The 57,671-nt window shown below is 62.0% G+C and carries 51 protein-coding genes (2 of these 51 cut by a window edge); 36 read left to right on the top strand and 15 right to left on the bottom strand.

All coding sequences use genetic code 11. From position 1 onward, the window contains the following. The 3 genes from GA829_RS30125 to GA829_RS30115 form a co-directional block, all read right to left on the bottom strand. On the bottom strand, window positions 1-562 hold the 5' portion of the coding sequence (locus GA829_RS30125) for a polysaccharide deacetylase family protein (protein ID WP_195176187.1). Its footprint begins 356 nt before the window's first position; the window shows 562 of its 918 coding nt (coding positions 1-562); its start codon is at window positions 560-562; its stop codon lies off the left edge, out of view. A gap of 4 nt (window positions 563-566) precedes the next feature. After that, entirely contained in the window at window positions 567-1,256 is a 690-nt protein-coding gene (locus GA829_RS30120) for a DUF1989 domain-containing protein (RefSeq protein ID WP_195176186.1), read from the bottom strand. Between the two features lie 74 nt (window positions 1,257-1,330). Next, window positions 1,331-2,671 (bottom strand): amidase family protein, encoded by a 1,341-nt coding sequence (locus GA829_RS30115; protein ID WP_195176185.1) that lies wholly within the window; start codon window positions 2,669-2,671, stop codon window positions 1,331-1,333. A gap of 208 nt (window positions 2,672-2,879) precedes the next feature. Here GA829_RS30115 and GA829_RS30110 point away from each other — a divergent pair, with 208 nt between their 5' ends. The 17 genes from GA829_RS30110 to GA829_RS30030 all read left to right on the top strand — a co-directional run bounded on the left by GA829_RS30110 (window position 2,880) and on the right by GA829_RS30030 (window position 21,707). After that, window positions 2,880-3,854, top strand: coding sequence for a BMP family protein (locus GA829_RS30110; RefSeq protein WP_195176184.1), 975 nt, complete (start codon window positions 2,880-2,882; stop codon window positions 3,852-3,854). 109 nt (window positions 3,855-3,963) lie between these two features. After that, window positions 3,964-5,481: an ABC transporter ATP-binding protein gene (locus GA829_RS30105; protein ID WP_195176183.1), complete on the top strand. Its 1,518-nt coding sequence runs from the start codon at window positions 3,964-3,966 to the stop codon at window positions 5,479-5,481. Further along, window positions 5,478-6,572, top strand: coding sequence for an ABC transporter permease (locus GA829_RS30100; protein WP_195176182.1), 1,095 nt, complete (start codon window positions 5,478-5,480; stop codon window positions 6,570-6,572). The genes GA829_RS30105 and GA829_RS30100 overlap by 4 nt, the downstream gene beginning before the upstream one ends. Next, entirely contained in the window at window positions 6,569-7,510 is a 942-nt protein-coding gene (locus GA829_RS30095; RefSeq protein WP_195176181.1) for an ABC transporter permease, read from the top strand. The genes GA829_RS30100 and GA829_RS30095 overlap by 4 nt, the downstream gene beginning before the upstream one ends. A 408-nt stretch (window positions 7,511-7,918) precedes the next feature. After that, window positions 7,919-9,130: a cystathionine beta-lyase gene (gene metC / locus GA829_RS30090; protein ID WP_195176180.1), complete on the top strand. Its 1,212-nt coding sequence runs from the start codon at window positions 7,919-7,921 to the stop codon at window positions 9,128-9,130. Continuing rightward, the gene (locus tag GA829_RS30085; RefSeq protein ID WP_195176179.1) at window positions 9,114-9,695 is read left to right on the top strand and encodes a cysteine dioxygenase family protein; all 582 of its coding nucleotides are present in this window, start codon (window positions 9,114-9,116) and stop codon (window positions 9,693-9,695) included. The genes metC and GA829_RS30085 overlap by 17 nt, the downstream gene beginning before the upstream one ends. Before the next feature lie 10 nt (window positions 9,696-9,705). Beyond that, window positions 9,706-11,343, top strand: a complete 1,638-nt coding sequence (locus GA829_RS30080; RefSeq protein WP_195176178.1) for a rhodanese-like domain-containing protein — start codon at window positions 9,706-9,708, stop codon at window positions 11,341-11,343. A 93-nt stretch (window positions 11,344-11,436) separates the two neighbouring features. Then, window positions 11,437-12,579: an ABC transporter substrate-binding protein gene (locus GA829_RS30075; RefSeq protein ID WP_195176177.1), complete on the top strand. Its 1,143-nt coding sequence runs from the start codon at window positions 11,437-11,439 to the stop codon at window positions 12,577-12,579. Window positions 12,580-12,614: 35 nt separating this feature from the next. Next, entirely contained in the window at window positions 12,615-13,481 is an 867-nt protein-coding gene (locus GA829_RS30070; protein WP_195176176.1) for a branched-chain amino acid ABC transporter permease, read from the top strand. A 2-nt stretch (window positions 13,482-13,483) separates the two neighbouring features. Beyond that, window positions 13,484-14,473 carry a branched-chain amino acid ABC transporter permease gene (locus GA829_RS30065; protein ID WP_195176175.1) on the top strand — a complete coding sequence of 330 codons (990 nt, stop codon included), beginning with the start codon at window positions 13,484-13,486 and terminating at the stop codon, window positions 14,471-14,473. Next, on the top strand, window positions 14,470-15,279 hold the full coding sequence (locus GA829_RS30060; RefSeq protein ID WP_195176174.1) for an ABC transporter ATP-binding protein: 810 nt from the start codon (window positions 14,470-14,472) through the stop codon (window positions 15,277-15,279). Before GA829_RS30065 ends, GA829_RS30060 begins: the two co-directional genes overlap by 4 nt. Next, window positions 15,269-16,012: an ABC transporter ATP-binding protein gene (locus GA829_RS30055; RefSeq protein ID WP_195176173.1), complete on the top strand. Its 744-nt coding sequence runs from the start codon at window positions 15,269-15,271 to the stop codon at window positions 16,010-16,012. Before GA829_RS30060 ends, GA829_RS30055 begins: the two co-directional genes overlap by 11 nt. Before the next feature lie 17 nt (window positions 16,013-16,029). Further along, window positions 16,030-16,635, top strand: a complete 606-nt coding sequence (locus tag GA829_RS30050) for a DUF1989 domain-containing protein (RefSeq protein ID WP_195176172.1) — start codon at window positions 16,030-16,032, stop codon at window positions 16,633-16,635. A gap of 40 nt (window positions 16,636-16,675) precedes the next feature. Further along, complete coding sequence (locus tag GA829_RS30045) at window positions 16,676-17,491, top strand: IclR family transcriptional regulator (RefSeq protein WP_195176171.1); 816 nt, start codon at window positions 16,676-16,678, stop codon at window positions 17,489-17,491. Between the two features lie 25 nt (window positions 17,492-17,516). Next, window positions 17,517-18,536, top strand: a complete 1,020-nt coding sequence (locus GA829_RS30040) for a M14 family metallopeptidase (RefSeq protein ID WP_195176170.1) — start codon at window positions 17,517-17,519, stop codon at window positions 18,534-18,536. Continuing rightward, window positions 18,523-19,404, top strand: a complete 882-nt coding sequence (locus GA829_RS30035; protein WP_195176169.1) for a nitrilase-related carbon-nitrogen hydrolase — start codon at window positions 18,523-18,525, stop codon at window positions 19,402-19,404. Before GA829_RS30040 ends, GA829_RS30035 begins: the two co-directional genes overlap by 14 nt. Then, window positions 19,401-21,707: a molybdopterin-dependent oxidoreductase gene (locus tag GA829_RS30030; protein WP_195176168.1), complete on the top strand. Its 2,307-nt coding sequence runs from the start codon at window positions 19,401-19,403 to the stop codon at window positions 21,705-21,707. Before GA829_RS30035 ends, GA829_RS30030 begins: the two co-directional genes overlap by 4 nt. 138 nt (window positions 21,708-21,845) lie before the next feature. Here GA829_RS30030 and GA829_RS30025 read toward each other — a convergent pair whose 3' ends face one another. The 5 genes from GA829_RS30025 to GA829_RS30005 all read right to left on the bottom strand — a co-directional run bounded on the left by GA829_RS30025 (window position 21,846) and on the right by GA829_RS30005 (window position 27,389). Continuing rightward, window positions 21,846-22,766, bottom strand: a complete 921-nt coding sequence (locus tag GA829_RS30025; RefSeq protein WP_195176167.1) for an ABC transporter permease — start codon at window positions 22,764-22,766, stop codon at window positions 21,846-21,848. Then, on the bottom strand, window positions 22,766-23,833 hold the full coding sequence (locus GA829_RS30020; protein WP_195176166.1) for an ABC transporter permease: 1,068 nt from the start codon (window positions 23,831-23,833) through the stop codon (window positions 22,766-22,768). The genes GA829_RS30025 and GA829_RS30020 overlap by 1 nt, the downstream gene beginning before the upstream one ends. Further along, window positions 23,817-25,364 carry an ABC transporter ATP-binding protein gene (locus tag GA829_RS30015; protein WP_195176165.1) on the bottom strand — a complete coding sequence of 516 codons (1,548 nt, stop codon included), beginning with the start codon at window positions 25,362-25,364 and terminating at the stop codon, window positions 23,817-23,819. The genes GA829_RS30020 and GA829_RS30015 overlap by 17 nt, the downstream gene beginning before the upstream one ends. Window positions 25,365-25,464: 100 nt before the next feature. Further along, complete coding sequence (locus GA829_RS30010; protein WP_195176164.1) at window positions 25,465-26,559, bottom strand: BMP family ABC transporter substrate-binding protein; 1,095 nt, start codon at window positions 26,557-26,559, stop codon at window positions 25,465-25,467. Then, the gene (locus GA829_RS30005; protein WP_195176163.1) at window positions 26,556-27,389 is read right to left on the bottom strand and encodes a GntR family transcriptional regulator; all 834 of its coding nucleotides are present in this window, start codon (window positions 27,387-27,389) and stop codon (window positions 26,556-26,558) included. The genes GA829_RS30010 and GA829_RS30005 overlap by 4 nt, the downstream gene beginning before the upstream one ends. 250 nt (window positions 27,390-27,639) lie before the next feature. Here GA829_RS30005 and GA829_RS30000 point away from each other — a divergent pair, with 250 nt between their 5' ends. From GA829_RS30000 to fghA, 7 genes are all read left to right on the top strand, one after another. Beyond that, window positions 27,640-28,500, top strand: coding sequence for an aromatic ring-hydroxylating oxygenase subunit alpha (locus GA829_RS30000; RefSeq protein ID WP_195176162.1), 861 nt, complete (start codon window positions 27,640-27,642; stop codon window positions 28,498-28,500). A 42-nt stretch (window positions 28,501-28,542) separates the two neighbouring features. Continuing rightward, window positions 28,543-29,442, top strand: coding sequence for an aromatic ring-hydroxylating oxygenase subunit alpha (locus GA829_RS29995; protein WP_195176161.1), 900 nt, complete (start codon window positions 28,543-28,545; stop codon window positions 29,440-29,442). Window positions 29,443-29,465: 23 nt separating this feature from the next. After that, window positions 29,466-31,232: a 2Fe-2S iron-sulfur cluster-binding protein gene (locus tag GA829_RS29990; protein WP_195176160.1), complete on the top strand. Its 1,767-nt coding sequence runs from the start codon at window positions 29,466-29,468 to the stop codon at window positions 31,230-31,232. A gap of 9 nt (window positions 31,233-31,241) precedes the next feature. Then, the gene (locus tag GA829_RS29985) at window positions 31,242-31,892 is read left to right on the top strand and encodes a glutathione S-transferase family protein (protein ID WP_195176159.1); all 651 of its coding nucleotides are present in this window, start codon (window positions 31,242-31,244) and stop codon (window positions 31,890-31,892) included. Between the two features lie 62 nt (window positions 31,893-31,954). Beyond that, window positions 31,955-33,082: an S-(hydroxymethyl)glutathione dehydrogenase/class III alcohol dehydrogenase gene (locus tag GA829_RS29980; protein ID WP_195174392.1), complete on the top strand. Its 1,128-nt coding sequence runs from the start codon at window positions 31,955-31,957 to the stop codon at window positions 33,080-33,082. Between the two features lie 68 nt (window positions 33,083-33,150). Beyond that, window positions 33,151-33,720 (top strand): S-(hydroxymethyl)glutathione synthase, encoded by a 570-nt coding sequence (gfa, locus tag GA829_RS29975; protein WP_195176158.1) that lies wholly within the window; start codon window positions 33,151-33,153, stop codon window positions 33,718-33,720. Window positions 33,721-33,928: 208 nt separating this feature from the next. After that, entirely contained in the window at window positions 33,929-34,765 is an 837-nt protein-coding gene (gene fghA, locus GA829_RS29970; RefSeq protein ID WP_195176157.1) for an S-formylglutathione hydrolase, read from the top strand. 15 nt (window positions 34,766-34,780) lie between these two features. On the opposite strand, the gene GA829_RS29965 is transcribed toward fghA, so the two are convergent. Beyond that, window positions 34,781-35,653 carry a helix-turn-helix transcriptional regulator gene (locus tag GA829_RS29965; protein WP_195176156.1) on the bottom strand — a complete coding sequence of 291 codons (873 nt, stop codon included), beginning with the start codon at window positions 35,651-35,653 and terminating at the stop codon, window positions 34,781-34,783. A gap of 213 nt (window positions 35,654-35,866) precedes the next feature. On the opposite strand from GA829_RS29965, the gene GA829_RS29960 reads away from it, so the two are divergent. From GA829_RS29960 to GA829_RS29930, 7 genes are all read left to right on the top strand, one after another. Further along, a complete protein-coding gene (locus tag GA829_RS29960) occupies window positions 35,867-36,922 on the top strand; it encodes an aromatic ring-hydroxylating oxygenase subunit alpha (RefSeq protein WP_195176155.1) in 1,056 nt (351 codons plus the stop codon). 3 nt (window positions 36,923-36,925) lie between these two features. Next, window positions 36,926-38,020, top strand: a complete 1,095-nt coding sequence (locus GA829_RS29955; protein WP_210337709.1) for a PDR/VanB family oxidoreductase — start codon at window positions 36,926-36,928, stop codon at window positions 38,018-38,020. Between the two features lie 23 nt (window positions 38,021-38,043). Beyond that, window positions 38,044-39,090: an adenosine deaminase gene (gene add / locus GA829_RS29950; protein WP_195176154.1), complete on the top strand. Its 1,047-nt coding sequence runs from the start codon at window positions 38,044-38,046 to the stop codon at window positions 39,088-39,090. Between the two features lie 94 nt (window positions 39,091-39,184). Then, window positions 39,185-40,216 carry a BMP family lipoprotein gene (locus GA829_RS29945; protein ID WP_195176153.1) on the top strand — a complete coding sequence of 344 codons (1,032 nt, stop codon included), beginning with the start codon at window positions 39,185-39,187 and terminating at the stop codon, window positions 40,214-40,216. Window positions 40,217-40,385: 169 nt separating this feature from the next. Continuing rightward, entirely contained in the window at window positions 40,386-41,900 is a 1,515-nt protein-coding gene (locus GA829_RS29940; protein ID WP_195176152.1) for an ABC transporter ATP-binding protein, read from the top strand. Beyond that, window positions 41,897-42,964, top strand: a complete 1,068-nt coding sequence (locus GA829_RS29935) for an ABC transporter permease (protein ID WP_195176151.1) — start codon at window positions 41,897-41,899, stop codon at window positions 42,962-42,964. The genes GA829_RS29940 and GA829_RS29935 overlap by 4 nt, the downstream gene beginning before the upstream one ends. Further along, window positions 42,961-43,893 carry an ABC transporter permease gene (locus tag GA829_RS29930; protein ID WP_195176150.1) on the top strand — a complete coding sequence of 311 codons (933 nt, stop codon included), beginning with the start codon at window positions 42,961-42,963 and terminating at the stop codon, window positions 43,891-43,893. Before GA829_RS29935 ends, GA829_RS29930 begins: the two co-directional genes overlap by 4 nt. A 53-nt stretch (window positions 43,894-43,946) precedes the next feature. Here the strand turns inward: GA829_RS29930 and GA829_RS29925 are convergent, their stop codons facing one another. Then, window positions 43,947-44,780 carry a helix-turn-helix domain-containing protein gene (locus tag GA829_RS29925; protein ID WP_195176149.1) on the bottom strand — a complete coding sequence of 278 codons (834 nt, stop codon included), beginning with the start codon at window positions 44,778-44,780 and terminating at the stop codon, window positions 43,947-43,949. A 263-nt stretch (window positions 44,781-45,043) separates the two neighbouring features. On the opposite strand from GA829_RS29925, the gene GA829_RS29920 reads away from it, so the two are divergent. From GA829_RS29920 to glyA, 5 genes are all read left to right on the top strand, one after another. Next, a complete protein-coding gene (locus GA829_RS29920; protein WP_195176148.1) occupies window positions 45,044-46,303 on the top strand; it encodes an aminomethyltransferase family protein in 1,260 nt (419 codons plus the stop codon). Between the two features lie 170 nt (window positions 46,304-46,473). After that, a complete protein-coding gene (locus GA829_RS29915; RefSeq protein ID WP_195176147.1) occupies window positions 46,474-47,367 on the top strand; it encodes a methylenetetrahydrofolate reductase in 894 nt (297 codons plus the stop codon). A gap of 27 nt (window positions 47,368-47,394) precedes the next feature. Then, window positions 47,395-48,600 carry an aminotransferase class V-fold PLP-dependent enzyme gene (locus GA829_RS29910; RefSeq protein WP_195176146.1) on the top strand — a complete coding sequence of 402 codons (1,206 nt, stop codon included), beginning with the start codon at window positions 47,395-47,397 and terminating at the stop codon, window positions 48,598-48,600. Between the two features lie 10 nt (window positions 48,601-48,610). Beyond that, window positions 48,611-49,570, top strand: coding sequence for a 2-hydroxyacid dehydrogenase (locus tag GA829_RS29905; protein WP_195176145.1), 960 nt, complete (start codon window positions 48,611-48,613; stop codon window positions 49,568-49,570). Between the two features lie 54 nt (window positions 49,571-49,624). Beyond that, window positions 49,625-50,794: a serine hydroxymethyltransferase gene (gene glyA / locus GA829_RS29900; RefSeq protein WP_195176144.1), complete on the top strand. Its 1,170-nt coding sequence runs from the start codon at window positions 49,625-49,627 to the stop codon at window positions 50,792-50,794. 108 nt (window positions 50,795-50,902) lie between these two features. Here the strand turns inward: glyA and GA829_RS29895 are convergent, their stop codons facing one another. From GA829_RS29895 to GA829_RS29875, 5 genes are all read right to left on the bottom strand, one after another. Continuing rightward, on the bottom strand, window positions 50,903-51,298 hold the full coding sequence (locus GA829_RS29895) for an SDR family NAD(P)-dependent oxidoreductase (RefSeq protein ID WP_195176143.1): 396 nt from the start codon (window positions 51,296-51,298) through the stop codon (window positions 50,903-50,905). A 162-nt stretch (window positions 51,299-51,460) separates the two neighbouring features. Beyond that, on the bottom strand, window positions 51,461-52,873 hold the full coding sequence (locus GA829_RS29890) for an FGGY family carbohydrate kinase (RefSeq protein WP_195176142.1): 1,413 nt from the start codon (window positions 52,871-52,873) through the stop codon (window positions 51,461-51,463). After that, entirely contained in the window at window positions 52,874-54,121 is a 1,248-nt protein-coding gene (locus GA829_RS29885) for an NAD(P)/FAD-dependent oxidoreductase (protein WP_195176141.1), read from the bottom strand. It abuts the gene before it with no gap. Beyond that, entirely contained in the window at window positions 54,114-55,511 is a 1,398-nt protein-coding gene (locus GA829_RS29880; protein ID WP_195176140.1) for an NAD(P)/FAD-dependent oxidoreductase, read from the bottom strand. The genes GA829_RS29885 and GA829_RS29880 overlap by 8 nt, the downstream gene beginning before the upstream one ends. A gap of 29 nt (window positions 55,512-55,540) precedes the next feature. Next, window positions 55,541-57,671: the 3' portion of a N,N-dimethylformamidase beta subunit family domain-containing protein gene (locus tag GA829_RS29875; protein ID WP_195176139.1), read on the bottom strand. Its footprint extends 131 nt past the window's final position; 2,131 of the gene's 2,262 nt are visible here — the last part of the coding sequence; its start codon lies beyond the right edge, outside the window — the gene reads right to left on this strand; the stop codon is at window positions 55,541-55,543.

The raw sequence follows: 57,671 nt of genomic DNA, 5'->3' as shown, positions 1-57,671 counted from the left end.
AGTCGTCGTTGCCCCAGTGTGGCGGCACCTCGAAGAGCTCACCGGCCCCTGATTTCATGAGGTAGGGAATGTCATCGGCCATCAAGGAGGAATCGTAGCTGAAACCATGCTCGATAAGCAGGTCGATGGTTCCCTGGGTGACGTTGTAGACCGGTGCCCGATAGCCCGTCGGTTTCCGCCCTGTCATGCGCAGATGGACGTCCAGGGCCTGCTCGAACCAGTGGCGCTGTTCCGACTGCGTGATGGTCGTGGGATCCTCATGCAGGAACCCGTGATGGCCGATCTCGTGGCCGTCACGCAGGATTGCTTCCACTGCCTGCGGGTATTGTTGCATCGCCCAGGCGGGTATGAAGAACGATTGTTTCAGCCCCAGGCGTCGATAGGTTTCGAGGATGCGGGGTATCGCCACTGTCGGGCCATAGCGGCCCATGGTGATGGGGTAGAGCCGATTGAAACCGTCGCGCGGCCTGGCGATGTGGATCAGGCTGTCGGCATCCATGTCGAACGATATCGAGCATGCGCAACGTGCCCCGTTCGGCCAGGCTATTGGGTTGAGGATCATCTGATCATTCCCCCTCTGCAACGATGAAAGCCAGGCGTTGCGGCATCTGGTCGGCGCCATTGATCGGAACCATGTCCTGCGGGCACGCCGACATGACCGCAATGACATCCATCTCGGCGCGAAGCACGAACCGGTCACCCCTGGATGAGACCGGCGCCAGCCAGGAGATCGATCCATCGGCCGCGACTGGCGTGTTCATCCAGATGTTGAGTGGTGCTGGCACCGTGACAGGCTGTTGGCCGATGGCCTGCAGCGCCTGTTTGAAATTATCCGTGCAATTCCTGTGGTAGCCATGCGCGCCCAACTGGCGATAGCGATGGACGTCGCAGGCGGCCACAACCGTGTCGTGGACGCCTGGCGACGTATCCTCGATCACGGTCATGAGCGGTCGGCGGGCATTGCTCACCAGCGCGTTTCCCTTGCGCAGTCCGATCCCGCTCGTCACCGCGTGTTGATGCGGCATCGACGAAAATTCATTCAAATCGGCAGCATTGAAAGCCCAGAAATCGCAGACTTGCGAACCATGGGTGTTGATGATGGTGAGCAACTGCCCAGCAGCGACAACGACGGCGCACCCTTCTCGGGCGGGGATCTCGTAAAGCTGTCCGAGGACTGGAATGCCGTTTTCGGATACCCTGCCTGAGGCGATGCTGTCGGGTTTGCGGGTTTCGCTCATTGTCTGAGATGGCGCCATGGTTGTCTCCTTCGATGGCCGCCATCATTGCCATTGGGAACAGGCGCGCACGAATGGGATAATTTCAACGGGTGTTACGAAAAACTATCAGTGCCGTGGCTGCGCGCCGCCAACAGCCCCGCTGCCAGGACCACATCGTCGGAACCGCTCGCTCCCGTCAGCAGCACGGATGTTGGCAACCCTTGCGGGTCGGTCCCGGAAGGAACCGCCAGTCCTGGCATGTCGAGAAAACTGCCAATCATCGTCATCCACAATGTCTTCAAGTTGACCCTGGCGAAGAGGTCATCGTCGCTGGCCAGCGAGCTGAGCAGCGGCGCGACGTGCGGAACGGTCGGCTGGATCATAACGGCGCCGTCAAGCTCGCGGCGCAGCGTGTCGATCAGCTCCGTCCGGATTCGCCGCATTGCGTCCATGTTCCCTGGAGGCGTCGTCGCTGCCATGTCGAGCCGGACGACGACACGCGGGTCGACCAGCGCTCGGTCCTTCGACGCCAGCAGATTGCGATGAAAGGCCGCCGCCTCGACACCACCAGGCCAGCCCAATTCGCTGATAGCCGCTCTGGCGCGGCCGATCGAGGGGATCGCGCGCTGCTCCACGATCGCTCCGCCGGAGCGCAGCATATCGGCGAACGTCAGCAGATTCTGGCGAACCGCCGGCTCGACATCTGGATCATCAAGCAGGCCCTGCTCCATGATCAAGTGGCGCGGCGGGGCCACATTGCTCGGCGAGCCGTCGCGCATCATGGCGTCCATCGCCACGCAGTCCTCGATGCTTCTGGTTATCGGCCCGGCGGTGTCGAAACTGGCAGCCAGCGGATAAACCCCGCGCATCTCATAGCGTCCGCGTGAAGGACGAAAGCCGACGAGACCGTTGAAGGCCGCTGGAATCCGCACCGATCCCGCTGTGTCGGTACCAAGCGCAACCGGCACGATCCCACGCTGGACCGCGATGGCTGATCCCGACGAAGAACCGCCGGGTGCACGGTCCTCATGTCCCGAGGCGGTGGGAGTGCCAAAGTGAGGATTGAGGCCGAGACCGGAAAAGGCGAACTCGCTGAGATTGGTCTTGCCGATCGGGATCATGCCGAGCTTGCGCAGCCTGGCCACGATCGCGCTGTCGCGCAGCGCCGTGGGGACGGCCAGCCTGGTCCGAGAGCCAGCGGTGGTAACCGAACCCATGACGTCGAACAGATCCTTGACGGCGAATGGGATGCCATCGAAATCGCTGAGCGCCGCGCCACCGGCCCTTCGTCGCGTAGCGTCTGCTGCTTCGGCCAGTGCGGTCTTTTCCATCAAGCATATGAATACGCCGGTCGACGCCTTGGCCTTGTCCAGCGCTGCCCGGACAAGCATGTCCGGCGTCTCCCTATGTTCGAGCAACAGGCGTGCCTGTCCAGCCAACGTCCCAGTATCCATCCTTCACCTCCAGGCGGTGACTTCTGGCAAGGCCTGCGCCGGATGCCAGTGAGAACACCTCAAGCGGGCTTGAGCGGAATCACAAGCCCTCCGCATTCAACCCCACTTGAGAAGTGCTCACTTGAGGCACGGGCACGCCACACGATTAGGTGCCGGCATGCGGAAGCGGCGATCGCCGGGACCGCGCTATTCCTGGGAGGGACTCTACATGAAAATCACCAGACGCGGATTGCTTGGAACGGTGGCTCTGGCAGCGCCGGCCCTTTTGCTGGCACGCAGCGGCTTCGCAGCCAACGGACCCTTGAAGGCGGCGATAGTCATGCCGGGTGCCATCACAGACCACGGCTGGAGCCAGTCTGGCTATGAGGCGATGGGGCTCGCGGCCAAAAAGCTGGGCATCGAGACGGCCTACAGCGAAAAGGTGACTCAGCCCGATCACGTCGAGGTCCTCTCGGACTATGCGCGGCGTGGGTTCACCCACGTGATCGGACACGGTGGAGAGTTCCAGGATGCGATCGACCGCGTGGCGGCCCGGTTTACCGACACGCGCTTCATTGTCACCAATGGCCTTCATGCCGCCAATAACGTCAGCACGGCCGATTTCTATTTCAGTCAACCGGCTTATGTTTTGGGCTTTCTTGCCGGGCGACTGTCGAAGTCCGGAAAGGTCGGCCTGATTCAGGCGCAGAAATTCAAGTTCACCAACGACACGCTGGCCGGCTTCGAGGCCGGCTTCAAGGTCGCGCGGCCGGATGGCGCGGTATTCGCCACCTGGACCGGCGACTGGGATGACGTTGCCAAAGGCAAGGAAGCCGCACTGAACCAGATAGCCCAGGGCGCGGACATCATTTGGCCGACGATGGACAGCGCCACGCAGGGTGCCCTGCAGGCCGTTCGCGAGAAGGGGGCAAAGGCGTTCGGCCTCTACTACGACGCTATCATGAAATGGCCCGACATCATGCTGCAGTCGTCAATTCTCGATGTGAAGTCGCTGATCGTGGCGCTGCTGACGACAGCCAGGGACGAAGGGCTGACCGGAGAGAATTACAGATACGATTTCAACAATCCCGAGGTCGTGCGGCTGGGGACGTTCGCGCCTGAGATTCCCGCTGGCACCACCGCCGAAGTCGCAACCCTGATGTCCAGGATCAAGTCCGGCGATCTCGTCATCGAACCGGCCTGACCACTGCCGTCTCTGCCAGGCGGTGCCTTTTGCGAGCACTGCCTGGTTTTTGCGCCGACGTCGCGCCCGCAGCGGCGGTGTACGCCTTTGAAACAGATGGGAGCAGCGATTGTCCTACCTAGTTCTTGACCGGATCAGCAAGCGGTTCGGTAGCTTTGATGCGCTGAACAACATCAGCCTGTCCGTTGGACAGGGGACGGCGCTTGCCGTCCTCGGCGAGAACGGCGCGGGCAAAACCACGTTGATGAACGTGCTTTTTGGCCTCTACCGGCCAACCGAGGGAACCATCCGGATCGATGGCAAGGAGGTGTCGTTCAGGTCGCCGGCCGATGCCATCGCCAATGGCGTCGGCATGATCCACCAGCACATGCATCTCGCGGAGGCGCTGACAGTTACCGAAAACATTGTCCTTGGTCTCGGTGGTTTGCACAGCCAGCTCAACCTGCGCCGTCACTCGGCCAGAATAGCGGCGCTGAGCGAGCGGTATGGTCTCGCTGTCGAGCCGGATCAGCCGATCTGGAAACTGCCGATCGGGATGCGTCAACGGGTGGAAATCCTGAAGATGCTCTACAGGGGTGCCAAGATACTGGTCCTGGACGAACCGACAAGCGTGCTGGCGCCAAACGAGATCGACTCGTTCCTCGACCGCGTGAAGGCATTACGAGACGATGGCACGACGATCATTTTCGTGACGCACAAGCTCGATGAGGTAATGCGGGTCGCCGACACGGTCACCGTCATGCGCCACGGTCAGGTGGTGGCCGAGCGGCACATCGGACAGACTGACATGCGGCAGCTTTCCCGGCTCATGGTCGGTAGGGATGTCGAGCCTGTGCGCATCCCGCGCCTGACCGCACCGGGAAGCCCGGTTCTGCAATGCGTTGATCTTGTCGCGCGCGGGGAGCGCGGACTGACTGCACTTGATGGAGTTTCGCTGACGATACGCCAGGGCGAGGTGCTTGGCGTGGCGGGCATCGACGGCAACGGACAAAGAGAATTGGCCGATGTTATCTGCGGTCTGCGCAAGCCGGTGTCGGGCAGCGTCAGCGCAGGCACGGCGGAGATTACCGGCCATGGCGTGTCGGTGCGGACGCGCGGCGCCCGGATCGGATTCGTGCCCGAGGACCGGCACGGTACCGGCCTCGTGCTCGACCACTCGATCGCGACAAACTTCGCGTTGCGATCCTTTCGCCGCAGGCCAGTTTCACGCTGGGGGCTGATCAACACGCGCTTCGTCGCCGAGCAGGCGCGGCGGATGATGAAACGCTACGACGTGCGCTCACGCTCACCCGGCCAACTGGCTCGGGAGCTATCCGGCGGCAACCAGCAGAAGATCATCCTGGCGCGTGAGATCGAGGCCGGTCCCGAGATACTGGTCGTCATGCAAGCGACCAAGGGCCTTGACGTTGGCGCGATCGAATTTGTCCAGCGCAAGATACTCGAGGAGCGGGATCGCGGCGTCGCGGTGCTCTACATTTCGACAGAGCTTGAACATGTCGCCGAGGTTGCCGATCGCATCGTTGTCATGCATCGCGGCCGATTCACGGGCGAGGTCCTTCCCGGGGAGGCGACGGCCGAACGCATCGGCCTGCTTATGTCGGGCATTTCGGTGGGAGAGCCACAATGACGCGGCTGCGCGGCATGCTTGTCGGCCTGCGGGTTGTCGCGGCGATCGCCGCGGCGCTGGGGCTTGGTTCAATTCTGATCCTGGCAACCGGAGCCGATCCGTTGAAAGCCTATACGGCTCTCGTTCACGAGGCGCTTTTCGACTATTGGGGTCTGTCCAACACAATCGTGAAAACGTCTCCGATCCTGCTTGCCGCGCTTGCGGTCATCGTGCCGTTGCGGGCTGGCGTTTACAATATCGGCGGCGAGGGCCAGATCTACATGGGTGGCTTGTTTGGCACGTTGGCCGCATTGCACCTGCCCACATTGCCTTCAATGATTGCAATTCCCGCAGCGCTCCTGTGCGCCATGATGGGCGGCGCGCTCTGGGCGAGCATCGCCGGCTTGCTGAAAGCATGGCGAGGCATCAACGAGGTCATTGTGACCCTGCTGATGAACTATATCGCCATCTATGTTGTGAGTTTCGCGGTCAGTGGTCCGATGATCGCCAGCGGCGCTCCTTACCCCTACTCGGACGAAATACCAGAGCAATTCCGGCTGCCGCTGTTGATGCCGCAAACCGATGCCCATATCGGCGTCATTTTCGGCGTCGCGGCTGCCGTGGTCATCGCCTTCGTCTTCGCTCGCACGGCGACGGGCCTGTCACTCGACATTGTCGGCAAAAGCCCGACGGCGGCCAGATATGCTGGCCTGAATGTGAAAGCCCATATCGTCGCCTCGATGGCTTCCGGGGGCATGCTGGCTGGACTCGCGGGCGGCATAGAAGTGCTCGGCCTGAAGTATCGCCTCTTCCACCTTTTCAGCCCCGGCTACGGTTTCGATGGCGTCGTCGCCGCTTTCATCGCCAATGCCAATCCGGCCTTTGCTCCGCTGTCGGCCCTGTTTCTCGGTGCGCTGAAATCCGGCGCCAGCGTGATGCAAAGAGCGGCGGGCGTAGAGGGGACCGTCGTCGATGCCATTGTTGGCCTGGTCGTCATCCTGGTTGCCGCCAGTCTGGCCTGGAAGGGCGATCTGCTGGTCGGCTTGTTCGACGGTTTCAGGCTCAAGCCAGTGCCCTCGGACCAACCTAACCCCACGGAACCGAAGCAATGAGTCTGCTCCCCGACATTGGATTGATCACCGTTCTGCTGGCCTCGGGCGTGAGGCTTGCGACACCGATCGGGTTCGCGGCGCTGGGCGGTGTCCTGGCCGAACGTGGTGGCGTCTATAATGTCGGTCTCGAAGGTATGATGCTTTGGGGTGCGTTTGGCGCCGCCGCCGGCACCTACCTGACAGGGTCGCCTGTCGTCGGGCTTGTCGCTGGTATCTTGCTGGGCGCTGCCGCAGGGCTGCTGCTTGCGTTGTTGTGCGTCACCCTTGCGGTCAACCAACTGGTCGCCGGAATTGCCATCAACCTGCTTTGCGCCGGCCTGACGGCCTTCCTGGCTCGTGCTACTTTCGGCCTCGCCGGCGGCGGGACCGCTGTCAGCGGCTTTGCTGCGTTTCCAATACCCTATCTCTCGGGACTGCCGGTGATCGGGCCAGCCCTCTTCAGCCAGGATCCGCTGGCTTACATGCTGCCCGTACTCGTCGCCGCCGTCGCTTTTTGCATGTACCGCACGCAGGCGGGTTTGAGACTGAGGGCGGCAGGCGAGAGCCCACGGGCCGCCGATTCCGCTGGCGTCAACGTCACGGCGATCCGTTATGTTTCCCTTGCATTGAGCGGGGCCTGCGCAGCCGCGGGCGGCTGTCATCTAGTCTTGTGCCAAGTCTACATATTTTCCGAGGGCATGAGCGCCGGAAAGGGCTTTATCGCCCTTGCCGCAATCATTCTGGGCCGCTGGCATCCGGTGGGCGCGGTGGTCGCGGCGCTCTTCTTCGGGCTATGCGACGCGTTGCAATTGCAACTGCAATTCTCGAATCCTCTCGTGCCCTATCAGATCTTCCTCATCCTGCCTTTCGCCGCATCGCTCGTTGCCCTGGTCTGGTTCAATGGCGGCACACGACAGCCGGCGGCGACCGGTAAGGTCTTCGATCGGGAATCCCGTTAGGCTGACGGCAACGCAGCCTGCTGCACCGGCAGCGACGCCAGGCGATCCATTCCGCCATTCTTACGCGTAGCATGCCGGTTCAACGCCATGTCTGCGCGGATTGGCGCCTATGCGCCCATTCGCTTGATCGCCGGCATTCGCGGCGTCGCTACGAAGCACAGCTCAGCCATTCAGCACCAGGGCCTGTTCAAGTCGTCTTGACACGCAAAGAGTCATTTGTTTATAATGCAATCAAGTTGCAAATAGTGCAACAAACGGGAGGCGACATTGCTGAAATTGCTGCGAGCGTTGGCTGCAAGTCTGAAGGAGATCGGGCCGGTTCTGATCGTCAGCGCCGCTGGTGCCCATCCAGTGTCCATTGTCCCCAGGACGGCGACGCGGCTCCAAGAAAAGATGGCGGGCTAGGCGATGCGGGCGCCCACCCTCAAGCGGGATACGCAGCTGGTGCATGCCGGCCGCCGCCCTGCCGATTTTGGCGGCGTCGTCAACACGCCGGTCGTTCGGGCCTCGACGGTGCTCTACCCCGATATCGGCGCCTATGAGCGTTCCCGGGCCAGCAAATTTGGCACCTTGCGCTATGGCCGCTACGGCACGCAGACATCATTCGCCCTGGTGGATGCGATGGCAGAATGTGAAGGCGCCGATGGAGCCGTTCTCTATCCATCTGGCTTGGCCGCGATCGCCGGCGTGTTGAAGGCACTGCTGAGCCCGGGCGATCATCTGCTTGTCACCGATGCGGTTTATGGTCCGGCTCGGAATTTCTGCGATACGGAGCTTCGCCGCAATGGGATCGACGTCACGTTCTTCAACCCCGGCATCGGCAGTTCCATTGGCGATCTGGTGCGTCCGCAAACCCGGGTGGTTTACTGCGAGTCGCCAGGCAGTCTGACATTCGAGGTCCAGGACATTCCCGCGATCGCGGCTGCCTGCCGCTCGCCCGACATCACGATCGTTGTCGACAACACCTGGGCGACCCCCTTCTTCCATCGGCCACTGGACCTTGGCGCCCATGTCACGATCCAGGCGGCGACGAAATATATCGTCGGGCACTCGGATGCTATGCTGGGTGTTGCGGTGGCAAACGAACCCCATCTTCAACGCATCCGCGACTGGGCCGCAGGGCACGGAATTCTTGCCGGGCCGGATGAATGCTGGCTCGCCCTGCGTGGGCTGCGCTCGCTGGGTGCCCGGTTGCGCCAGCACCAGGAGAGCGCGAAGATTATAGCCCTGTCACTGGCGGATCATCCTGCCGTCGAGAAGGTGCTCTATCCGGCACTCGAGACGGACATTTCGCAAGCACTCTGGAAACGGGATTTCTCGGGCGCGACCGGACTGTTTGGCGTCGAACTGGTGAGCACCAGCCATGACGCGGTCCGCGCCTTCATCGACTCCCTGGGCCTGTTTGGCATCGGCTCCAGCTGGGGTGGTTTCGAGAGCCTGATCCTTCCTTCCAAACCGGTGCGCACAGCCAGCGATATAAACTGGAAAGGCCCTTTGCTGCGGCTCCACATTGGACTCGAGGATCCAGACGATCTTCTCGAAGACCTTCATCGCGGTCTTGACATGCTGAATGCCGCCAACCGTCGTGACGAGAGGAAACACAATGTCAAGCATCGCTGACGACGAAATCCAGGCACTCATTGTCGAGGCAAAAACCTGTGTCGAGCGCGATGGTGCGAACCGTGGCAGTCTCGCAGACGTCCTCACGTTGATAGAGCGAGCCGCGGCCCTTCCCGGACGCTGGGGTCCCGATCGCTATCCGGATCCCGACACCGGAGAACGCCAGGCCCGTTATCTGATCGCAACGGATCCCGATGACAGCTTCACGCTCTATCTCAATGTGATGCGGCCAGGAAACCGGATACCGCCCCACAATCACACAACATGGGCCTGCATTGCGGCTGTCGAGGGGGCAGAACACAACACGCTCTACGAACGCACCGACGGACATACCGGCGCCGGACCAGCGACCCTGCATGCAACCGGCGAGGTCGATGTGCGGCCGGGCAGGGGCATCGCGCTTCTGGCGGACGATATTCACTCGGTGGAGATCCGTGGCGAGAAGCCGATCAGACATTTGCATTTCTACGGAAAGGCACTCGAGACGCTCACCGAGCGTCTGATGTTTGATCTCGATGCGGGCGAAGCGCAGCCGATGAAAATGGCTGTCGCAACGAAGAAATAGGGCAGGCAGCATGCGATTTCCCTCACCAGTCAATGCTTCCACGGCGAAGGCGTGGCTATCCGACGGGCAAGAGCTCGCCCTTGTCGATGTTCGCGAGGCGGGCGAGTTCGCCTCGGGCCATCCGCTGTTTGCAACTTCGCTGCCGTTTGGCCTGCTTGAGGCTAAGCTGCCGGTCCTGGTGCCTTCTACAGCTTGCCGCACGGTTTTCATGGATGACGGCTACTCGCAGCGAGCCGAGCGCGCTGCGGAAATCGCCCTGCGGCTCGGTTATCTCGAAGTGTTCTTCCTCGATGGCGGAGTGGGCGGATGGCAAAGGTCAGGCCTGTCACTTTTCGAAGGCGTATTCGTTCCAAGCAAGGCCTTCGGTGAACTGGTTGAGGAAGCGTTCTCGGTGCCGCACGTGTCTCCTGAAGAGCTTAATCGCTGGCAGCAAGAAGGCAGGAAGCTAGTTCTGCTTGACGGCCGGCCGCTTGATGAACATCGCCGGATGAACATTCCGGGCAGCATCTGTCTGCCCAACGGCGAACTTGCCTATCGCGCAGGCGCCGCTATCCCGGATCCCCTGGTTCCGGTGGTGGTTCATTGCGCGGGCCGCACCAGGTCCATCATAGGCGCGCAGATCCTTCGTGACCTGGGCTTTCCCAATCCGATCTTCGCGCTGGAGAACGGAACCCAGGGATGGGCGCTTGCCGGTCTTGACCTCGAGCGTGGATCGGACCGAGCTGTTCAGGAGGCGCCAAGCGAACATGGCAAGGCGGAGATGCACGCCAGGGCGCGGTCCCTTGCCGAGGGCTGGAAAGTGCCGTTTGTCGATGTTGCAACGGCGAATTCCTGGGTCGGCGACGAAACGCGGACCACCTATCTCCTCGATGTACGCGGCGATGCCGAGTTTCACGCCCATCACATAGAAGGCGCCACGCACGCGCCTGGCGGCCAGCTCATTCAGTCGACTGACCAATGGGTTGCCGTGCGGCGTGCGCGGATCGTCCTGATCGATGACGCCGGCATTCGCGCCGTGGTCGTTGCGCGCTATTTGTCGATGATGGGGCTCGACTGCCACGTGTTGGCGGGCGCAGAGGATGTGTGGGGCGACATTGTATCGCCGCTGCCGCCACGCTCGGCGGTGCCGGAACTGCCGCATGTGCCGCTTCCGTTTCCCGACGACGCTGTGATCCTGGATGTCAGGCCAAGTATGGCTTACCGTTTGGCTCATGTTGCGGGCGCGCAATGGGTCCTCAGACATCAGCTTGGGGATCGCCTCAGCCGGGTTCCGAAGACGGCTGTCGTCGTGCTTTGCGGTCAAGATGCGGATGTCGTTGGACTTGCCGCGGGCGACATCAACGCACTTGGATTTCACAACCTTTTCGAAGTCGCCGGCACCGCCGCCAGCTGGCGGGAAGCGGGCTTGGAGGTGGTTTCCACACCAGAGCAGCCGTCGGATGCCGAGGCGTTGGATTTTGTCTTTTTCACCCATGACCGGCACAGTGGAAACCTGGAGGCAGCCCGCCGCTACCTGTCCTGGGAAACGGGCTTGGTTGGTCGTCTCGACGCAGCCGAGCAGCTGGAACTAGGCCGCGGCCTGCGAGCGCGAACGAACCCATTCGCAATCGCCCAACAAAACGAAAAACGACTTTCCAACGCAGGGTGAAAACAGGAACCCCCGACCTGGGGGTTACGACAGCATGCCTATAAACTGAAAAACAGTTGCACTATATGCAACATTAAAATAGGGGAATATGACATGACCATGCAGACATCCATTCGTATCGCAGCTGCCTTGGCGGCGATGGCCCTGGGCACGCAGCTCGCGGCCGCCGATCCCATCGTCATCGGCCTGAGCAGCCCGCAGACCGGCGGCGCGGCCTATCTTGGCCAGCACCAGCGCTGGGGCGCGGAGCTCGCCATCGAGGAGATCAACACCGCGGGTGGCGCCATCGGCGAGCAGCTTGAGCTGTCCGTCCAGGACAACCAGTGCAATCCCACCCAGGGCGCCGCCAGCGCCGAGCAGCTGATCAGCGTTGGCAAGGTCTCGGCTATCGTCGGCGCTCTCTGCAGCTCGGCCACGCTCAGCATCATGCCCATCATAGAAAAAGCGAAAATTCCGCTCGTCGTAGAGACATCGACCTCGCCGAAGATCACCGAGATGGCAGGTGTGGGCGGCAACACATGGACGTTCCGCATCAATCCGTCCGATCAGGAACTGGCCATCGGTCTCGCCCGCTATCTGATTGCCGATGGCAAGATCAAGAAAGTCGCCTTCGCCGGTGAGGATACCGATTACGGCCGCGGCGGTCATGCCGCCCTCAAGGCTGTACTTGAGAAGAACGGCGTCGACGTCGGCGATGGCGACTTCTTTGGCCGCGACACGCAGGACTTCTCGGCATTCCTGACCCGCATGGGTTCCGACAAGCCGGACGCGATCGCCGTCTATCTCAACGGCGCGGACGAGTTGAACTTCCTGCGGCAGTATCGCGCCTCCGGCTTGACCATCCCGTTGACCGGGCGGGTTGAGTTCTCGGAATTGCAGGAGGGCGTTGTCGAAAGCGGTGCGATCAACGGCGCGACGAGCGTGTTCCCGTATTCCGAGCAGATCACGGTCGGCGACAACACCGCCTTTGTCGAGCGGTTCCGCAAGAAGTTCGGAGAGCTGCCGAACGCTCAGAGCTATGAGGGTTACACGGCCATCAAGCTGATCGCCGATGCGATCGAGCGGGCGAAGTCAGCTGAGCCTGCCAAGATCAGGGACGCTCTGGAAAACGCTGCCTTCAAGGCAACGTTGGGCGACGTCCTGAAGTTCGACGATCATCACCAGGCCCACCCCTCGGCGGTGATCCTGCAGATCGAAAACAGCAAGGTGGTCGTCAAGGGGTTGTTCAACACCTGATCGCCCCGGCGGTCGTTTTAACGAAAGAACCTGTCATGCTTGTCTCGACACTCGTTCTTAACGGCCTGGTGATGGGCGCGATCTATGCGCTCATCGGGGTCGGCCTGTCGTTGATTTTCGGGGTGCTCGAAATCGTCAACTTCGCGCATGGGCAGATCTATACGCTCGGCGCATTGGCCCTGGCGCTGCTGGTTGGTCATTTCGGGCTGGGCTTCCTGCCGGCGGCGTTTGTATCGGCACTCGGGGTCGCCGTCTTCGGCTATATCCTCTACGTGCTTTTCCTGCAGCACATCCGAAAGGGTGAGTTCGAACGCGGTATCATCCTGACGTTGGGGATTGGTATCGTTGTGCAGAATGCGCTGATCTACTTCTATGGTGCGACGCCGCAAATCGTCGACACCGAGTTCAGCTTCAGGGATATCAGTTTCCTTGGTCTGCGGGTGGAGATGATCAAGGCGATCGCGGTCGGCTTCGCGATCGTATCGATCACCACGCTGCACCTTGTGCTGACGAGGACGCGGTTCGGCATGGCGATCCGCGCCCTGTCGCAAAATCGCGAAGCCGCTCTTGTCGTCGGCATGCGGCCGGCGGTCATTGCCGCTCATGCTGTCGTGATCGGGACGGGTCTCGCAGGGCTTGCAGGTGCGGTCCTGGCGCCGGTCTTTACGGTCCATCCGCTGATGGGCGCGCCGATCCTGTTCAAGGCCTTCGCGATCGTGATCATCGGCGGCCTGGGACATCTGCCGGGCGCTGTCGTTGCCAGCCTTATCATTGGCGTTTCCGAGAGCCTGGCCGGTGGCCTTGGGTCGGCCTCGCTGCAGGATGCGGCGGTCTTCCTGGTGATGATTGCAATGCTCCAGTTCCGGCCAATGGGCCTTTTCGGCAAAGGGGTCAGGATATGAGCATGGCCGCTATCAGCATGAATTCTCCCTGGCCTCCCTTGCGCTGGTTTGGACTCTTGGCGGGTGTTGTCATCCTGCTCACGCTGCCGCTCTGGTCGCCGTCAGACTACATTACCAGCATCGCGACGCTCGCCATCTTCTTCGCCGTGGCAAGCACCGGCCTCAATGTGGTTTATGGCTATGCGGGCCTACTGTCTTTCGCACAGGTCGGTTTCTGGGGCCTAGGCGCCTATGTATCGGCGCTGCTGGTCACCGACCACGGCTTTTCGCCATGGACGGCCATTGCCTGCGCCGGTGTCGTCTGCGTCATCACCTCGCTTGCCGGCGGGCTTGCCGCGCTGCGCGTTTCGCGCGATGCGTTTGTCGTCATCACGCTCAGCTTCAGCCTGCTTCTGCAACTGCTTGCGCGCAGCTGGACATCGCTGACGCGCGGGGCCATGGGCATTCCAGGTCTGCCATCTCCGCGGATTCTCGCGGGTGATACGGTGCTGCTGGACGGCAACACCGCATCAGGGTTCTACTGGATTGCACTGGGCTGTGGCGCCCTGGTCATCGCGGCGACCTGGTGGCTCCTCCGGTCGCGTATCGGCAGGGCATTCATCGCGGTCAATCTCGATGAAAATCTGGCACGGTCACAAGGCATTTCGGTCTTCCTTCACCAGCTGTCGGCCTTCGCCCTTTCGGCGTTGATTGGTGGCCTTGCCGGCGCTCTCTATGTCTTCAAGCTCGGCATCGTCGATCCCGGCATCTTCGACATCTACTATGCGCAGATGATGCTGATCATCGTCATAGTCGGGGGCGCCGGTCACTTCTGGTTCGTTCTGCTGATGAGCTTTGTCTTCACCGCGCTGCCTGAGCTGCTGCGGCTCGCACCGGAACTGCGCATGATCTTGTTTGGACTTGTCCTGATCATAACCATCCAGTTCATGCCTCAGGGATTGGGCGGATACCTGGCCGATCGCCGAAACCGTATGCTGAGGAGGACCGAATGATACCGTCACAGCAGCCTCTTCTTTTGGTCGACGGCCTGAGCAAGTCGTTTTCCGGCGTCAGGGCGGTCGATGAGCTTTCCTTCGCGGTCAAGCAGGGAGAGATCCTGGGCCTGATTGGCCCAAACGGATCGGGCAAGAGCACCTCTATCGACTGTATCACCGGCTTCACCAAGGCGGACCATGGCTCCGTGTTGCTGGACGGAAAAAGCCTGGCTGGCGCGCGCGCCGAACGGATCGCCCAGGCGGGCTTGTCCAGGACGTTCCAGAATGTGCGTGTCTATGACCGGCTGACACTCATGGAAAATGTGCTGATTGCGCGCCAGGCCTATGACGGCGTCCCGTGGTGGAAGGCGCTGGCCGCCACGCAAACATGCCGCAGCGCGGAGCGCCAGGCGAGCGAGCGTGGCCGCGAGCTGATCCATCTGGTGGGCCTTGCAACCATGTCGGCCTTCCCGGCCGCGTTCCTGTCCTACGGGCAAAAGAAGCTGCTCGCACTGGCAATGGCTCTGATGTCCAATCCGAAAATCGTCATTCTCGACGAGCCGCTGGCCGGCGTTAATCCGACGGTCATCAGAAGGGTCGCCGGCCTCATCCAGTCGCTCAACAGCAGCGGTCAGACGTTCATCATCGTCGAGCACAATGTTCAGTTCATCATGGAGCACTGTTCCAGGGTCGTTGTCATGGAGCAGGGTCGAAAGCTGGCCGAGGGACCGCCGTCTCTCATCAAGGAGGATGAGAGGGTGCTGCACGCCTATCTCGGAAAAGCAGATTCCGTCGCGATGGAGCTAGCGTTCCATGGCCAGTGACATCGCACTTGAAATCAGCGACTGGTCGGTCGGCTATCTCGATCATCCGATCGTGCGCGACTTCTCCGCGGTCTTTGCCACCGGTTCGGTAACCAGCCTGATTGGCGGCAACGGTGCAGGTAAATCGACGCTGCTCAAGTCCATTTTCGGGCTCAATAAGCACTTCGCCGGAAAGCTGACCTTCGAGGGCAAGGCCGTTGAGGGATTGTCGCCCGCCGCCCGGCTCAAATCCGGCATTGGTATCGTACCCCAGGGGCGATGCAACTTTGCCCAGATGAGCGTTCACGAAAACCTGGAGATGGGCGCCTACCTGCTGCCGAGAGCCAAGGCTTCGGCCGCCATCGAGAGCGTCGTCGAGCTCTTTCCGATGCTGCGCCGCAAATGGCGCCAGCTCGCCGGCAATCTAAGCGGCGGCGAACAGCAGATCCTGGAAACGGCGATGGTGCTCGAAAACAGCCCCAGGCTACTTCTGCTCGACGAGCCGTCGCTGGGCCTTTCACCCAAGATGCAGTCGGAGGTGTTCGAAACCGTCAATTCGATCCGTGGCAAGGGCGTGACGGTGGTCATGGCTGAACAGAATGTCTTCGGATCGCTGATGATCTCGGACCGTGCGATCGTCCTGGAGCTTGGCCGCAAATTCGCCGACGGCCCCGCCAGGGACGTCATGCATGATCCCCGGATCAAGGCTGCCTTCCTTGGCGGCGAGCCGGTGGTTGAGACGACGGACATATGAACAGCCTGGAGCCAGAAATGAGCCATCCTGAGACGATCGTCATCCCGGCCCGCAAGGGCATTGCCTTCGAGGCGCGCCGTGGAAGCCGGCTGAAGATCATCAACACGCACGGGTCACAGGTGCTCGACACCTGGGCCTTCGCCCTTGATGACATGAAGGAATACATGTCGATGGAGCATACGCGATCGGCAACCAGCCGCATCATCCCGGCAACTGGCGATACCTATGTGAGCAACCTGTTCACCCCGATGCTCACGATAATCGAAGACACATCGCCGGGCATCCACGACACCTTGATGTGCTGCTGCAGCCGCAGGACTTATGAGCGGTTGAAATACGAAGGCTACCATGACAACTGCAACGACAATTTTCATGCTGCTCTCGCAGGCGTCGGCAGACAGTCGGCTTTCACACCCGGACCGCTCAATCTGTTCATGAATTTTCCGGTATCGGCCGCAGGCGTCATCACCCGTGAACCTCCTGTCTCGCGGGCCGGCGACCATGTTCTCTTCGACGTGAAGACGGACCTGCTCATGGTCATTTCGGCCTGCCCGCAGGACATCCAGACGGTCAACGGCGTAGGCAAGATGCCGACGGACGCCGCGTACCAGATCCAGAGCTGAAAGCCGTCAGCGTGTTCCAAAAGAGAGGCAGCCACCACACATGAAAACGCTCGATACGGCGCTCAAATTGCTCAAGCTGTTCGAAACCGAGGAACAGACCCTTTCAGTCACTGAAATCGCCGAAGCGACGGCCTTGCCGAAAAGCAAGGTGTCGCGGCTGCTTGCTGACTTTCGAGCCAACGGATTTCTCGAGCAGGACGAACAGACGCGGCGCTACCGCGTCGGCCTCGCGGCGTTCGAACTCGGCTCCAACTACATCAAGTCGCAGCCGCTGGCGCACGCGGCTTTGCCCGTGCTGCGGCAGATCGTCGATCGTACCGGACATTCGACAACGCTGAGCGTGATGCGCGGAGATCTCATCTTGCACATCCTCGCTGTTGAAGGGCCGCACTATATCGACGGGCGCTGGCGTGTCGGCAACAGGCTGCCATTCCATGCGACCTCCGCCGGCAAGGTCTTGCTGGCGGGGCTCACGCCAGCCGGGTTCGCTGCGTTTGTCGCCAATCGTCGTCTTGATCCGATCACACCTTCGACCGTTACGGATCCCGAGGTGTTTCGGCGCCAGATCGAGGAGACAAGAAGCAGCGGTGTCTCGATGACCAGAGGGGAAAGCGCGCCTGGGCTGTCAGCTGTCGCCGTTCCGGTGCTCGGGCGGTCGAACGACACCGTCGCTGCCCTCGGCCTCATTATTCCGGACCGGTTCTTTGCTGAGGAGGAGACAGATGCACTGACGGCGTTGCTGCATGAAGAGGCGCGAACGCTGTCGATCAAATGCGGCGCCGCTGAATACCCGTTCGGCACCGCCGGCGCTTCACCCAGGCCTCCGTTGGCAAGGGCGGCTGGGTCGCTCTCATAACTGCAAGATGGACGGATCAGGAAGCATGAACGAGCGTATCCCGCAGTCGCAGCCATTTGCCACCCCCACTGCCGAACGCGGTACAATCAGCGCTGGGACCAGCGCGAGCGGCTCTGAGATCCGCATTCCCTATCTGGTCAAGCGGGGGCGTGTCGATGGACCTTGCCTGTGGGTGAATGCCGCCGTGCACGGCGATGAAATCAACGGCGTGTTCGCCGCACAGCGTTTTTTCGATCGGCTCGATCCAGCTGATATGACGGGCACCGTTGTTGTGACACCCGTTGCGAACGTGCTGGCTTTCGGCGAGCGCCGCAAGACGACGTTGATCGACAGCATCGATATGGATCAAAGCTTTCCAGGCAGGCAGAACGGTTTTGCGACCGAGCGGGCCGCGGCCGCCCTGTTCGATCGTTTCGGCAAGTCGGCCGATGTGGTGATCAACATCCACACACTCGGCGCACCATTCGATGCGGCTCCCTATGCCGTCTACAAGGTCCACCCGGGAGCCCGGGTGTCTGAAACCGAATTGCTGGCGCACATAGCGTGTTTTGAACCCACAATTGCTTGCCGCATGCCGGTCGCCAATGCTGCCGGCGAGTTGCCTGGAAATATCGCTGGTGCGCTGGACTACCAGTCGCTTTCGCAAGGGGCCATCGCGTTCATGGTCGAACTCGGCGGGGGCGGTCGTCTGGAGGAAGATCATGTCGAGCACGGCGTCGCCGGCCTCATGCGCCTGGCTGGCAAGATCGGCATCCTGGCCGCACCGGCGGACCCGATATCTCACCGGATAAGACAGGTGACCACACGCGCCCATCGCCTGGCAAAGGCCGGTGGCCTGTTCGAGCCGAAGGTCCTGCCGGGAACCGCGGTCAGTGCTGGTGCTAGCATAGGCAGCGTGCGCAACCTGTTTGGAGATGTCATCGAGGAGATCGTGGTCGAGGCGGACAGCTGGGTAATCGCGGTGCGGCGCGACCCGGTGGTGCATTCGGGAGATCGCGTCGCCTTCCTGGCAACCGAGTGGAGCGACGTTGATGTCGCGGGATGAAAGCGCCCAACCTTCGCGGCCGTTGGTTGCAGTTGCCCAGTACGCGCCGTTGCATGGCGCGGTGTCAGCCAATCTCGGCCTGTCGTTGGACAGGATCGATAGGGCAGCACGGGGCAAGGCCTCGATCGTGATCTTGCCGGAATGTTGCACGACAGGGCTGGTCTTCTCAGACCGATCACAACTGCTTGCCATCGCCGAGACAATCGACGGCCCGAGCGTCACGGCCTGGCGCGAGATTGCCGGTCGCCTGAACATCTACCTGATCGCCGGCATGGCGGAGCGGGATGGAAAGCAGCTTTACAATACCGCCGTGATCGTCACACCCGATGGGACTGTTTCACACTATCGTAAGGCGCATGTCTTCGGCCGGGAGAGGAGCCTCTTCGATCTCGGCGATCAACTCGCCTGCATCGAGACGCCCTGGGGCAAGGTGGGATTGGCCATCTGCTACGACCTCTGGTTCCCGGAAGTGACACGCGCCCTGGCGGCAAGCGGTGCAACGCTTGTCGCCTCTCCCAGCAACTGGTCCGTCCCGCCACGTCAGTCCGGGGATGCACAAGACGCAGCGCCTATGGCGATGCATTTGGCGATGGCTGCGGCTTGCAGCAATGAAATCACTATTGCCTGCGCCGACCGCACCGGCGAGGAAGGCGGCGTGCGCTTCCTTGGGCAAAGCTTCATCGTTGGGCCCAATGGCCGGCTTCTGGCCGGTCCGGCTGGAGTGGGCAATGATGACTGCCTCGTCGCGGAATGGCCCGACTCGGCGCTCACCAGGACCATGGTGCAAAGCCACATGGAGACACGCCGCGAGGATCTCTACGGCAGTGAAGTTGTGACGCTCGGCACCGGGGGCAACCGGGCGAAATGAGCCGCAAGTTAAGCCATGCGCATTGGGGGGCTTTCGAAGCCACCTTGAAAGACGGTCGGATCGAGGCGGTTTCGCCCTTCAGTCATGACAGCCATCCCTCCGCGCTGATCCAGTCGGTTCCAAGCGCCGTCTATGCGGCGTCGCGCATCGCGCAGCCAATGGTGCGCGAAGGCTACCTGTTGCGAGGCCCGGCCGACATGTCTCGGCGCCGTGGCGCGGAACCGTTCGTTCCCGTGAGCTGGGAGGAGGCGCTTCAACTGGTCTCACGGCAGTTGGACAGCGTAAAAAGAGAATACGGCAACCAGGCGATCTTCGGCGGCTCTTACGGATGGTCAAGCGCGGGACGGATCAATCACGCGCGCACGCTTGTCCATCGTTTCCTCTACGGGTTCGGCGGCTGTGTCGACCAGGTGACCAACTACAGTTGGGGAGCGGCGGCGGTGCTGCTGCCGCACGTCGTGGGTGGCATCGAAGCGGTTGCGGGGCCAGTTACCGACTGGCCAAGCATCATCAGGAACTCGAAACTCATGGTTCTGTTCGGCGGCGCCGCCGAAAAGAATATGCTGATCACGACAGGAGGAGCTGGTAGCCACGAAAGCCCAGGCTCGTTCAAACAGGCTCGGGACGCTGGCGTCGAATTCGTGTCCATCAGTCCGCTCAAGCGTGACTGTGGCGACTGGCTCGGCGCCGAGTGGTTGCCGATCCGGCCGGGCGCCGATACCGCACTGATGCTGGCGCTCGCCCACACGCTGATTGTCAATGAACGCGTCGACCTGGCATTCCTGGACAAATACACCGTCGGATACGAACGCTATCGCGACTATGTCCTGGGCATTGCGGACGGCACGCCAAAATCCGCGAGTTGGGCCGCCGGCCTTACCGCGATCGATGCAGACAAGATCGTTGATCTGGCGCTGCGCATGGCCGGCTGCCGGACGATGCTTTCGGCGACATGGTCGTTGCAGCGGGCGGACCATGGCGAGCAACCCTACTGGGCACTCATCGCCCTGGCTGCAATGCTTGGTCAGATAGGGTTGCCGGGTGGCGGCTTTGGCTTTGGCTATGGGTCGATCAACGGCATGGGCACGCCGCGTCGTCCAACAAGCTCTCCGGCGATGGAGTCGGGCAAGAACCCGCTCAGGCTGGCAATTCCGGTCGCCCGGATGGCGGACCTCCTGCTTCAGCCCGGCAGAACCATCCCTTTCGATGGCAAAACCATAACCTTCCCGGATATCAAGCTCGTCTACTGGGCCGGCGGCAATCCGTTCCATCACCACCAGGACATCAACCGCCTGGTCGATGCCTGGAACAGGCCAGAGACAATCATCGTGCATGAAGTCTGGTGGACGGCGACGGCACGCCAGGCCGACATCGTATTGCCCGCCACCACCACCTATGAGCGCGACGACGTCGGTGCATCGCCACGCGACCGCTTCATTGTCGCGATGCCGAAGTTGATTGAACCGGTAGGTCAGGCACGCAACGATTATGACATCTTCGCCGACCTGGCAGGCCGGCTCGGCTTTCGCGAACATTTTACAGAGGGCCGCGATATCAGCGGATGGATAGAGCACGCCTATGACCGGTGCCGGTCGAAGGCGCGGGCACACAATGTCGATTTGCCGGAGTTCGCCCAGTTCTGGAGCGATGGGTTTGCCGAGGTGCCGGCGCCTGACGAGGACTTTGTGCTGTTTGCTAATTTCCGCACTGACCCCAGGGCGCATCCTCTCCGCACGCCATCGGGACGCATTGAAATCTTCAGTGAGACGATTGCGGGCTTCGGGTACGGCAATTGTCCCGGGCATCCGGTCTGGTTGCCGCCCAAGGAATGGCACGCCGCCAAAGCGGCCGAGCGGTTCCCGCTCCACATGATATCAAATCAGCCATCGACACGGCTCCACAGCCAACTGGATGACGCGAAGCTGAGCCGAGAATCGAAAGTATCTGGGCGTGAGCCCGTTCTTATCAACAACAGCGATGCCGCAGCACGCGGAATCCAGGATGGCGACACGGTGCGCGTGTTCAATGATCGGGGCGCTTGCCTCGCCGGCGCGGTGCTGTCGCGAGAAATCATGGCAGGGGTTGTGCAGCTCGCCTCAGGTGCCTGGTATCATCCAGAGGCGTACGCAGAACCGGGCGCCCTTGACCTCCATGGCAATCCGAACATGCTGACCCGGGATGAGGGGACATCATTCCTCGGCCAGGGCCCCTCGGCCCAGTCTGCTCTCGTTGAGATAGAAAAATTCATTGGCGATCGAGACCCGGGCCATTTCCAGATGCCTGAGGTCAAGCCAAGCCGCTAAATACAGGTTGCCGTGCCCCTGGCCTCCGAAAATCCATCTACAGTTCGCGCCTTCCTGTCCTCATGACCTAGCTAGGCCAGTCGTGGCAACGCTTTCACGAATGAATGCGGCCTTTTGCAATGCGCGGCAGCCACCTGGCTAGTTCGCGGGGCGAAACGGTTTTGCAAGCGAGGCTGGAAAATGCAGCGCCAGCATCTGGCGGTTTCGCGAGATCAGGACCAGCACCACGATCGTTGCCAGATAGGGCAGGGCCGACAACAGTTCGGACGGCACATTGAGCCCAAGCGCCTGTCCCTGAAGCTGCAGGATCGTCATGCCGCCGAACAGCCATGCGCCGAGCAGGATGCGCAGCGGCCGCCAGGTGGCGAAGACGACCAGCGCCAGAGCGATCCAGCCCTTGCCGGCGGTCATGTTCTCGACCCACAGCGGCGTGTAGGCGACCGACAGGTAGGCACCAGCCAGGCCCGCCATCGCCCCGCCGAACAGCACGGCCATGTAGCGTATCCTGATCACTGGGTAGCCGATCGCATGCGATGTCTGAGGCGACTCCCCGATCGTGCGCAGGACGAGGCCGGCCTTGGTCCGATAGAGAAACCAGCTGATGGCGCCGAACATCAGCAGCGCCAGGTAGACCATCGGGTCGAAGCGGAACAGCAGCGGCCCGATCACCGGCAGATCGGACAGATAGGGAATGTTGACGCGATGCAGCGCCTCGATCGGATCGCTGCCGAAGCCACGCCCAAGGAAGGCCGAGACACCGGAGCCGAAGATCGCCAGCGCTAGGCCGGCGGCGTATTGATTGGTGAGGAAGGTCAGCGCCAGAACGCCGAACAGCAGGGATGCGGCAGCGCCCGCCAGCGCTCCGGCCAGGATCGCTACGGGCATGGAAAAGCCCGCCGTCACCGCCCAGAACGCAAGGGCCGCGCCCATCAGCATCATGCCTTCGATGCCGAGATTGAGAACGCCTGACTTTTCGACCACGAGTTCGCCAAGAGCGGCGAAGATCAAGGGTGTCGCGGCAATGATGGTGCCGGTGAATATGGCGATGAAGAGATCCATCAGGCTTTCTCCCGTACCAGGCGAATGCGATAGAAAATGAAGAAGTCGGCAGCCAGCAGGAAGAACAGCAGGATGCCCTGGAAGATGCGCGTCAGCGCGGAGGGCAGGCCAAGCGTCATCTGCACGCCTTCGCCGCCGAGAAAAAGCAGCGACATCAAGAGCCCGCCAATGACGATGCCGAAGGCGTTCAGCCGACCGATGAAGGCAACGATTATGGCCGCGAAGCCATAGCCCGGCGATATTTGCGGCGAGAGCTGGCCGAGCGGTCCGGCGGCCTCGGCCATGCCGGCGATACCTGCCGCGGCGCCTCCGGCCAGCAGGCCGATCCAGACCGCCGCCGACTCGCGAAATCCGGCATAGCGGGCAGCGAGCGGCGCGGCGCCGCTCACCGACATCTTGTAGCCGAGGAAGCTGCGGTCGGTGAACAGCCACATCGCGATGACGGCGACGACGGTGATGAAGATCGAGGAATTAAGCCGGTACGCTGGGTCGAAGGACTGCAGCATGGCGGCCGTCGGCAGAAGTGCCGTCTGCGGATAGTTGAAGCCGGCCGGATCACGCCAGGGTCCATGCACGAGATAGGACAGGAACAGCGTGGCGATATACGTCATCATCAGCGTGACGAGAATTTCGTTGGTGTTCATGCGGGCACGCAGGAAGGCGGGGATTGCCGCCCAAGCCATGCCGGCGCCCATGCCGGCGACGAACATCAGCGGCAGCAGCAATGCGCTCTCCGGGTTGGGCCAGAAGAGGCCGACACCGCTGGCGGCGATCGCGCCCATGGTGAACTGGCCCTCGGCGCCGATGTTCCAGACATTAGCGCGGAAACCGATCGCCAGCCCGCAGGCGATGAGGATCAGTGGCGATGCCTTGAGCAACCACTCCGACAGCCCGTTCATCGAGCTGAGCGGTTCGATGAAGAACGCATAGAGCGTGGCCAGCGGATCGTGTCCGAGAGACGCGAAGAAAATCGAGCCGACGATCACCGTCAGCGCCGTCGCCAGCACCGGCGCGGCAACGCGCATCGGTGCGGAAGGCTCCGGTCTTTGTTCAATCCTGAAGTGCAACGTCGCCCCCGCTGTTTGCCGATACACCTTCGCTCATGCTCCGGCCGGTCATCAGAAGTCCGATTTCCTCGCGGTCGGTTGTCGTGCGCATGAGCGGCGGAGACACTTTTCCCTGGCAGATGACCAGCAGCCGATCACAGATTTCGAACAGCTCGTCGAGTTCTTCTGAGACGACAAGCACCGCCGCACCGGCGCGGCTGAGATCGATGATGGTCTGCCGGATGAAAGCGGATGCGCCGACATCGACCCCCCAGGTTGGCTGGGAGACCAGAAACAGCCTTGGCTTGAGCGCGATCTCGCGTCCGACAATGAACTTCTGCAGGTTGCCGCCCGACAGGCTTTGCGCGGTCGATTGCGGGCCATTGGCCTTGACCTTGAACTTGTCGATGATGCCGGCAGCGAAAGCCTTGGCCTTGCGGCGGTCGATCAATCCCTTGCGCACCGTTCCGAAGCGGTGCGCGGTCAGCACCGCGTTCTCCCACAACGTATGCGATGGCACGGCGCCGCGTCCGAGCCGTTCTTCGGGAACAAAGGCGACGCCAAGCTTGCGGCGTTCGTGAGAACGCAGGCGGGCGGCAGCGGTGCCGCAAATCCTGATCGTGTCGTTTTGCTCATGCGTCCGCTCGCCACTGAGCAAGGCGATCAGTTCGGCCTGGCCGTTTCCGGAGACGCCGGCAAGACCGACGATTTCGCCGCCATGCACATTGAACGACACGTCCTTGAGATCGACGCCGAAATGGTCTCGGGCCTTGACCGAGAGCCCCTTGACCTCAAGCACCGGCGTGTCGCTCGGATTTGGCGGGCTGACGCGCACTTCAGGCAGCTTGGAACCGACCATCATGCGGGCAAGTTCCAGCGATGTCGTCTCCTTGGGACGAGCGGTGCCGGTGACCTTGCCATTGCGCAGCACGGTGGCGGTGTCGCAGAGTTCCTGCACCTCGTCGAGCTTATGGCTGATGTAGACGATGCTGCACCCTTCGGCGGCGAGCTGCCGGAGCGTTTCGAAGAGCTTGACGACTGCCTGTGGCGTCAGCACCGATGTCGGCTCGTCAAGGATCAGCAGTTTCGGCGCCTGCAGCAGGCAGCGCACGATTTCCACGCGCTGGCGTTCGCCCACCGACAGGTCATGTACCTGGCGGTGCGGATCTATCGGCATGCCGTAGCGAAGCGAAAGCTCGCGGATCTTGTCGGCAAGCGTCGGCAGATGGAATGCGCTGCTCGCCGACAGCGCGATGTTCTCGACCACCGATACGGATTCGAACAGCGCGAAATGCTGGTAGACCATCTCGATGCCGAGCGCGCGGGAAACCGCCGGGTTATGCGACACGATCGGTTTGCCGTCGCAGTAGATCTCGCCGGAATCGGCCTGCGCCGCCCCATAGATGATTTTCATCAAGGTGGATTTGCCGGCGCCGTTTTCGCCGAGGACAGCGTGGATCTCGCCCGGCTGGATCGATAGAGAGACGTCGTCATTGGCGACGACGCCAGGATAGCGCTTGCAGATGTTGCGCAATTCTAGACGCGGGTTCATGGCGGGTCCTGCCGTAGCGTGAAGCGAGGTTGGACGAGGTGCAAGCGAGCAGGCGCCGAAGCCTTTATTCTTCGGCGCCGCCCGGTCAGCAGATGGACGATCAGCTCAACTTGCCGATCATCCCCTTCACGAACCAGTTCATGCCGCGAATGTCGTTGTCGGCGAGAACCGAACCGCCGGCGACCTTGACGTTGCCGTCCTGGTCCTTCAACTCGCCGGCATAGGGATGAACCTTGCCGCTGCCGATGTCGGCTTCAAGCTGCTTCAGCTTGGCGCGGGAATCGGCGGGAATGCCTTCATTGTAGGGCGCCATCTTGACGACGCCGGCAGCCAATCCATCCCAACGCTCTTCCGGCTTCCAGGTGCCGGCGGCGACGGCCTTGGCGGCGCCAACATAGTCGCTGGTCCAGTCGAGGACGAATGAGGTCAGCTGCTTGCCCGAACCAAACTTCGCCATGTCGCTGGCATAGCCGATCGACCAGGCACCGCCTTCGCCGGCAACCTGGACGCCTGTCGCCGTGTCCGTCATCGAGCAGATGACGTCGCAGCCCTGTGAAATCAGCGTCTTGGCGGCCTCCTTTTCCTTGCCCGGATCGAACCAGGAATTCAGGAAGAGCGCATTGCAGGTGGCGTTCGGATTGACACTTTGCGCGCCAAGCAGAAACGCGTTGGCAGGGCCGACGATATCGGGGATCGGAAAGCCGCCGATGAAGCCGATCTTGCCCGATTTCGAGACGTAGCCGCCTGCCGCCCCGGCGACGAAAGTGCCTTCGTAATATTTGGCTTCGAAGGTTCCCAGATTGGCGAGATGGACGATGCCGGAGCAATGTTCGAAAGCCGCTTTCGGGAACCTCGGCGCCACTTTCTGCATAGGCGTTCCATGCGAAAAGCTGGTGCCGAAGATCAGCTTGTTGCCGGCGCTCGCCATCTCCCGGAAAATGCGTTCCGCGTCCTGCGGCATGAAGATGTTGTCGATGACGGTGAGCTCGACCTTGTCGCCGAACTCGGCCTTGATGGCCTCGACGCCGAGGCTGTGCTGCTTGGTCCAGCCGATTTCAGCGATCGGCGACACGTAGACGACGCCGATTTTCAGCACCTCCTGCGCCTGGGCGATGGTGCTCAGCCCGCCGGCGCCGACCGCGGCGCCGATCGCGCCGCTGTATTTCAGGAATTCCCGTCTTGTTACGTCGTTCATGATGATGACCCTCTGTTGGTTTTTTTTGTTGATGCCCGGCTTGTCGGTGCCCGGTCTATCTTGGGGAGATGGACGTGAACGTGCGCGCCGCCATCCCCCGGTGCCTTTGCTGGTCTCCTGAGCGGGATCGCCGTTGTTGACCCGTCGGCCTTGCCGTCCAGATAGGGAGCCAGGGCTTCAGCGGGCGTCAATTCCGGGAACACCTCGCGATCCATGATATAGCCGCGCACCAGCGAGCGGTGATGGGTATCGATGAGATCCATCACCTGTTTCAGGCGGCCTTTTTCCAGAAGGTCGACAACCCGTGAGTGGTCGTCCAGCAGATTGCAATAATCGAAATCAGCGGTGATCAGGGACCGCAACAGCGTCGTGCGGCGCACAAGCTGCGCATGGATCTCCTGCATCACCTTGTTGCGGCTGAGGCGTACGAACACTGTATGGAATTCCTGGCCAAGCACGTCGGCCAGTGCATCATTGCCGACGGCCACGGCTTGGCGCTGGCGTTCGACATGGTGGCGCAGTTCGGCCCAGCCGGCCGGGCCCAGCCGATCGCTGAGCTGGGCTGCCACGCCCTGTTCGACAAGCGTCAGCGCGTCATAGATTTCCATCGCCTCTTGCATGCTGGGCTTGGCGACAAATGCCCCACGATTCCGCTCGATCTGCGCCAGCCCATCATCGGCGAGGCGGATCAACGCCTGTCGCACGACGATGCGGCTGACGTCGAATATTTCAGCCAGCTCGCGTTCGCCAAGCTTGCAGCCCGGCACGAGCCGATGATCGATGATGGCGCGCGTCAACGTATCCGCGATCGTCTGGGAGCGGCTGCTCACGGCGCGGCTCTCCGACATTTGCAGGATGCGACTGGGATATCGTTCATATCGGACACATGCCCTCTGGGTGCAACATATCTGTCATTCCGAATTCCATATATCGGAATGCAATCACCTCAATCTGTCAACGAAAAATCGTATTTTGCCACACAAAAACTTATTGATTGATATCCAATCTTATGGTTGGTTCACCTCGGAAACGCTGAGCTAGGTTCATCATGAAGAGCTAGCCGAGTGAGAGGGGATGCCGATGGCAACCCGTTGCAACGACCGTGAGCTTCTCAACGACTGGCATGTCGTTGCCGATCGGGCCGCACTGGCCTGCGATACGCTGTTCCTGACCCGTCTGCTGGGCGTCGACCTTGCCATCGCTTGCAAGGATCCTGGCGGAACAGCGGTCACACGGCTGGACACCGGAGCAGCGGTCAAGAGCGCTGAGCGATACGGCTTCATCTGGGCGTGCCTCGCTACGCCCTGGCGCGACATCATCTATATTCCCGAGGCTAACGAGGCGGATCGTCATCTGGTCAGCGGCGGCTCTATCGCGGTCAAGGTGTCCGGCCTGCGTGCCGTCGAGAATTTTCTCGACATGGGGCATTTCCCTTTCATTCACACGGGCTGGCTCGGCGAGGAGCCACATACCGAGGTGGTGCCCTACAAGGTGGAAATCACCGACAAGGACGAGGTTCTGGCGACGGAATGCAAATTCTATCAGCCGGTGGCTTCTCCAACCGCCAAGCGTGGGTTTGTTGTCGACTATGTCTACAAGGTTATCCGGCCCTACACGGTGGCGCTCTACAAGAGCAACCCGATCCAGAAGGATCGGCTCGACGTGATCACGCTTTTCGTACAGCCGGTCGATGAAGAGAACTGCGTCGCCCACCCTTATCTTTGCTATCTCAAGGAGGGCATGGAGGCGGCGACCGTACGCAGCTTCATGCAGCTGATCTTTGGCCAGGACAAACCGATCCTGGAGAACCAGGTGCCCAAGCGCCTGCCGCTCGATCCGCGCGCCGAGACACCGATCCGGGCGGACGCCGTCTCGGTCTCCTATCGACGCTGGCTGCGCGACCGGGCTGTCACCTACGGCGCCATACCAGCGCAAACCTGATTTTCGGCAAAGACGGTCGCGGCGTATTGAAGGGATGGAATAATGGCAAAATGCTCGGATACGGTAATCCTCAACCTCTGGCATCCGATCGGCGCCATTGCCGAAGCCCCTTCGCTCACTGTTCAGGAGACGGTGTTGCTTGAGGAGCGTGTCAGCTTTGCCGTGAGCGAGAAGGGCGAGCCCATCGTGTGGCGGTCGCGGCCGGGTTTGCGGCCGGGGGATCGAGCTGCGGCCATCGCCCTCGATGAGAGACTGCCGGCCAAGAGCGCCTATGGCTATGTCTGGACGTCGCTCGGCAACCCGCCCGAGGAGCTGTTTCCCATTCCGGAATACGCGGAAGCCGATCGGCGCAAGCTCAACGCCGCGACCTTCGGCGTGAATGTCTCGGCGCCACGCGCCATCGAGAATTTTCTCGACATGGGCCATTTCCCATACGTCCATACTGACATTCTCGGCGTCGAGCCGCACACCGAGGTCAAGGAATATGATGTCGAGATCTCCGCCGATCGCGACGAGATCCTGGCGACGCGCTGCCGCTTTTTCCAGCCGATGGCTTCGACCACTTCGGATGGCGGCGCGGATGTCGACTACGTCTACCGCGTGCCGCATCCCTATTGCTCGGTGCTCTACAAATCGAGCCCGGTCGACGAAACCCGGCGCGATGTCATTGCCGTCTTCCTGCAGCCGGTCGACCAGGAGCATGTGCGGGCCCACATGCTGCTGTGCGTGCTCGACGAGGACAATGAAGACAAGGTGATCAAGCGTTTTCAGCAGACGATCTTCGGCCAGGACAAGCCGATCCTCGAGAACCAGGTGCCGAAGCGCCTGCCGCTCGATCCTCGCGCGGAAACACCGATCCGGGCTGACAAGTCGGCCATCGCCTACCGGCGCTGGCTCAGCCAGAAGGGCGTCACCTACGGCGTCATTCCAGTAGCCGCCTGACAAGATTTTTTTGGAGACAACTGATGTTGGAAGAAGCCAGGAACAAGTGGCATCCGATCGCTGCTGCCTATGATCTGCCGTATCGCCATGTCTTCCATGGCCAATTGCTCGGCCGGGAGTTTGCCGTCTGGCGCGCCGATGATGGTTACGTCAACATCTGGGAAAATCGTTGCCTGCATCGCGGCGTCAGGCTGTCGATCGGCATCAATGACGGCCGCGAGCTGAAGTGCCAGTACCATGGCTGGCGCTATTCCAATCGCACCGCCGGCTGTACCTACATTCCGGCACATCCGGCCGACGCGCCGGCCCGCACCATCACCAACCGTACCTTTCCGGCGGTGGAACGCTACGGCCTTGTCTGGTCGTCCGAAGAGCCACTGGGCGAGGTTCCCGAGGTGTCCGGACTGCCGGAAGGCAAATTGCTTGCCTTGCGTGGCATCCCGGTCAACGCGCCGGCCGACAAGGTCGTGGAGAAGCTGAGCGCCTACCGTTTCCAGCCCAGTGCCACTCTCGATGGCGACGGCGCTGAAGTGCTGGTTGAAGCCGTGCAAGATTTCGCCGTGGCGCTGCGGGCAGCAGACGGCAGCAATCGGACGCAAGGCGTCTTCTTCGTCCAGCCTGTCGATTCCAACCGCTCGGTCATTCGTGGCGTGCTGGATCACGACGCCGATGGCGCCAGGCGCATCGCCATCCTGCGCCACCATAACGAGCGGCTCTCCAAGCTGCGCGACGAGGTCGAGCGCGAGGCAGCGAACGCATCCGTGCCGGCGCCGATCGAGCCGGTTTATGAAAAGGTGTCGGCCGAGCTCGCTGAAATGCCCGAGATAACGACGCATGGCCGCAAGGCGGCATTGCGCGTCTCGGTAGCGAGGAAATGGCAGGCCGCCGACGGCATCGCCGGTTTCGAGCTTCGCCCGATCAAGGGCCTTCTGCCGACCTTCCAGCCGGGCGCTCATATCGATGTCCACATGCCGAATGGCGAGATACGGCAATATTCGATCACCAACGGGCCGGGTGAGACCGACAGCTTTGTCATCGGCGTCAAGCTGGAGAGGGATTCCAAGGGCGGTTCGAAATGCATGCACGAGACCGTCCGCGAGGGCGATGTGCTGGCGATTTCGGAGCCGCGCAACAACTTCCCGCTGCGGCGTGACGCGATCAAGACGCTGTTCATCGCCGGCGGTATCGGCATCACACCGCTGCTGGCCATGGCGCAGGCGCTGAAGAACCAGGAACTGACGCACGAACTTCACTATTTCGCGCAAGGGGAAGAGCACCTGGCCTTCTCCGATCGCTTGCAGCGCCTCGAGGGCTCGCTCATGCCGCACCTTGGTCTTACGCCGGAGCAGACGGGCGCCAAATTGCGCGAACTGCTCTCTCCATACCGGAACGGCATGCATGTCTACATCTGCGGTCCCGGCCCGATGCTGGAAGCCGCCCGCAGGACTGCATCCGAGCAGGGCTGGCCCGACACCGCGGTGCATTTCGAGTATTTCAAGAACACCAACAAGATCGACGACAGTTCCAGCTTCGAGGTGGCCCTGGCGCGCTCATGCGTCACGCTGAAAGTGCCGGCTGGCAAGACCATCATGCAGGTCATGCGCGACAATGGCATCGATGTGCCGTCGTCTTGTGAGCAAGGTGCCTGCGGCACCTGCGTGGCGACGGTGATCGAAGGCGAGCCGGACCATCAGGACGTCTACCTCAACGATGCCGAGAGGAAGGCCGGGACCAGGATCATGACCTGCGTGTCGCGTGCCAAGTCGGCACGCCTCGTGCTCGACCTATAGGAGCTGACGATGATCACGCTTTACGATTATGAACTGTCGGGCAATTGCTACAAGTTGCGGCTGCTGATGAGCTTCCTCGGCGTCGATTACAAAACCGTGCCGATCGACTTCTATCCCGGCCGCGAACACAAATCGGAATGGTTCCTGAAGCTCAATCCGCTTGGGCAGTTGCCGGTCGTCGACGATGACGGGCTGATCCTGCGCGATGCCCAGGCTATCCTGGTCTATCTCTCGTCGAAATACGATCCGTCGGGCACATGGTATCCAAGGGACAACCCAGCCCTGCTCGGTGAAGTCAGCCAGTGGCTGGCTTTTGCCGACGGCATCACCGCAACCTCGTCGGCGGCCCGCCTGCACGACGCGCTGTTCTACGATTTCGACATCGACGCCGCCCGCGCCGGCGCGCACCGGCTGTTTCGCATTCTCGACGAGCATCTGTGGTTCGGCGAGCAGCAAGGGCGCAACTGGATCTGTTCGGCGGGTCATCCGACCATCGCCGACATTGCCTGCTTTCCCTACATCATCCTGTCGGAGGAAGGGGGCATTCCGCGCCAGGATTATCCCGCAATCCGTCGCTGGTGCGACCGCGTCAAGCGCATCAAAGGGTTTACTGTCATGTCGGGCGTGTTCCCGGCCGGGCCGGCAAAGGCCGCCGCGTAGTCACTTTCGATCACACAAGCCGGGCCACTGCCTCGCGAACGAATTTCTGAGGAGAAGAAAGAATGAAAACCCGCGCCGCGGTTGCCGTTGCTGCTGGAAAGCCGCTTGAGATCATGGAGGTCGATCTCGAGGGACCTCGCGATGGCGAGGTGCTGGTCGAGATCAAGGCGACCGGCATCTGCCATACCGACGAATTCACCTTGTCGGGTGCCGATCCAGAGGGCCTGTTTCCGGCCATCCTCGGCCATGAAGGTGCCGGCGTTGTCGTCGATGTCGGCAAGGGCGTGACGTCGCTCAGGAAAGGCGACCATGTCATCCCGCTCTATACGCCCGAATGCCGCTCGTGCCCGTCCTGCCTGTCGCGCAAGACCAACCTGTGCACGGCGATCCGCGCCACGCAGGGCCAGGGTCTGATGCCGGACGGCTCGTCGCGCTTCTCGATCGGCAAGGACAAGATCTTCCACTACATGGGCTGCTCGACCTTTTCGAACTTCACCGTGCTGCCCGAGATCGCACTGGCCAAGGTCAATCCCGACGCGCCCTTCGACAAGATCTGCTACATCGGCTGCGGCGTCACCACCGGCATCGGTGCGGTCATCAACACCGCCAAGGTCGAGATCGGCGCCACGGCGGTGGTCTTTGGCTTGGGCGGCATTGGCCTCAACGTCATCCAGGGCCTGCGCCTTGCCGGCGCCGACATGATCATCGGTGTCGACCTCAACAACGACAAGAAGGCCTGGGGCGAAAAATTCGGCATGACGCATTTCGTCAATCCGAAGGAGATCGACGGCGATGTCGTGCCTTACCTGGTCAACCTGACCAAACGCGGTGCCGACCAGATCGGCGGCGCCGACTACACGTTCGACTGCACCGGCAACACCAAGGTGATGCGCCAGGCGCTGGAAGCCTCGCATCGCGGCTGGGGCAAGTCAGTGGTCATCGGCGTTGCCGGGGCTGGCCAGGAAATCTCGACACGGCCGTTCCAACTGGTCACCGGACGCACCTGGATGGGCACCGCCTTTGGCGGCGCGCGCGGCCGCACCGACGTGCCCAAGATCGTCGACTGGTACATGGACGGCAAGATCGAGATCGACCCGATGATCACCCACACGCTGAAGCTCGAGGACATCAACAAGGGCTTTGACCTGATGCATGAGGGCAAGTCGATCCGGAGTGTCGTGGTCTACTGACGACAGCCATATGCCGCCAGCCAACCGGCCAGCGACCTCTGTGACTGAAACATGGGAGGAGAAGAACAATGGCGGAGAAACTGCATCCGAAAATCGACAATGGGCTGCCAAGGGAAAGCGCAAGCTTTGCCGGCGGCACCCTGGTCTGCGCCTGCACCAGCAAGCCGGTGAAGGTGAAGGTCAAGGGCCAGATCGCCCACAACCATGCCTGCGGCTGCACCAAATGCTGGAAGCCGGAAGGCGCGGTGTTCTCGGTCGTTGCCGTAGCAGGCACCGGCGATGTCACTGTCACCGAGAACGGCGACAAGCTGAAGGTGGTCGATCCCTCGGCGCTGATCCAGCGCCATGCCTGCACCGGCTGCGGCGTTCACATGCACGGTCCGGTCGAGCGCGACCATCCGTTCAAGGGCCTGTCCTTCATCCACCCCGAGCGCTTCGTCGAGGATGGCTGGTCGCCTCCGGGCTTCACCGCCTTTGTCTCGTCGATCATCGAATCCGGTGTCGACCCAAGCCGCATGGACGGCATCCGGGCGCGGTTGAAGACGATCGGCATCGAACCCTATGACTGCCTCAACCCCGGCCTGATGGACTATATCGCAACCTGGACCGCGAAAAAGTCAGGCGCGCTTCCGGCCTGAGAATGGCCGGTCATGGAAACGTCGGGCTTTTCGTTGACCTCCAGCCTCCCGGCCAGGTCAGCGTGTTCCCAAAGTCCGGCGTCTACCGGCGGTGTGATCGGAGTGCACTTCGATCACACCGCCGGGATTGTTTTCGCGGCGCGAGGTTGCGAGCGGAGCATCCGGCTATTATGCCGGACCGGGATTTCCTGACGAGAAGGCAGAGCTGATGAAGATCGTTTCCACGTCCAAGTCGCATGGCGGTGTCCAAGGCGTGTACTCGCACGCCTCAGAAGCCTGCGCCTGCGACATGACCTTTGCCGTCTTCGTGCCGCCGCAGGCCAAGGATGGACCGGTGCCGGTACTTTGGTATCTGTCGGGCCTCACCTGCACTCACGCCAATGTCATGGACAAGGGCGAATACCGGCGTCTGGCGGCCGAGCTCGGCCTGATCGTGGTCTGTCCCGACACCAGCCCGCGTGGCGAGAGTGTCGCCGACGAAAAGGACAATTGGCAATTCGGCTCCGGCGCCGGCTTCTATGTCGATGCGACGCAGGAGCCCTTCGCCAGGAACTACCGGACGTACTCCTATCTCGTCGAAGAGCTGCCGGCCCTGATCGCCGCGCAGTTCCCCGCCGACATGTCGCGCCAGGCGATCTTCGGCCACTCCATGGGCGGGCATGGCGCGCTGACCATTGCGCTGAAGAACCCCGGACACTACAGGAGCTGCTCGGCCTTCGCGCCGATCGTTCAGCCGATGACGGCGGGCTGGTCGCGGCCGGCCCTGGAAAAATACCTCGGCAAGGCCGAGAAATCCTGGCGCGCTTACGACGCCACGGCATTGATCGAAGACGGACACCGCTTTGGCGAATTCCTGGTCGACCAGGGCACAGCCGATGGCTTCCTCCAGGACGGCCTGCGGCCGTGGCTTCTCGAAGACGTCTGCAGGACGTCCGGCATCGCGCTCACCTTGCGCATGCAGGAAGGCTACGACCATTCCTACAATTTCATCTCGACCTTCATGGACGACCATCTGCGGTGGCATGCCGCGCGGCTGGTCAGGTAGAAGCGCGGCAGGAACTCACTCCGTCAGGATCGTGTTCGAGTCCGGCAACGCCATGCCATAGGCGGTGTCGGCCGCGCCCTCGGCTATGTCGCTGGCCAGCCGGTAGCCCTTGTTGGCGCGCACTTCGCGCGGCGACATTCCGAACTGCTCTGATATCTGGCGCGAAAAGTGGAACGGGTTCTTGTAGCCGCATTGGTAGGCGATGTCGGAGATCGAGAGACCTGTCTGCAAAAGCAGCAAATGACCGCGATGGGCGCGCACCTGCCACAGGTAGCGCATCGGCGTCACGCCGACATGCTTGCGGAAAGACGAGACGAGATGTTGCGGCGTCACGCCGACGAGCGCCGCCAGCCGTTCGACGGAGATTTCCTTTTCGTAGTTTTCGTCGATGTAGAAGCGGGTGCGCAGCACCGAGCGCGGGATAAGCCGCTCTTGCTCCGACATCTGTGCTTCGTGGAAATAGGCGAGGAAGATGGCCTCGCCGAGCGAGTTGCGCAGCATGTTGAGATTGGAACTCGAGCCGGCGCCAAGTTCGATGCCGAGGCGCTGCACCGTGTCGATGCGCTGCGTCAATGCAATGCGCGAAGGCATTGAACGAAGGCGCATCGCAACCGCCTCCGACAGGTCGCCGGCATGCCCCTCACACCAACTGACGCGGGTGTTGCGGCCCTCCAGATATTCGATGAACAGACGGCGCTCGTTGCGAAAGAAGCCACAGCTGCGCGCGCCCATGACCGTCTCGTCGTCGTCGCAGAAAATACGCGCCTTGCCCTCGTGGATGATAAGCAAGGTGACGTAGCGATCCTTGAGCGGGCCATAGACACCGCCTGCCGGATATATCGCTTCGCCGAACGCGAAGCCGCGACCGCCATCGATGAAAGCGTGCATAGCCATGATCCCGCTTGCCGTTGCGTTGGCTTTTGTAACACGGCTAAACGGCCGGTTAAAGTTTAGGCGAGATCAATCTTAACTGCAGATATGCAATAGACACAGACAGGCATTCCTTGAAAAGCAAGGCTGCGGAATACTTCAGCCATGCCCGGCCGAGGTCTCTGCTTCAGTCGGGACAAGCCAGCGAGACTCGTCCTGAGGAGGAAGCGTGTGTTTCTGCCAGCCGACCATTCCAAGACCATGCAAGACCTTCCGCGCGGCTGTACGTTCCCGGCCGGAGACTGGCACATCCTTGCCTCGTTCTGGCATCCCGTGTCCTTCGTCCATGATATCGCCGACAAGCCGGTCCGGGCCCGGCTGCTCGATGTCGACCTGGTGATCTACAAGACGTCGGCCGGCATCACCGTTGCGCGTGACTTGTGCCCGCATCGCGGAACCCGCATCAGTGCTGGCTGGATCGCCGACGACCAGCTGGTGTGCCCCATGCATGGGTTGCATTTCGGGGGTGACGGCGCCTGCTCGAAGATACCTTCGATCGCCAATTCCGAAGGGCGCATTCCACCCAAGCTCAAGCTTGAAATCTATGCGTCCATGGAGCGCTACGGCATCCTCTGGGTCTGTCTCAAGGACAATCCGATTTGGCGCATTCCTGAGTGGGAAGGCATATCAAATCCAGACCTCAGGAAGGTTTATGTGCCGCCTGGCACATGGTATGCGGCGGCCAGCCGTCACGTCGAGAACTTCAATGACGTCGCCCATTTCCCATGGGTTCACACGCAGAGTTTCGGCGGCAGCACCGCGGATCCGATCCCGCCATACGATGTCGAGCAGACGGACTATGGGCTGCGTTTCGAACTGCCTTACCACGAAGGCTTCAACCGTTTCGACGATGGCGTGGAGGGCGACGAGCGCGATGTGGTCTACACCTACGAACTGACCTATCCGTTCTCGACAATCATCAAGATCGCGCCTCAGGGCTCGAACTATGTCGTCTATTTTGCCGACACGGTGTGTCCGGTCTCGGCGCGGGAGACGCGCATCTTCCAGCTGATGACCGACACGACGGGCAACCCGGATACGGACTATTGGGTGAAGGACGCATTGCTCATCAATGATGAGGACAAGCCGATGGTCGAGGAGCAGCACCCCGAGGAATTGCCGCTCGACCTCAGCGAGGAAATCCACGTACCATCCGACCGGATGTCGCTCGAATATCGGCGCGGACTGGTCAAGAGATTTGGGCTTGGCGCACCGATCGCGAGTTGAGCATTGGCGGCCATCGCAACTGGAGACATCAGTAGAACCGATGAATATCCTGTCAAAATCTGCTTCGTTTCCTTGCCGGGAATTGGTGGCGTGACCATGGCTCTGCGTGCCGCGGGTCTGCAGCCGGGCGCCGCGCCTGGTCAAGCACAGCGGCTTCGCCTGCACGTGGCTGGCAAACGGCGCGCCGCCGAGGGGATCGCCGCCTTCGACCTGGTTGCCGAGGACGGCGGCGAATTGCCGGCCTTCATCGCGGGCTCGCATATCGATGTCTATCTGGCGGGTGGTTTGACGCGGCAATATTCGTTGCGAAACAATCCGGCCGAGCGTCATCGCTATTGCATCGGCGTGTTGCGCGAGGTCGCCGGGCGCGGCGGTTCGGCCCATATGCACGACCATCTGAAAGTCGGCGATACGATCGAAACCAGCCTGCCGCGCAATGCTTTTGCGCTCGAGGAAAACGCGCCATTCTCCTTGCTGCTCGCGGGTGGCATCGGCATCACGCCAATCCTGTCGATGGCCCATCGCCTTTCGGCGCTCGGCCGTGACTTCGCCTTCCACTACAGCGCGCGCAGCGCGGAGCGGATGGCATTTCGCAACGAGATGGAGGCCTCCGCCTTTGCCGACAAGGTGCATTTCCACCTTGACGATGGACCTGCCGGGCAGAAGCTGAGCCTTGCAAACCTGCTCGCGCATCGCCCGGTTGGCGCCCAACTCTACGCATGCGGGCCGGGCGGGTTCCTCGATGCGGTGATCGGCTCGGCCAAGGTGCTTTGGCCATCCGAGGCGGTTCATCGCGAGTATTTCGCCAACGCTACGCCGACGACCGGTGACAGGCCGTTCCGCGTGACGCTCGCCGGCGATGGCCGCAGTTTCGACATCGCGCCGGGACGCAGCATTGTCGAGGTGCTCGGCGAAAATGGCATCGAGATTCAGGTGTCTTGCGAACAGGGCATCTGCGGCACCTGCGTGACGCGCGTCATCTCGGGAGTGCCCGACCATCGCGACCTGGTGCTGACCGACAGGCAACGCGCGGCAGGCGATCGCATGACGCCCTGCTGCTCGCGCGCACTGACCGATGAACTGGTGCTGGAGCTTTGAAAAATGACCGGGAGGGGATGCCGATGAACCTGGAACAATTCACAAAGGCGCTGCCGAAGGCCGAACTGCATCTGCATCTTGCCGGATCGGTGAAGGCGGATACTTTCCTCAAGCTCGCCCGCAAGAACGGCGTCGCGCTGCCGGAATTCGACAAGATCGAAGACCTCTATCGCTACGACAATCTAGTCGACTTCCTGCAGATCTACGATCTCGTCGCGCGTTCCGTCGTCGATGCCGACGATTTCCACCTCATCACCTATGAAGCGCTTGCGCATGTCGCCAATGCCGGCGGCCGCTATGTCGAATTCTTCTTCAGCCCGCAGGTGCATCAGGACGCCGGCATCAGTTACCAGACGATGTTCGGCGGCCTGCTCAAGGCCATGGACGATGCCGAAACCGATTTCGGCCTGATGTCGCGGCTTATCCCAGCAATCAATCGCGAACTCACCATCGAGCGCAGTTTCGAATTCCTTGACCTCGTGCTGCCGTTCCGCTCCGACAAGGTGATCGGCATCGGTCTCGATTATGACGAAGAGCCGTTTCCTCCGGCGCCGTTCAAGCCGGTCTACGACAAGGCGAAGAAGGCAGGCATGCGGCTTACCGCCCATGCAGGCGAGGGCGGACCGGCCGCCAATGTGCGCGATGCGCTTGATCTGCTGTCCGTGGAGCGCATCGATCATGGCTACAGGGTCATGGAGGATCCGGAGCTTGTCGCGCGCTGCATCGCGGAAGACATCGCCTTTACCGTCTGCCCGAGCTCGACGGTGATCCTGACCCACTGGCGCGATCTGACGACCGCCGACCATCCTATCCGCACGATGCTGGATGCGGGCCTCAAGCTCGTGGTCGACACCGACGATCCGCCGATGCTGCAGACGGACCTCGCCAAGGAATACCGCCTGCTTGGCGAAACCATGTCGCTCGACCGCAGGACGCTCGCCGACCTCGCGCTCAATTCTCTTGACGCGGCATGGCTGGATGACAGCACGAAGCGCGATTGGCGTGCCTCATGGTCGGCGGAAATCGACGGCCTCCTGACGGCATCGGAGGACCCTGCGTACAGCAACTGAGATGGCCACCGCCCCGGGAGAGGCGGAGCCGGAAGATAAAATAAAAACAACGGGATGCAACCCAAAATAACCCCAGAGGGAAAGGCAGAATCCTATGATTACCACCTTCATCAGAAGACTGGCGACGCTGGTAGCGCTCGTTATCGCGCTGATCGCGATGAATCAGGCGAAATCGCAAGCAGCCGAGCCGGATAAGCTTCGCATTGCCGTCATCCTCTCCGCCGGCATTGAAAGCGGCTGGGACGGCACGTTGATCGAAGCGCTGGAGCGCGTGAAAGCCAAGAAGCCGCACGGCCTCGACATCACCTGGAAATACACCGACCCGCTATGGGGCGACGACGCCGGCGACGCGATGCGGCTGTTCGCCGAAAGCGGCCAGTATGACATCATCTGGGCCAACAGCACCTATTCGGACCAGGTGAAAAAACTCAAGGACGAGTTTCCCAACATCCTGTTTGTCGTTGTCGGCTCCGGCAATGAGGGTCTCGGCGGCAACCAGTACTGGATCTACAAGCGCGTGCACGAACCGGCCTATCTGCTCGGCTTCATCGCTGGCAAGATGTCTAAGTCCAACAAGCTCGGCGCTGTCGGCACGTTCGTGGCCGATGACGTGAATGACGAGATCAACGCCTTTTTCGCAGGCGCCAAGGCAGCAAACTCAAAGATCGAGAGAACCGTCGCCTTCATCGAATCCTGGTATGATCCTGCCAAGGCTTCGGAATTTACCGCGGCCCAGATTGCCACGGGCGCGGACCTGGTCTTTCAGCTGACCGGCACCTTCAAGCCATGCGAAGAAGCCAAGATCTTGTGCTTCGGCAACTTCCAGGACCAGAACTCGTTCTCGCCATCGACGATCCTTTCCAGCACGGTCTCGCTATGGGATCCGGACATCAACCTGATCGTCGATGCGTGGTGGGCCCATGTGGCGGAGGGAAAGCCATATGCCGGCAACACCGAGAAGCATTGGTTCCCGATGAAGGACGGCGGCTCGACAATGGCGCCCTATCACGAGCTTGAGGCGAAGCTGCCGGAGAACGTCCGCGCCGAGGTTGAAGAGCTGAAGGCCAAGATCATGGCCGGAACCTTCGAAGTGCCGCTCGACGTGTCGGATCCAAAGGCACACTGAGCTGGAGCCTGTTCCATCCCGATGGAATCGGAACGGGCTCCATCTGTTTGTGGAGCATGAAAACCGGTACCCGCTTTTCGGGATCATGCTCTAGTTGGATTGCCGGCCGCGACCTGCCGCCGAGGCTGTCGCGGCCGCTGCTTCTGTCTCCAGCTTTTCGGTGCTTGCCATGTCCACTGCCCTGCGTGTCGAAGGCCTGACCAAGCGTTTCGCCGGCGTTGCCGCGAACGACCATGTCGACTTTGACCTCCGCCCCGGCGAAATCCATTGCCTGTTTGGCGAAAATGGAGCCGGAAAATCAACGCTTTCGTCGTGCATCTTCGGTCTGTATCGCCCTGACGAAGGGCAGACACTCGTCCGCGACGAGCCGGTTCATATCGGTTCGCCCATCGACGCGATCCGCCTTGGCATCGGGATGGTGCACCAGCATTTCGTGCTGGTGCCGGAATTCACCGTCCTGGAAAACATCATCGTCGGCACGCAGCGCTCGGGCTGGCGGCTCAACGCAGCCGGAGCCAGGCAGAAGCTGAGGGGCATCTGCGATGGATATGGCATCGAAATGGATCTTGATGCCTATGTTTGGGAGTTGCCGGTAGGCCGCCAGCAATGGGTCGAGATATTGAAGGCGCTTTATCTCGACGCCCGGATTCTCATCCTGGACGAGCCCACGGCGGTGCTAACACCGGGGGAGTCACGCATCCTCTTCGACATCATCGGCAAAATGTGCGCGCGCGGCCTGTCGATCATCCTCATCACTCACAAGCTGGTCGAGGTGATGCAGTCGAACCGTGTCACGGTGCTGCGCAAGGGCAAGGTGGTGGCAACGCTCGATACCGCCGATACGTCGCCTGACGAACTCGCCCGGCTGATGGTTGGCCGCGACGTGTCGTTCACCATCACCAAGCCGGACCTGAAGCCGGGCGAGACGGTGGTTGCCGTGGAAAAGCTCACCGCGCATGGCCATTGGGGCGAGGCGGTGCTGAAGGACGTTTCCTTCTCGGTCGCGGCTTACGAAATCCTCGGCATCGCCGGCGTCGCGGGCAATGGCCAGAAGGAGCTGTTCGAGGTGCTGTGCGGTGTGCGCAAGCCCGTGGCCGGAACGATCCGGCTCAAGGGCGAGAATGTCGCCGGCCTGACACCGCGCTGCCTGATGGATCGAGGGGTCGGCCATATTCCGGACGACCGTTTCCGCGAGGGCCTGGTGCCTGAGTTCAGCGTCGCCGAGAACCTGGTGCTCGGCTGGCAGCGCAGCCCGAAATACCGGAGCGGCCCGCTGATCAATGGCAAGGCCATCACCGAACTGTCGCGGCAGATGATCGGCGAGTACCAGATCGCCACCCGCGACGAAAAAGTCGCGGCCGGAAAGCTGTCGGGCGGCAATGCGCAGAAGATCATCATAGCGCGCGAATTCCTGCATGCTTCCGGGCTGATGCTCGCCAACCAGCCGACACGCGGCCTCGACGTCGGCGTCATCGAATATGTGCAGTCGCAACTGCTCAAGAAACGTGCCGAAGGCTTCGCCATCGTCCTCGCCTCGGAGGAACTGAGCGACCTGTTCGGTCTCGCCGACCGTATCGCGGTCATGTTCAAGGGCGAGATCATGGGCATCGTCGACCCCAAGAAGACAACGGTCTCGGAAGTCGGCGCCATGATGACCGGACGCAAGGAAGGGGCCACCCCATGATCCGCTTCGAACCACGAACCGAGCGTGACGGCCTGTGGACCGCCGCCGCCTTCGCCATGGCCATTGCCGCCGGTCTTGCCGTGTCCGCACTGCTGCTCGCCTCGACCGGCGCCAATGTCGGCCAGGTCTTCTCGGCGCTCGTGCAAGGCGCCGTCGGCTCGCCCAAGGCGATAGCGACAACGCTGGTCAAGGCGACACCGATCATCCTTACCGGGCTGGCCACGGTCATTGCCTTCCGCGCCCAGCTGTGGAGCATTGGCCAGGAAGGCCAGGTGTTTGCCGGCGCCATGGGCGGCTATCTTGGTGCGCAACTGCTCGCCGGCCTGCCAGCCGTGGCGTTCTTTCCCGGCGTGCTGGTTTTCGGCATGGCCGCCGGTGTGGCATTTGGCTGGCTCGCCGCCGTGCTCAAGAATCGGTTCGGCGTCAATGAGATCATCTCGACGGTGATGCTCAACTATCTCATCGTCTATCTGCTCTCCTGGATGCTGCAGGGCGGCCCGTGGGGTGAGAGCGGCGGCACGATTTCCTACCAACAGTCGCCCATGCTGCCCAGCGACGCCTTCCTGCCCGCGTTGTTTGGCAGCAGCAGGTTGCACGCAGGTGTGCTGCTGCCTTTCATCGCCGCGGCCATCTGCTCGCTGGTGCTGTCGCGGACACCGCTTGGCTACGAGATCCGTGGCCTCGGCTACAATCCCGAGGCGCTGCGGCACAAGGGCGTCAACATCGGCCGCACGGTCACCATCATCCTGATGGCAAGCGGGGCGCTCGCTTCACTTGCCGGCGCGGTCGAGCTGTTCGGCGTGGCGCACAGGCTGCGCGCCGATAATCTTGTCGGGCTTGGCTATGCCGGCATCATCGTCGGCATGATCGGCGGCCTGCGGCCGCTCGGCACGGTCATGGCCGGGCTGTTCTTCGGCGGGCTCGCCAGCGGCGCCGTCTATATGCGCGTGCTTGGCGACGTGCCAGCTGCGCTGGTGCCGGCCATCCAGGGCATCACCTTGTTCTTCTTCCTCTGCGCCGGTGTGCTGGCGCGTTACCGTGTCGTGAAGGTTGCCGTCCAATGAACCAGCTGTTCCAGGAAGCGATCATCATCAGCATCCTTGCCTCGACCATCCGCATCATGACGCCACTGCTGTTTTCGGCGATGGGCGAACTCATCACCCAGCGCGCCGGCATCTGGAACATGGGTGTAGAAGGCACGATGCTGACCGGCGCATTCGCCGCCTATATCGCCGCCACGGCGACCGGCTCGCTGTGGCTCGCGGTTGTCGCTGCCATCATTGCCGGCGCCCTAATGGGAGCCATCATCGCCTTCATGACCGCGACCTTGCGCGTTGACCACTTCATCGCCGGTCTCGGGCTCAACCTGCTTGCGGGCGGGCTCACGCTCTACTGGTTCCAGAGCTACATCCAGGGCCGGGCCCAGCCGACTTTCTCCGGTTTCCAGGATATCGCCATCCCGCTGCTCTCCGACATTCCAATCATCGGGCCGGTGTTGTTCTCGCAACGCGCGCTGACCTATGTCGCGCTGCTGGTTGTGCCGGCGGTGTGGTTCCTGCTCTACCGCACCCGCTACGGTCTCGAACTGCGCTGCCTTGGCGAGAACCCGAAGGCTCTCGACGTCAAGGGCCTGAGCGTGACGGCCCGCCAGTTCGCGGCGGTGATGCTTGGCAGCGCGCTGACGGGGCTCGGCGGCGGCTTTCTCATGCTCGGCTTCTCGGACCGCTTCCTAGCCGACTTCACCGCCGGCCGCGGCTGGATCGTGGTCGTGGCCTTGATCGCCGGCAACTGGAAACCAAAGGGCGTGCTGCTGGCGGTGACCACCTTCGCCTTCCTCGAGTCGCTTGCCACGCATCTGCAGGTGGTGGGCGCGCAGGTGCCGCACCAGTTGCTGCTGGCGCTGCCCTATCTCGCCTCGATCGTGCTGCTCATGGGAGTGCGCTTCCGCAGTGGCCAGCCGGCGCGGCTCGGCATACCCTACAAGAGAGGGTAGGGAGCGGTCCGCATTTTCAGCCCGCAGTCATGCGGGCGAATGATCGGCACGGCTCAGAATGCCGTGTCGCGCGGGTTTTCCAGGACGTCGCTGGGCGCCCGGTAGCCCTTGTTGGCGCGAACCTCGGTGGGCGTCATGCCGAAATTCTGCCGGATGTGGCGCGAGAAATGAAACGGGTTCTTGTATCCGCATTGATAGGCGATTTCGGACACCGAAAGCCCGCTCTGCATTAGCAAGGCCCGACCGCGATTGGCCCGGATCTGCCAGAGATACCGCATGGGTGTGAGACCCAGGTGCTTGCTGAAGGAAGATATGAAGTGCTGCGGCGTCAGGTTGGCGATCGAAGCCAGCTGCCCGATGGTGATTTCGCTCTCGATATTCTCATCGATATGCTTCTTTGCACGCTGCACAGGCTTGGGAATAAACCGGTCGCGTTCATTGATCCGCGCTTCGTAAAAGAACGCCGTGTACAAAGCCTGCCCAACCGCGTTGCGCACCTGGTTCAATCCGGTGTTCGATGAGAAACCCAGATCGACGCCAACGCGCTGAAGCGCGTTCAGCCGTTCGGAAAAGGTGATCACAGGGCTCGCGCCCCCAAGTGGCGAAGCCTCGGATTCCCACAGCTTGCCGGGAACTCCCTCGCACCATCCGACACGGTGCTGGAGATCCCGTTCCATTTCGATCAGGAACAGATTGTCGTTTTTGAAAAAGGCCGCTTGCCCACCAGCCAGGCTGGTCGTTTCGTTGTCGCAGGTGACCTTGACCAACCCTTCGTAGACGAAGATCAGGCTGACATATCTGTTGGTCAAAGGGCCATAGATGCCTCCCCTGGAGTAGACGATCTCGCCGAACGCGAATCCATGATCGGCGTCTACGATGGTTTCCATGGTGTCCTGCCCAGTCGACCCGGATCGGCTCGAAAATTGGCCGCGATTGTCGGCGGCGTGATGCGTAAATCCAGAAAGCTGGAGTGAAGCGCAAGGCTCAACTTACAGGCCGCGCCTTCAGTTGAACAAGCACAATCGCGCAATGCGTTGGATAAAACTCGTTTCAATCTTCATTCTGGATATGGAATGGGACCAGGGCGGCATTCAACTCGCGAACTGGACGCAGGAGAATGGGCGAACTCAACTGAACGAGGATTGCGACGATGCTGGACAATATCAGCCTGGCGGCCGGGGCCCGCGCCGAAACCGTGGCGGCGTGCGAGGGCACGCCATTTCACCAGGCGACCAGCGGCCAGGTGCGGACGACGTGGTGGTACACCTGGGACAAGTACATCGTTCCGGATGTCTATACGAGCATGCCAAAGGAGCTCGCGGCGATCCGCAATGCCGTTGCCATGATCGACATGTCGCCGCTGCCGAAGATGGAAATTCGTGGCGCCGATGCCCATCGCTTGATCGATCGGCTGATGACCCGCGACATGCGCCGGCTTGAGGTCGACCATGTGATGTATACGCCCTGGTGCAACGAAGATGGGTTCATCGTCGGTGACGGGCTGGTCTTCAGGCTGACGCAGGACAGGTTCGTCGTTTCAGGCGAGACCAGCCACGCCTGGTTTGCCAGCCAGGCTGTCGGCCTCGATGTCGAGTTCCGCAACGCGTCCGACGATTACGGCATTCTGTCGTTGCAAGGCCCAAGGTCATTCGACCTCATGCAGGCCGCGACCGGGCACGACTGGTCGAGCCTGAAATTCTCCCAGATTGGCCGCGCCACCATCGCGGGCGTCGATCTCTTCGTGGCGCGGCAGGGTTTCACGGGCGAGCGCGGCTTCGAGCTGTGGGTGCCGAGAGAGGGCGGGGCCGCGGTCTGGCGGCATCTTCAGTCAGCCGGCCAGGTGTTTGGGGTGACCTGTGCGGGAGAATACGCTGTCGACGTGGCGCGCATTGAAGCAGGTCTTATCCTGGTTTCGGCGGACTATAATGGTGCGGGACCCGATCCTCGCACCGCACGCGTCGAGGTCGTCGACGATCTGCAAATAACGCCTTTTGAAGCTAGTCTTGGACGGTTGGTCGACCTCGATCACGACTTTGTCGGGCGGGATGCCCTAAAGGCCGCGCAAGCTTCGCTCGAGCCGAAACGGCGCTTCGTTGGCCTCCGCTATGACGCGATGGAAATCGTCCGCGCTGCGGCTGAAAAGAGCGCCTATGGGACGGCGTTGTCCCGGGTGTTCTGGGGATCGATGCAGGCCTTCAAGGAAGGGCAACTCGTCGGCCGCGCCTCGAGCCTTGCCTACAGTCCGACGTTGCGGCAGGCGATCAGCTTCGGCTTCCTCCCCGAGGAGCTTTTATCGCCGGGTTCCACGATCGAAGTGGAATTGAAGGACGATGAAGGCGCCAGCCTCGGCTTGGTCGGCGCCACCGTCGTGCCGCTTCCGTTCGTCGAGATCAGGCGTTCCAAGGCCTGATGCCGAGACGTTCGTGACGGGGCATCTTTGATCTCTGGGATAGCTCCGGATCCGCCGGGTGCTCCGCGCCGGAGGCGTGGGCCGGGCACTCGCACCCGCCGATCGACATCACCGCAATCAGCCGCCGGATAACAGCCGGCGCGCGAAGCCACCGTCACCCGGAGCAAGTCATGCCCGAACCGAAGCACGTTCCTGCGCCCAGCCGAGCTCCGGTATCGGGTCTTCTCGACCAGGGTGTTTCCATAGAACTCGCTCCCGCCCAGGCCGCCGGATTCAATCCTTCGCCCGAAGCCTTTCCACCGGGATCAAGGGTTTTCCTGACCCACCTTGCCGGCAAGCCCGTTGCCGCGCAGGCCGAAGCCGCAAGGCAACTGAAAGCGGCCGGCTTCGTTCCGGTTCCGCATCTCGGCGCCAGGCACTTCGAGACGGCCAGGGATTTCGCCGATCTTGTTGAGGCGCACAGCCGCAACGGCGTTTCCGAAGCGTTGTTTGTCGGTGGCAATCCTTTGTTCTCCAGCGGTCCGTTCGCCGAGGCCGCCGATCTGCTTGCCCATCCCGCGCTTGCGGCCAGCACGATCGGCACGGCCTTCATCGGCGGCTATCCCGAAGGCCATCCCGCGATTGCGCAGGATGCGCTTGCCGATGCCCTGCAGCGCAAGGTCGCAATCTGCCGCGAGCGGGAACTGGCGCCACGGCTTGTCTCCCAGTTCGCCTTCGACGGCTGGATGATGGCGGATTGGGCATTGAACGTGCGGCGCGCCCATCCCGACCTGCCGATCCATCTTGGCCTGGCCGGCGTGACGTCGCTGACCAAGCTGCTCAAATTCGCGATGCTGTGCGGGGTAGGGCCCTCGTTGGCCGCACTGCGCCGTTCAGGAGCCGGGCTATTCAATGTGCTTGCCGAGAAGAACCCCGGCGACCTGATCGAAGCCATCGAAGCGCATTTTCCGGCGGAGCATCCGCGGCTCTTCGCGCATTTCTTCCCGTTTGGCGGCTGGGAGAAGTCGCTTGGCTGGCTGAGCGACTACCGCCGCATCCGGCTTGGAGCCGCAGGGCCGGTTTAGAACCATTTGCCATCGAGGACCAATGTCATGAATAACGGAACCACCCATCTCTTCGTGCCCGGGCCTACCAACATCCCGGATGCCGTTCGTCGCGCGATGAACGTGCCCATGCAGGACATGCGGGCGCCTGATTTCCCAACCTTGACACTGCCGCTGTTTGCCGACCTCAAGAGGCTATTCAAGACCGACACGGCCACTGTCCTCATGTTTCCCGGCTCGGGCACAGGCAGTTGGGAAGCGGCGATCTCAAACACGTTGAACCCTGGCGACAAAGTCCTCATGTCGCGGTTCGGCCAGTTCTCGCATCTGTGGGTGGACATGGCCGAGCGGCTCGGGCTCGACGTGGTGTGCATCGACGTCGAATGGGGCGAGGGCGTGCCCCTGGAAATCTACGAGCAGCACCTCAGCCGCGATACCCATCGCAAGATCAAGGCTGTGTTCGCCACCCACAACGAAACGGCGACGGGGGTCACATCAGACATCGCCGGCGTGCGGCGCGCTCTCGATGCAGCCAAGCACGATGCCCTCCTGTTCGTCGACGGCGTCAGTTCGATCGGCTCCATCGATTTTCGCATGGACGAATGGGGCGTCGACCTTGCCATTACCGGGTCGCAGAAGGGGCTGATGTTGCCGGCGGGCCTGGGCATCCTCGCCGTGAGCGAAAAGGCAATGGAGGCCCACAAGAACTCGCGCATGCCCCGCTGCTATTTCAGCTTCGAAGACATGAAGGCGGCCGGTGCTACCGGCTATTTTCCCTATACGCCCCCGACCCAGTTGCTTCTTGGCATGCGGGCGTCCCTCGATCTGCTGTTCGCCGAAGGTCTGGACACTGTGTTCGCGCGTCACCGCAAGCTTGCGGAGGGTGTTCGCCTCGGCATCCAGGCGTGGGGGCTGAGTCTTTGCGCGAAGGAAGAAAAGTGGTGGTCCGACACTGTCTCGGCCATCGTGGTGCCGAGCGACGTGGACGCCCGGAAGGTGATTGCCACGGGCTACAACAGGTATCGCACCTCTTTTGGCGCTGGCCTCGGCCGGCTGGCCGGCAAGGTGTTTCGCATCGGCCATCTCGGCGATCTCAACGAAGTGATGTGCCTCGGCGCTCTGGGGGCGGCGGAAATGTCGCTGCATGACGCGGGTGCGAAGATCGAACTCGGCTCGGGCGTTGCCGCCGCGCAGGACTGGTACCGGGCGCGCGAGATGGCGCCGGATCAGTTGGTCCGCACATGCGCGGCATGAGGGCTGGCCGATGAAAAAACCAAAGGTAATCGTCACCCGCCGTTGGCCGCTTGAGGTCGAAGCGCGGCTGGCCGACGCATTCGATGCGGCATTCAATCGGGATGACGTTCCGCTCGAGCAGGACGAACTGAGCGCAGCACTGGCCAACGCCGATGCGCTTCTGCCGACAGTCACGGACCGGCTTGGGGCAAGGCTGTTCGAGGGCGGTGTCAAAGCCGGAATCCTCGGCAATTTCGGTGTGGGATACAACCATATCGACATCGCGGCGGCGGCAGCCGCCGGCGTCGTGGTGACCAACACGCCCGGCGTGCTGACGGACGCAACAGCCGATCTCGCACTCACGCTGCTGCTGATGTGCGCACGCCGGGCCGGCGAAGGCGAACGTGAATTGCGCGCCGGCAAATGGAGCGGCTGGCGGCCAACGCATCTTTGCGGAACGCATGTCACCGGCAAGACCATTGGTATTGTCGGTATGGGCCGTATTGGCCAGGCAGTGGCCCGGCGCTGCCATTTTGGCTTTGGCATGGAGGTCGTGTTCTTCGACCAGTTCCCGGTGACGGGTCTGGGTTTTCCTGCCCGGCAGCTCGATACAGTCGACGATGTGTTGGCTGCTGCCGATTTTGTTTCACTGCATTGCCCTGGCGGCGGCGAGAACACCCATCTCATCAACACCGCCCGCCTTGCCCGGATGAGACCGGGGGCCTTTCTCATAAATACCGCGCGTGGCGACGTCGTTGACGAAGCGGCGCTGACCGAGGCGTTGGATGCCCGTCTGATCGCGGGAGCGGGGCTTGACGTCTTCGAATTCGAACCGGTTGTTCCCGTGGCCCTGCGCGAGCGCGATGACGTTGTCATTCTGCCGCATCTGGGCAGCGCGACCAGTGAAACCCGCGTCGCGATGGGCTTGAAGGTGATCGAAAACATCGCCGCCTTCTTCGAAGGGCGGCAGCCGCCCGACCGCGTCGCATAACACGCAACCTGATGCCTATTCCGTTATCGATGCCATCAGCGAAAGAGTAACGACATGTCCAGTTTCTTTCAAAAGAGCCTCAACGGCGATCCCGTCATCTCCGAAGCCGTCAGACGCGAATTGCACCGGCAGCAATTCGAGATCGAGTTGATAGCATCGGAGAACATCGTCTCCCCGGCAGTGCTTGAGGCGCAAGGGTCGGTGATGACCAACAAATACGCGGAGGGCTATCCGGGCCACCGCTACTATGGCGGCTGCCAGTATGTCGATCTGGCGGAGGCCGCGGCGATCGACCGGGCAAAGCAGCTGTTTGGTGCCGCTTACGTCAATGTGCAGCCGCATTCCGGAGCGCAGGCAAACAGCGCGGTGATGTTTGCCATGCTGCAACCGGGCGATACCTTCATGGGCCTGTCGCTGGCAGCGGGCGGGCATCTTACGCACGGCGCCAGGCCGACCATGTCGGGCAAATGGTTCAATGCGGTGCCTTATGGCGTCCGAAGGGAAGACTGCCTGATCGACTACGACGAGATGGAGGCAAAGGCACGCGAACATCGCCCCAAGCTCATCATTGCCGGTGGCTCCGCCTATCCGCGCATCATCGATTTCGAACGTATCCGGAAGATTGCCGATGCTGTCGGAGCGCTGATGATGGTGGACATGGCCCATTTCGCCGGGCTTGTCGCCGGCGGCGTTCATCCCAACCCGGTACCGATCGCCGACATCGTGACCACGACCACGCACAAGACCTTGCGTGGTCCCCGAGGCGGCATGATCCTGTCGCGCGATGTCGACCTGGCAAAGAAGCTGAACAGTGCTGTCTTCCCCGGCCTGCAGGGTGGTCCGCTCATGCATGTCATTGCCGCCAAGGCGGTCGCCTTTGGCGAGGCGCTCCAGCCGGAGTTCGGGGACTATGCGATGCAGGTGGTGGCCAACGCCAGGGTGCTCGCCTCAACGCTTTTGGAAAGAGGGTTCGACATCGTGTCTGGCGGCACTGATACCCACCTGATGCTCGTCGATGTGCGCGCAAAGGGCATTACTGGAAAGGAAGCTGAAGAGGCGCTCGGCCGGGCAGGGCTGACATGCAACAAGAACGGCATTCCGTTCGATCCGGCGCCGCCGGCGGTCACCTCCGGCATCCGCCTCGGAACGCCCGTGGGCACGACGCGCGGCCTGAAGGAGGCTGATTTCGCCGAGGTGGAGAAGAGACGGTCCGAACCACTGTAGGCAAGCTCTGCCGCGAATATCCCATCTATGATGCCGCGAGCGGGTTCGTTCGCCGCCTTTGAACGAAAAGGCCATCCAGGCTGTAAGGCCGGTTGACGCGGTGCTGTCCTACGTGTCGCGCCTGAAGTTCGATTTGATGACCCGTCCAGACAACTGTCCGCCATCGACAGGCAACACTGCGCCGGTCGTGAATCCGGACGATGGCGATGAAAGCCAAAGCACTGCGTTGGCGACATCGGCGACGGATCCCAACCTTGCCATCGGGACAGCCATGGCAGCCATGCGTTGTATGTCATCGCCGGCGGCCTCCAGATGATGGGTCAAGATTGGCCCCGGCGCCACGACGTTCACCCGGATACCCTGGTTGGCATAATCAAGCGCCGCGACGCGGCTGAGGCCGATAATCCCAGCTTTACCCGCCACATAGGCGGAAAGTCCCGAAACGCCTTCGACACCAGCCGTCGAGGCCATATTGACGATGGTGCCGCCACCGTTTTCCAGCATGCCAGCGGCGTCTTCAGATGGACTTTCGGATCCGTACTGCGAAAGAGGATCGGCGCGATCCGGCTCGAAACCCGACCATACATGGAGACAGTAACAACGGTCAGCCGCTAACCGACCGGGCCTGAACCTTCATGAGGTTGCCGATAACATGCCGTGGCGGTTCTACCGCCAATCCCTGGAGCGGCCGACTGCCTGATTGAAACGTTGCCGCCACGCGTGGCGGTCGACGTCGCGGGGACGGTACGCGAGGTCGCCGCCGACGATGGCTGGAAGCACCGCGCCGATCGCCAGTGCCGCCAGCGACGCACAGCCGAGGCTGGTCAATTCGTCGAAGGATTTGGTGCTTACGCCCCGGCCCAGTCCGTCGGCGAGAAACTGCGAGAAATAAGGGCTGCGCGACAGGCCGCCGTCGATCGACAGGTCTTGGGCGATCGCCACCTCTTGCGCCATGGCGCCGATCACCTCGACCGTGCAGAGCGCGATCCCCTCCAGCGCGGCCTGGCACATTTGTTGCCGCGTCGTGCTGGCCGACATGCCGAGCCACAGGCCAGCAGCGCTGCGGTCCCAATAGGGGCAGGCCAGCCCCGACAGCGCTGGCACGAAGACCAGCCCGTGATCGATCGCAGGTCCATCCACAAAGTCCTGCAACTCGTCGACGCTGTTCATCAGACCGATCCGCCCAAGCCATTCGATTGCCGATCCGGCATCGTAGACGCCGCCATCGACGGCGTAGACAGTTTCCCCCGGCGTTTGCCAGGCGACCGTCGGCAACAGGCCGATCCCGGGATTGCGGACGATCCGCGAGTCGGTGATCGCGAGCGCGAAAGCGCCAGTGCCAAAGGTGATCTTGGCATCGCCCGCCTTCCGGCACCCGTGACCGTAGAGCGCCGCCTGCTGGTCGACGATCGATGCCGTCACCGGTATTTTTCCCGCCAGGCCGATGACCAGGCCAGCCGATGGGCCGATCTCGGGCAGCGTTTCGATCGGCACGCCAAACAACCGGCAGAGCTCCTCGTCCCAGCGCAGTGTCTCCAGATTCATCAGCGAGGTGCGCGATGCTGTCGTGGCGTCGGTAACGAAGCGACCAGTCAACCGGTCTAGGAAGAAGGCGTCCGTGGTGCCGAGCCTCAGGCGGCCGGCCGCATGCGCCGTTCGGGCGGCAGGCAAGGTTTCGATAATCCAGGCCAGCTTGGAAGCAGAGAAATAAGGGTCGAGCGGCAGGCCGGCGCGCGCCAGCGTCACGGCTTCGGCACCGGCGGCGCGAAGCCGCTCGATCACATCCTTCGTGCGATTATCCTGCCAGACGACAACCGGGGACAAAGGCTCACCGGAAACGGCGTCCCAGGCAAGACAGCTTTCCCCCTGATTGTCGATGCCGATCGCATCGACCGCGCCGGCGGCGGCGATACAGGAGGCGACGTTGCCGAGCAGTTCCAGCGGATCATGCTCGACCCATCCCGGTTGCGGATAGTGCTGGGCGTGGCGCAGCGCGTGGGCGATGCGCGGGCTGCCATTGCTTTCCACCACCAGCACCCGCGTCGAAGTCGTCCCCTGGTCGATTGCCGCGATCCGCATCTAACGCCCCTCATCCTTGTTGAAGCTGATCGAAATCGTTTCCATGGTGCCACCGGCTTTCAGCAGCGCCGCCAGCGGGAGAAGAATTCTTCGCTCCGGCAAAACGCTCATGCGCTTTTGCCAGAGGACACGGCCACCGCTCTCGGCCTTCAACACGCCGGTGCCGCTGGCCTCGGCCCGGAGCTGGATCTGCTCCAGACAAGCCTTGGCCGAGGGCAAGGCAATGTATTGCGGCACTGTCAGCTTCAATCCCGCTCCACGCGCGATCGCAATCATACGCTCGGCCGCTGGCAAGCGGCCGTCGAGGTCGTCAGCGACAACGGCACCGATACGGCTGCCCTCTCGGAACGACCAGCCAGCGGTCTCGATCGGGCGGAGCAGATTGCCGGCGGCGAAATAGCTGGGGTCGCTGCAGCGGCCAAATTGATCGATGAGTGGGCCGCCGCTGCCCTGGTCCAGGCCGAGGTGGCTCAGGCGCACCAGCGCTGATTCAGGCAAGAAGCGGCCTGTGAGCAGGACACCGTCGCAGGCGAGTTCCCTGGTCGAATCGTCCGACAATCGAAGCGTGACCGCTTCGACCCGCGATCGTCCCTTGATGTCGATGACATCGGCACCGTAGTGCGTGGGTATGCCGAGCAGGCGTGGGAACAGGTCGAGCGGCCGCCGCGCGGTCGGCCGCAACGCCATCTCAACGATCGCAACCGGTCGGATGCCGGCTTTCCAGCATGTGAGTGCGGCGGAAAGGCTGACCAACTCGGTGCCGACGATCACCGGCCTGCGAAACGGCTTCAGATGCTCGATATAGATGCTCTGCTGCAGCGTTCCGGTGGTGATGACTCCGACCGGACGATCGCCGGTCATCAGCCGCCCGGCGCGCGACATTTCACGCGCGCCGGTCGCAAGGATGACGCGGCGGGCCGAAACGTCGCTCGTGCCAACTGGCGTTGTGATGGCAAGCCTTCCGGAAGGATGCAGCGCGGTGACCGTCGTGTTGAGCCTGATATCGACGCCGGCATCTTGCGCCGCTTGACGGAGTTTTTCGGCATAAGCCGGACCGCTCAGCAGGCGATGGAATTCGCGCATTCCAAAGGGCGGATGTCCGCAATGACGCGGCACGCCACCAGCAACCTGTTCGCGCTCGAGGATAGTCACGCGTTCGACTCCGCGCGCACGCAACGCCAGCGCGGCGGCAATGCCGGCAGGGCCGCCGCCGACAATCGCCACGTCGATCGACGCCGGATCACTCATGGCTTGCCTCCACCGTCAGCGGTTCGGCGAGCTTGCCAACGGTCAGCGCGGCGATGTGCGCCTGGCAATAGAAGCCCTGGCAACGCCCCATGCCGGCACGGGTGCGTCGCTTGAGGCCGCCGATGTCGCTGGCCGGTAAAGGTCCCGACAGCGCCGCCTCGATCTCGCGCCGGGTCACCAGTTCGCAATGGCAGACGATCTCGCCATGGCCGTCGGCCTGCCAGTCGCGTTCAAGATGTTCGGCCAGGTTCGGCATGCGCGGCCAGACGGGTTCAGCAACCGTCGTGAAGCCGGTATCCCCAAACCCGCGATGAAGCTCGGCGGCATGTTGCGCCAGACCAAGCGCCGCCGTCAGCCCGGTCGAACGGATGCCGCCGATACTGATCCATCGCCGATCCGTGTCGGCCGACACGCGATACTCCTTGCGCTCGGTCGCCGGTCGCAGTCCGGCGTAGATGGCAGTGACCGGAACATCGGCAAGCGCGGGGACCATCTCCACCGCCTTGGTCACCAGCAGACGCAAGGTCTTCTGCTCGACATCGGCGCGGTTGCGGTCGCGTTGTTCCTCGGCGGTCGGTCCGACCAGCACATTGCCGAAAATGGTCCGGGCCAGCACCACGCCCTTGGTGCGCTCGTTTGGCACCGGCAAGATGATCGTCCGCAGCAGCGAGGCGGCCGCCTTGTCGAAGACGACGAACTGGCCTTTCCGTGGCAGGATGGTGAAGTCGGAACTGCCGAGCAATCGCTGCTCGATCACATCGCCGAACAGACCGGCACAGTTGATGATCGAACGCGCCCGCACTTCCCCCCTCGAGGTTTCGAGTGTCCAGATACCGCCGTGATATTGGCCGGCGAGAACCTCCGCATTGAACCAGGCTTCCGCGCCATGGTGAACGGCCTGCGTGAGATAGGCCAGCGGCGCGGACCATGGATCGACGACATGCTCGCCAGGGACCAGCAGCGCCCCACGCGCTCCGGCGGCGAGGTGCGGTTCGCGCGACCGGATCTCGGTTGCTCCGAGCAGCCTGACATCGTCGACACCATTCGTCCGCGCCTGCTGCTCTATCGCGCCCAGTTTTGCGAGATCCTCGTCCGACCAAGCCACCACCATCGCACCGGTTTCGAGCAGCGGCAGGTTCATGCGCTCGCGGATATCGAGATATTCGCGGTAACCGGCCTGCATGCAGGCAAGTTCGAGGCTTTCCGGCGGCGCATCGAAGCCGGTGTGCAGCAACGCGCTGTTGGCCTTGCTGGCGCCGGCCAGGATATCCGCCGCCTTTTCCAGGAGCACGACGCGCGCTCCATCCAGCGCAAAGCGCCGGACAACCGCGCAGCCGACAACGCCGCCGCCGATCACCGCCACGTCGAATACGCCACGCTGGACCTTCATGATCTGTCTTTCCCGGCGCTGGAGTGAATTCAGGTTGCCGGCATCGGAAACGGTGCCGGGTCCATGAAGCGTCGCAGCACGTTCAGCGTCAGTCGTGAGATGTTGTTGTCGAAATTGTTCCAGGGCAGCGAGCCGGAATAGGCGATGGAACCGACCGAGAATACCGCGCCGCCATTCGGCGTCTCGAAGAAGACCAGGTCGGCACGGACCTTGTCGCAGACGTCGCCGGTGCTGCCCATGAAGTTGAATAGCATGTCCTCGACGACAAAGACATGAGCCTCGGTGTGGTGCCCGGAGCTTGCCACGACCAGGGAATGCGGCGGCGATCCGATCGAGACATCGTGGCGGTCGAGCTCCATGCCGGCGGCGCCGCCGCCGGTCAGCCCGAAGTCGCCGAGTATCTCATCGTCGATGCCCGCCATGATGAAGGCGGCGCGCGGATCGCTGGCGCCGGCGGCCCTGCGGTAAGGCGAGGACTGGTCAAAGCCCTGTGCGGTGAAGCCAACACCGACCAGATGGTTGGGGCTACGGTTGCCTTGCCGCCGCCAGAGGCCACCATATTCGCCGGTGAAGCTGTGGTAATATTCGCCTGTCGGCGGCTCCCAGGCGCGGCTGCCGCCCTCTGCTCGGCGAACCTCGATGATGCCTGGCTGGGTGGAATGATAGGCGATGCGCCAGTAGAAGCCGTTGCCTCCGAGATAGATCAGCCGCCCCCCGCTGTTGGTGAAGCGCTGAACCCCGTCCCACATCTCCTTGGAATAGTACTCGGGGTGGGTGGCGGTGACGACAGTCCTATAGCCGCTCAGCAGCTCGCAGCCCTCCTCGTGCAGATCTTCGTCGGTGATGACATCGTATTCCTGTTCGAAATTCTCGAGCCAGCTGGTGATGTGGGTGTCGGCGTTGAACAGCCACAAATGCGAAGGCCCCGCGCCATGGTTGGCTTCGACCTTCGGACGCAGGTTGAGCACCGGTCTCAGGCGCGACGAGTAATAGACACCGCTGCCATCTGAATGCAGATCGTAGAGCGAATGACCGTATTCACGATGTTCGTTGAGGAACTGCTGGTGCGGATGCAGCACCAGGGCGCGGTTGAGGTGCAGCTCGACCAGACCATCATTGGTGCCGAAATGCTCATTGGCATAGGCCATGTAGGTGGCGAGCGGAAACAGGAACGCCAGCTTCGACGTCGGCTTGCCACGTGCCGGCCTGACCACGAAGGTGACGAACTGCTCCTCACCTTCGGCCTCGATGCGAACAGCATAGATGCCACTCTTCATATTCTCAGGAATTGTCAGCGAGAAATCGGCCAGCCAGCCGGCGTCATAAACATCATCGTCGTGGAAATGGATCGCTGACCATTGCTCGGGTTTCTGCTTCCAGCACAAACCGTCCTCGCCGGTGAAATTATGGCCAGTGACGCCGCGGGTCGGCATGTTGACGACCACGCCGTCGCGCCCACGGCCCGAGACGTCGTCGATGCGGATGCCGGAAATGTCTCGCGAGAAATCCCATGCGCCCGCGAGTGTCCCCGAAAGACGTTCGGCCCAGCGGTCGCCGCGCAGTGCCTGCAGGTCGGCCAGCGGCAGGTTGGCGACGGAGATACGCGGTCGATCGATCTTGCCGTTATACAGTGCGCGCCCAACCATGCGTCCCGCATCCTCGCCACCCCAGCTGGCCGCGAACAGCAGCGGCGCCGAATTCTCCCAAGCGATGCCCGACGGCAATACGCTGCTCGCCGAGCCACCGTCGTCGATGGTTGGAAATTGATGTTGTGGCTCCTGATAGACACAAGCTCTGCCGCTTTCGGTGTCGTAGGTCACGGCGGCGAAGTACCAATGCTTCGCCAGCATCGGCTTGCCGACGGAGACCAGTTTGTGGGTGATGCCATCGGATATCTCGATGCCGATGGAGCCGTCCGGCGCAATGACCATGGCGATGCCGCGACCGGCAACCTCGTCCCATTTCGAGATGATTGCCTGGCGGCTCTTGATCGGTGTCGTCGGCATGATCATCGCCTGCAGGGATAGGCTCGGCGAGTTGGAAAAGATGTCGTTGCAATCGATACGCCCGAACGAACCGGCATGGATCACCTGATGCCGGCCGGGATAGCGGCCGTCGATCGCGCTGGGCACCGGAACGAGCTTCACTGGCGGTGCCTCG

Source organism: Mesorhizobium sp. INR15, from assembly GCF_015500075.1.
Lineage (GTDB): Bacteria > Pseudomonadota > Alphaproteobacteria > Rhizobiales > Rhizobiaceae > Mesorhizobium.
This window is presented reverse-complemented; position numbering and strand designations above follow the sequence as displayed.

Excerpts from the sequence above, each read along its gene's own strand:
- GA829_RS30120 (WP_195176186.1), bottom strand. The coding sequence starts at position 1,256 with ATGGCGCCATCTCAGACAATGAGCGAAACCCGCAAACCCGACAGCATC.
- GA829_RS30115 (WP_195176185.1), bottom strand. The coding sequence starts at position 2,671 with ATGGATACTGGGACGTTGGCTGGACAGGCACGCCTGTTGCTCGAACAT.
- GA829_RS30110 (WP_195176184.1), top strand. The coding sequence starts at position 2,880 with ATGAAAATCACCAGACGCGGATTGCTTGGAACGGTGGCTCTGGCAGCG.
- GA829_RS30100 (WP_195176182.1), top strand. The coding sequence starts at position 5,478 with ATGACGCGGCTGCGCGGCATGCTTGTCGGCCTGCGGGTTGTCGCGGCG.
- GA829_RS30095 (WP_195176181.1), top strand. The coding sequence starts at position 6,569 with ATGAGTCTGCTCCCCGACATTGGATTGATCACCGTTCTGCTGGCCTCG.
- metC (WP_195176180.1), top strand. The coding sequence starts at position 7,919 with ATGCGGGCGCCCACCCTCAAGCGGGATACGCAGCTGGTGCATGCCGGC.
- GA829_RS30085 (WP_195176179.1), top strand. The coding sequence starts at position 9,114 with ATGTCAAGCATCGCTGACGACGAAATCCAGGCACTCATTGTCGAGGCA.
- GA829_RS30080 (WP_195176178.1), top strand. The coding sequence starts at position 9,706 with ATGCGATTTCCCTCACCAGTCAATGCTTCCACGGCGAAGGCGTGGCTA.
- GA829_RS30075 (WP_195176177.1), top strand. The coding sequence starts at position 11,437 with ATGACCATGCAGACATCCATTCGTATCGCAGCTGCCTTGGCGGCGATG.
- GA829_RS30070 (WP_195176176.1), top strand. The coding sequence starts at position 12,615 with ATGCTTGTCTCGACACTCGTTCTTAACGGCCTGGTGATGGGCGCGATC.
- GA829_RS30065 (WP_195176175.1), top strand. The coding sequence starts at position 13,484 with ATGGCCGCTATCAGCATGAATTCTCCCTGGCCTCCCTTGCGCTGGTTT.
- GA829_RS30060 (WP_195176174.1), top strand. The coding sequence starts at position 14,470 with ATGATACCGTCACAGCAGCCTCTTCTTTTGGTCGACGGCCTGAGCAAG.
- GA829_RS30055 (WP_195176173.1), top strand. The coding sequence starts at position 15,269 with ATGGCCAGTGACATCGCACTTGAAATCAGCGACTGGTCGGTCGGCTAT.
- GA829_RS30050 (WP_195176172.1), top strand. The coding sequence starts at position 16,030 with ATGAGCCATCCTGAGACGATCGTCATCCCGGCCCGCAAGGGCATTGCC.
- GA829_RS30045 (WP_195176171.1), top strand. The coding sequence starts at position 16,676 with ATGAAAACGCTCGATACGGCGCTCAAATTGCTCAAGCTGTTCGAAACC.
- GA829_RS30040 (WP_195176170.1), top strand. The coding sequence starts at position 17,517 with ATGAACGAGCGTATCCCGCAGTCGCAGCCATTTGCCACCCCCACTGCC.
- GA829_RS30035 (WP_195176169.1), top strand. The coding sequence starts at position 18,523 with ATGTCGCGGGATGAAAGCGCCCAACCTTCGCGGCCGTTGGTTGCAGTT.
- GA829_RS30030 (WP_195176168.1), top strand. The coding sequence starts at position 19,401 with ATGAGCCGCAAGTTAAGCCATGCGCATTGGGGGGCTTTCGAAGCCACC.
- GA829_RS30025 (WP_195176167.1), bottom strand. The coding sequence starts at position 22,766 with ATGGATCTCTTCATCGCCATATTCACCGGCACCATCATTGCCGCGACA.
- GA829_RS30015 (WP_195176165.1), bottom strand. The coding sequence starts at position 25,364 with ATGAACCCGCGTCTAGAATTGCGCAACATCTGCAAGCGCTATCCTGGC.
- GA829_RS30010 (WP_195176164.1), bottom strand. The coding sequence starts at position 26,559 with ATGAACGACGTAACAAGACGGGAATTCCTGAAATACAGCGGCGCGATC.
- GA829_RS30000 (WP_195176162.1), top strand. The coding sequence starts at position 27,640 with ATGGCAACCCGTTGCAACGACCGTGAGCTTCTCAACGACTGGCATGTC.
- GA829_RS29995 (WP_195176161.1), top strand. The coding sequence starts at position 28,543 with ATGGCAAAATGCTCGGATACGGTAATCCTCAACCTCTGGCATCCGATC.
- GA829_RS29990 (WP_195176160.1), top strand. The coding sequence starts at position 29,466 with ATGTTGGAAGAAGCCAGGAACAAGTGGCATCCGATCGCTGCTGCCTAT.
- GA829_RS29985 (WP_195176159.1), top strand. The coding sequence starts at position 31,242 with ATGATCACGCTTTACGATTATGAACTGTCGGGCAATTGCTACAAGTTG.
- GA829_RS29980 (WP_195174392.1), top strand. The coding sequence starts at position 31,955 with ATGAAAACCCGCGCCGCGGTTGCCGTTGCTGCTGGAAAGCCGCTTGAG.
- gfa (WP_195176158.1), top strand. The coding sequence starts at position 33,151 with ATGGCGGAGAAACTGCATCCGAAAATCGACAATGGGCTGCCAAGGGAA.
- fghA (WP_195176157.1), top strand. The coding sequence starts at position 33,929 with ATGAAGATCGTTTCCACGTCCAAGTCGCATGGCGGTGTCCAAGGCGTG.
- GA829_RS29965 (WP_195176156.1), bottom strand. The coding sequence starts at position 35,653 with ATGCACGCTTTCATCGATGGCGGTCGCGGCTTCGCGTTCGGCGAAGCG.
- add (WP_195176154.1), top strand. The coding sequence starts at position 38,044 with ATGAACCTGGAACAATTCACAAAGGCGCTGCCGAAGGCCGAACTGCAT.
- GA829_RS29945 (WP_195176153.1), top strand. The coding sequence starts at position 39,185 with ATGATTACCACCTTCATCAGAAGACTGGCGACGCTGGTAGCGCTCGTT.
- GA829_RS29940 (WP_195176152.1), top strand. The coding sequence starts at position 40,386 with ATGTCCACTGCCCTGCGTGTCGAAGGCCTGACCAAGCGTTTCGCCGGC.
- GA829_RS29935 (WP_195176151.1), top strand. The coding sequence starts at position 41,897 with ATGATCCGCTTCGAACCACGAACCGAGCGTGACGGCCTGTGGACCGCC.
- GA829_RS29930 (WP_195176150.1), top strand. The coding sequence starts at position 42,961 with ATGAACCAGCTGTTCCAGGAAGCGATCATCATCAGCATCCTTGCCTCG.
- GA829_RS29925 (WP_195176149.1), bottom strand. The coding sequence starts at position 44,780 with ATGGAAACCATCGTAGACGCCGATCATGGATTCGCGTTCGGCGAGATC.
- GA829_RS29920 (WP_195176148.1), top strand. The coding sequence starts at position 45,044 with ATGCTGGACAATATCAGCCTGGCGGCCGGGGCCCGCGCCGAAACCGTG.
- GA829_RS29915 (WP_195176147.1), top strand. The coding sequence starts at position 46,474 with ATGCCCGAACCGAAGCACGTTCCTGCGCCCAGCCGAGCTCCGGTATCG.
- GA829_RS29910 (WP_195176146.1), top strand. The coding sequence starts at position 47,395 with ATGAATAACGGAACCACCCATCTCTTCGTGCCCGGGCCTACCAACATC.
- GA829_RS29905 (WP_195176145.1), top strand. The coding sequence starts at position 48,611 with ATGAAAAAACCAAAGGTAATCGTCACCCGCCGTTGGCCGCTTGAGGTC.
- glyA (WP_195176144.1), top strand. The coding sequence starts at position 49,625 with ATGTCCAGTTTCTTTCAAAAGAGCCTCAACGGCGATCCCGTCATCTCC.
- GA829_RS29895 (WP_195176143.1), bottom strand. The coding sequence starts at position 51,298 with ATGCTGGAAAACGGTGGCGGCACCATCGTCAATATGGCCTCGACGGCT.
- GA829_RS29890 (WP_195176142.1), bottom strand. The coding sequence starts at position 52,873 with ATGCGGATCGCGGCAATCGACCAGGGGACGACTTCGACGCGGGTGCTG.
- GA829_RS29885 (WP_195176141.1), bottom strand. The coding sequence starts at position 54,121 with ATGAGTGATCCGGCGTCGATCGACGTGGCGATTGTCGGCGGCGGCCCT.
- GA829_RS29880 (WP_195176140.1), bottom strand. The coding sequence starts at position 55,511 with ATGAAGGTCCAGCGTGGCGTATTCGACGTGGCGGTGATCGGCGGCGGC.